This window comes from Pseudoalteromonas sp. SR43-5 (assembly GCF_014163835.1).
Classification (GTDB): Bacteria; Pseudomonadota; Gammaproteobacteria; order Enterobacterales; family Alteromonadaceae; genus Pseudoalteromonas; species Pseudoalteromonas distincta.
Genome location: NZ_JACJEA010000011.1, coordinates 1 through 57671 on the forward strand (window position 1 = coordinate 1; position 57671 = coordinate 57671).

Sequence of the window (57671 nt, forward strand, 5' to 3'; positions counted from 1 at the left end):
GCTCAGGCTCTTCTTCAAGCTCAGGCTCTTCTTCAAGCTCAGGTTCTTCATTTAATGATGAAGCAAGCGACTCAATATCATCAACATTTAATTCTTCTTGAGCATCTGCTAAATCCTCAACTGAGTCTGCCAATGCATTATCAATTTCTGAATCTCTTACATCTGAATTTTTTACTTCATCATCAATTAGGTTATCTATGTCGTCTAAATCAAAATCATCGCTTTGTTCAACTAATGAATCATTTGCAGTATCAACTGCTTCCTCATCAATTAAGCTATCTATGTTGTCTAAATCAAAGTCGTCACTTTCCTCAACTAATGAATCATTTGCAGTATCAACTGCAGCCTCATCAATTAAGCTATCTATGTCGTCTAAATCAAAGTCGTCACTTTCCTCAACCAAAGAGTCATTCTCAGTATCAACCGCAGTCTCATAAATAAAGCTATCTATGTCGTCTAAATCAAAGTCGTCACTTTCCTCAACTAATGAATCATTTGCAGTATCAACTGCTGCTTCATCAATTAAGCTATCTATATCGTCTAAATCAAAGTCGTCACTTTCCTCAACTAATGAGTCATCTGCAGTATCAACTGCAGCCTCATCAATTAAGCTATCTATGTCGTCTAAATCAAAGTCGTCGCTTTCTTCTAGAAGTTCATCTTCGTCGAGTAACTCTGCATCAAGTGAGTCATCTACCACATCACTTTTTGGGTCATTCGCCTCATCAATTAAGCTATCTATATCGTCTAAATCAAAGTCGTCGCTTGTATCAAGTTCAGCTGAAGTGTTATTTGAGGTATCTAATTCTGTTGATGTTTGATCTAATAATTCATCTATATCAAAATTATCTTCATCTGCAAGCTCTTCACTTAAAGCCGCCATTTCATCATGAGATTCTAAGCTGTCATCCTCTAAAGCTTCGCTTGTTTGCGGTGCATCAAACTCAGGTAGACTATCGTCTTCATCAAACAAGCTATCTAAATCGTCATTAGTTAGGATTTCATCATTGTTAATTGAGTCATCAGATAAGTCTAAATCTATATCTTCAGCGTTTTCATCTGAAGGTTGATCAAACCCTTGCTGCATAAAAATATCGAGCTCATCATCGTCATCGGTATTTTCATCATCAAAAACAATGTCATCGCTTAGCAAGCTTTCGAGCTCATCCTGATCAAGTAAATTTTCGTCGCCAGAAAAATCATCTAAGCCGTCGTCTAAATCATCATTAGGCAACATATCACTTTCGAGACTATCATCTAATTGAACACTCAAGTCATCTAAAGGGTCAGGTACAATTGGATCGTCATTTAAGCTTGGGCCTAAATCATCATCGCCAGTATAAGTTGGGGTTTGTGGTAAAAAGTCATCATCGTTTTGCGGCTCTTCTTGATTACTTGCTCGTTTGCGTAAAAACATAACGATTGCAAAAATAATCAGTAACCCAGGAATAAACATTAACAAGCCCAGTACTATGGGGTTTGAAAATAATGAGCCAAAATCAAATGACTCTTTTGGTATTACTTCTTGTTTTTTTTGTTGGGCAATAATCTCGTTTTGTTTAACGATGAGTTCTTTTAACTGATTTTGAATTTCGCTGTCTTGTCCTAATTGCAAACGTAAGTTTTCGAGCTCTTTAGATATTCCTGATAACTGTTTTTTAAGATTATTATTTTCAACTAAAATCTCTTCTACATTACTAACTGAGCTTTTAAACTGTTGTTGTAACTCAACAAGCTTAGTACCTTGCTCTGTTTTTATTTCATTTAATTCTTTCTGTATCTCTTTTTTAGCATCGTCTACATCAATTTTACGCGCTTGAGTTACTTTTGTTTGCGCTGAGTTAATTTCGCTTTGTGTAAGCGTGCCATTTTTTTTCTTTTCCCATAATGCATCATCTTGCTCAGAGCGTTGCTTTGCGAGCTGCGTATTTACAGCTTTTATTTCGGCTAAGGTAGGGATTTTTAAATAGGCACCATTTTGAATGTGGTTAAGATTTTGTTCTAAAAATGAATCGGGATTTTTGTTATACAAAGCCTGCATAACTTGATAAATACTGACAGAATTGTCTGGGCGCACTTTAGCTGCTATACGCCAAAGCGTATCAGTTGGTTTAATTGGCCCAATTGATCGCCCTTGCGCACCATAGTCAACGCCTTTAGGCCCCTTTAATTGGGTACTGTCCTGAGAGTAAACTGGCGTTACTATCAATGCAGACGCTAATATAATAAGTGTAGCTAAACCGCGCATGCTGATCCTTTAATATTTAAATATTAATAAAACACCTAAAACTTAAGTGCATAAATATTGTTTATTATTGCTATTATCAGCCAAATGACTGACTCGCATTTATTATTACAATCTATTTTTATTGCAAGCTCTATTCCAATTACAAACTATAAACCAGTTAGAGCGTAATATCCATCGCAACACCTTGAAAATAAATGCCTTAAAACATCTTTATAAATATTAATTTATTGAGTGTTATCAATCAGTTTTTGTATTTTTAAAATTAAACGGCAAAAATTTGACAAGCCATATAAACAAAAAGCGGCAAACAACTACTGTTTACCGCTTCAAAAGCATGTTTAGCGCAATTAACTATTACATGTAATTGGCAATAAGCTCTTCTGCAATTTGAATGCTATTAGTTGCAGCACCTTTACGAGTGTTGTCACTTACAACCCACATGTTTAATCCATGAGGATGAGAAATATCAGCACGTAATCGACCTATATACACAGTATCGTTACCACTAGCGTCAGACACTGCTGTTGGGTAGTCACCTTCATCATCAATTAGCTCGACACCAGGCGCGTCTTTTAAAAGTTGTTTAACGTGTTCAAAGTCATAAGGCATGCGCGTTTCAATATTAATTGATTCTGAGTGCCCAAAAAATACGGGAACACGTACACACGTTGGGTTCACTGCAATAGTGGTATCACCCAAAATTTTATGAGTTTCGTTTACCATTTTCATTTCTTCGCGCGTATAGCCATTATCTTCAAAGCTATCAATTTGAGGAATAACGTTAAATGCAATTTGCTTTGGAAATACTTTATTATCCATAGGGCGTGCATTCATCAAATTAGCTGTTTGCTTTGCAAGTTCATCAACCGCGTCTTTACCTGCACCCGATACAGCTTGGTAAGTAGATACATTAATACGGTCTATTCCGTAAGCATCATAAATTGGTTTAAGTGCTAACATCATCTGAATAGTTGAACAGTTAGGGTTAGCAATAATATTACGATTTCTAAAATCAGCTAGGCTTGAAGCATTAACTTCTGGCACCACGAGTGGTATTTCAAAATCATTTCTAAAGTGCGATGTATTATCGATTACAATACAGCCGGCTTCAGCAGCAATAGGAGCATATTTTTCAGATACACTGCCACCAGCAGAAAACAAACCTATATGCGCTTGGCTAAAGTCAAAGCCTTCAACGTCAAGTACTTCAATGGTCTCACCACGAAACTTTATATCTTCACCTGCGCTGCGGCTGCTAGCAAGTAAAAAAAGCTGATCAACAGGAAACTTACGATCTGCTAGCGTTTCAATGATTTGACGGCCTACTAAACCAGTAGCGCCAAGTACGGCAACGTTATATTTTTGCGACATATTTCTTCCTCTATAAACGACATTAAAACAACATCGTTAGTTAAATAATTATTCAGCTATGCTAAAGCCAAGCTGGCTAAGTGCTGCTAGTTGTGAGCTATCACCTTGTAGAAATAAAGTGCTAAATTCTCGCCTTATTGGATAGTTTTTACGTAAACTATCAAAGCCGTCGCTCTCTAGACGACGAAGTAATATTCCGTCATCGCGGCGAACGTCATAAATTAAATGCACTAAACGGGCAATATCTTGCTCATTAAGGCTTTGCGTAACAGTTGCATTTGTAACGGCTGGTGTTGGTAAAAAATCATCCAACGATTTAATCGCCTCAACACCTTTGAGCTGACACAGTTTTTGATACAACATTTGTGTACCACGAGCTTTCCCCTCAAGTGTATGCCCTGCAATGTGCACACTAGCGTAACGAACATGCTCTAGTAATTCAGTTAAAATATTGGGTTCTTTCTCCCATACATCAAGTACTAAATCTAAATCAGCCCCAGCTTCCATTACCTCAAGTAATGCTTGGTTATCAATTACATCGCCACGGCTTGCATTAATTAGCGTGGTTCCTGGCTTAAGTGCCTTTAAACGCTCTTTACCCATCATGTGCAGTGTTTTATGCTCGCCACTTTTAACAAGGGGAACGTGAAAAGTAACAACATCTGACTGCGCTAATAACTCATCAAGCGCTACATGCTCTTGTAGTAAGCCTTGTTCGTGCTTAATCGGATCGCACAGCAGTACAACTACGTTTAATGCTTTTAATTTTTGCGCCAAACATGTACCAATGTTGCCCATCCCTACAATACCAATTGTTTGACCACACAATGGACGCGCATTTTCTTGGCTTAATGCAAATAAGCTACTAATTACATATTCAGCTACAGCAACAGCATTACAACCAGGTGCACTTGTAAAAGCAATATTTCTATCATGCAGTAATTGCGTATCAATATGGTCAATGCCGATTGTGGCAGTACCTACAAAGCTCAACTTGTTAGCTTGTACCAAAAGTTCATGATTAACATTTGTCACCGAACGAGTAAGAAGAACATCTACATCTATTAATTGTTCAGGCGTTAATTTACGACCATCAAAACGCTCAACCTCACCAAAGTCTGCAAAGTACTGCTCAACTAAAGGCATATTTTGATCGGCAAGAATTTTCATTACAGAGTCCGTTTGGCAATTAAGAGGCGCCATTGTAGCGAACAACCTAGCCTTTACACAAACTAAAAAGGCGCATTTTAGTTAATACAAAGACTCAAAAATGGGGATGTGGATTGTTTTAAATCAGCAATTAAAATTAGGAATTTAAACGATGCAAATAATAACCTTACTATTGAATACACAAAGGCCGAATCACAGCATGATTCGGCCTTTATTATGCAAAATAAACTTCAATTACATTATATTTTATTTACTTGATTTTAGTTTATAGCTCAAAATCTTTTTTGAATTTCAAACCAAATTCACTTCGATCATTACTACGCATTACGCCAACAAAACCTGATTGTTGTAGACGACCAACATCGTAAACTTCGTTTAGAACGTTTTCACCATACAGTGTAACTTCCATATCGCCATATGGATTAGTGTAGGAAATATTAAAACCAACTAGTTCACGAGAGTCAATGGTCTCACTTTGGTTATAAACTGATTGCCCTTGCATTTCGCTTCGGTACGAATAATTAGCATTAAATGCAAGTGTTGCGCCGCTCTCTAAATCCATAAAGTAAGAAGGTGCAACCATGACAGTCCAGCGTGGTGTAAGTGCAGGTGAATCGCCTTTACCTATACCTTGTACACCCTCAGCCACTTCTGTTATTTCAGAATCTAAATAACCAACTGCACTGCGAATAGTAAAGTCATCAGTAATAGCGACTGTTGTTTCAAGCTCAATACCTTGTGCTTTAGACTGGCCCGCATTTTCTACAATTGTTACAAAACCGCCACCTGCTGTTGGGTCTGAAAATGGTAATGCTAAATCAGTGTAATCAGTCACAAATACCGCAAGCATCATAGATACATTTTCGTGTACTTGGCCTTTTAGACCCATTTCGTAGTTAACCGCTTTCGTTTCGTCAAATGATACAAACTGGTCTGGTCCACCAAATGGGCGCGGTGGAAAACCACCTGTTTGGTAGCCTTTTTGAATCTGGCCATACACATTCATATTATTGCTAAGCTGATAAGATGCATTTACATCCCACGTAACTGCATCAAAATCTGCACTTACATACTTACGAGTAGGAAATGATGGGAATATAGCATTTGCATCTTTTTCATCTTTTGAATAACGAAGACCACCACCTACCGTTAAATCGTCAGTTAAATCGTAGCTTGCATTAAAGTAGGCTGCGTAAGAATTAGTTTCTTGGTTAATTTCAAAATCGCCGTAACCACCAAATGATTCTGTTACTCCGTCATTCAATAAGCCATTGGGTGTATTAAATGGGCTGAATACAAATGGGCCTGAACGTGTAAAGCCATCTTCATTAAAAAAGTAAAGGCCTGACACAAAGTCCATATTATCAAATGTTGCATTTAGTTGAATTTCAAACGAGTACTGATCAGCTCCGCCCTCTTCTGGAAACTCAGATAAGTTTAAAGGTGATGCATCGTCATCTAGGCCACCTTCATACTCAGATGTACGGTAGCTTGAGATAAACTTAGTAGTATAAGTATCGTTAATTGCCCAATCAGCCGAGAACGATGTGCCCCAACCTGAGTAAGAAGTTGATTCAATACCTGCAACGGTTGTACCTAAATCATCAGGGTCTGATGGAATTAAATCTTGAGTCAATAATGGGAAGTCGCCATTAAACACATCGTTTGCATCTAGCGGGTCAGTTAATTCAATTGTGTAAGGCGATTGACCTGACTCGTTATCAACTCCATCTAAAGCAAAAGTGAATGCTAAATCGCTGTTCGCTTGCCATTTAAGGGCTACACGACCACTGAATTCCTCTTCCTCACCAATTTCTTTCTCTGGATTTGCTAAATTAACAGCTTCACCAACACCATCACGTGTTTTGTAAGATGCACTCGCAGACATGCTTAGTTCATCGTTTAGTGAGTTATTAAAATAAACATCACCAGCAATACGTCCACGACTTCCCAGCTTAGCTGAAGTAGTTACAATACCTTCATCACCAGGTTGCTTTGTAATTACATTTACAGCGCCACCTAATGTATTACGACCATATAAAGTACCTTGTGGACCACGAAGCACTTCAACACGCTCAACATTAGGTAATGATAAATTAGAACCCATTTGACGACCTAAATAAACGCCATCTAAGTATACGCCTACACCTGGATCAGTAGTTATTATGTGATCTTGCAGACCAATACCACGAATGAACACAGACGCATGTGCTGCATTACCAACACCGTAACGGGTGATGTTTAAGTTTGGAACATATTTACCAATATCTTCAAGATTACTCATATTGGCTTTATCAATTAGGTTCGCCCCAATTGATGTGATAGCGGTTGGAGATTCAAATAAGCTCTCTGTACGTTTACGAGCTGTGACTTCGATTTTTTCAAACGCGTCTTGTTTTGCGGTTGTTTTAGCTTCTTCAGCATTTACTGAAGTAGATAGTGCAGCGACAATTGCTAGGCTTAACTGTGAGAGTGTGCGTAGTTTCAAAATATTCTCCAAAGGATACCGTGTGATTTTTGTTATGCTTTTATATTGATAATATAAATTTTAGGCATAAAAAAAGACGCTAAATAGCATCTTTCCTCTGGACAGGTATTATATGACATTATTGTGAATAAATGTATAAATTATTTAAATAAATTCATAGAAAATGACAGTAATTTAAGCATTGTTAGCTTTAAATGAATTATCATAAATAAACCCTTCTAATATTTACCTCACTAATGAACTGTTTTAAAACAAAAAATCTCATAAATACTACTTTAAAGAGCGCATAAAACATACTCATACATGTACTTTAGTGTATAAAAAAAGAGCTAAAACACATTCAGGTATCATTGAAATTAACTAAAAATAAGAATATAGTGCTAAAATGTAGTCTATGGATAGAATATTATGAATATTATGAATATTGAAAATACAGCCAATAAAAGCCCCACATGCTTCACCAGCCCAAATTACACATCACTTTTTTGTGTCGCAGCTGACTTCAACGTCCTACTTGTCAATTATCAAGCTTTAAATGTTATTACAAACCATGAACTTATAAATCAGTTTATGCTAAAAAACGGTCACCAAGGACTCGTTATTTTTGACGTGCCCAAAGACGGTGATGTTTTGGCATTAAAAGAGTGGCCTAATTTGAAAGGTTTGTTTTATGAAGGCACTGACGAAGTACTACTGCAGCAAGGATTACAAGCAATAGAACAAGGAAAACTTTGGTTTCCACGTGCGGTAACTGATGGTTGGATGAGACAAATGCTAGCGAGTGAACAACAAACTACGCTGCAATCAAATAACTTAACCTGCAAAGAAATGAAAGTATTAAACTTATTATTTTCTGGCTTACATTCAAGCGCAATTGCAGACACTTTATTTATCAGTGAAGCTACAGTTCGTGTACATTTACACAAGGTGTATCAAAAAATCGCTGTAAAAAACAAGCAACAAGCATTGCTTTGGTGTCAAAAAAACTTAAATAAGATCAATAGTTAAAACCGATTAAGCAAACTTGATAATAGCTATTGTAATTACCAGCAACATTCGTTCTAACTCCTTAACCAAAGAACGTAAAAAGAAAATTTAGTTATAATATTCCCGCCATTTTAAAAAGCCTTATTAACTAGATTTAAAGTTTATTCTAATAAAATCATACTATTCTGCTTTTAATACATACATAAAATATATATGTTACAAAATTAAAAAGCCGTTACTAAATTTATTTTTATTAACTTCCTAAATTTATTAGATAAAAAACACTATCACTTCTATAATCCTATTGAAATCAACATCTAAATAACAAATAGGAAATACATATGAAAAAGCTATCTGTAGCAGTAGCTGTATGTGCTGTACTTGCATCTAGCTATGCAAGCGCTGAAGTACGTATTAATGGTTTTGCATCTATAGTGGGTGGTAAAAGCCTAGACAGTGATCAAACCTTATACGGATATGACGATGATATCTCATTTAAAAATGAGAGTAAGTTCGCTTTACAACTATCTGCTGATCTTCAAGAGAAGCTAACGGCTACGGCTCAAATTATTGCGCGTGGAGAGGACGACTTTGACGCCACATTCGAATGGGCATATGTTACTTATGAATACAGCGATGAACTGCAATTTAGCGCTGGTAAAATGCGTGTTCCTTTCTATAAATACTCAGATTTCTTGGATGTTGGCTATGCTTATCGCTGGGTACGTCCACCTCGCTCAGTATACGGTATCCCATTTTCGACTTATGAAGGCTTGAGTGTTGTTTACAACAATCAATTAGGAGATTGGGACTCTACTTTGCAAGGGTTTTATGGCGCTTTTGATGGCGATATAGATGTATTTGGAGATAGCTTACCTGCTGAGTTAAATAATTTAGGCGGTATAAACTGGAGCCTATCATACGACTGGTTCAGTGCACGAGCTGCATATATTGTGGCCGACACAAGCATTTCATCTAATGACAGCGGTTTAATTGGACTTGTTGAAGTACTTAATACTAACGGTTTAACGAGTACAGCAAATGATCTTACTACTGACGAAGATGAAACAACTTTTGTTGGTATTGGCTTCTCTATTGACTATGATAACTTCTTATTTGATGCTGAATATACACAGTTTGAAGTAGAGGGAAGTATTTTGGCTGAACAATCACAATACTATGCCTCTGCCGGTTATCGTATAGACGATGTTATTGTTCACTTCACCTATGAAAAAAATGATGATAAACATGATTCATCACGTTTTAATACTCTTGAATCAATTCCTTTATTAAATACTACAGTGAACTTTGCCCTAGAGAGCATGCGTGCAGAGAGTAACGTATACACAATTGGCGCACGTTATGACTTCCACCCTTCTGCTGCATTTAAAATTGACTTCAGTCGATTTGATGATGACATCACTGACACTGAAACGGATGTAGTAGCCGTTGGTGTTGATTTAGTATTTTAATTGGAGCGGAATATGAAAAAATTAATCCTCGCTAGTGCGCTTTCATTATGTTCTTTCGGTGCTTTGGCTGAAGTTGCAGTAATTGTAAATCCTGGTAATGCAAATGCACTTGATGCAGAGACTATTAAGAAAATTTACTTAGGAAAGGCCAAGTCGTTTGATAACGGCAATAAGGTCAACCCAGCAACTCAAAACGGTACCGCTATTGCTGATGAATTCAATTCTAAAGTGGTAGGTAAATCGAGCAGCCAATTAAATGCCTATTGGTCAAAACTTGTTTTTACAGGTAAAGGAACACCGCCTGAAAAGTTTGATTCAGATCAAGCTGTCATTGACTTTGTTGCCGCTAATGGTGATTCAATCGGCTATATAGATAGCAGTAAAGCAACTGACAAAGTTAAAGTGATTGCTACCTTTTAATTGCTATTATTAAATTAAAAAAACCACCTAATCGGTGGTTTTTTTATAACTTAACTTTAATAACAATTCGCTCGATTAAGTAAGATATTTTGAGGGAGAAAAACTGTTCAATAGAAATTTTAACACAGCTAGCGTCTGATCTGCCCTCTCAAATTGAATAAGCATTACTTCGAATTGATTTAGCTACGTTACTCAATTTTAAATTTAGCCGTGGCATCTAATAGGTTATCTGAAAGGTAATGAAGGTTTTTAGCTACATCCCTCACAGCCGTTAGCGAGTCCATTGTATCTTCAAATGATACGTGCATATTTGTCACGTTTTCTACAACCATAGCAGCAACTGATGTTTGCTCTTCTGTGGCAGCAGCAATTTGTGAGTTCATTCCATTTATTTCTAACATTTGCTCTGCAATTTTCTCTATAGAAATACCCGTTTTTTCTGCTGCAGTTGCATTATCTGTAGCCATATCTCTTGCAGTCGTCATTGCAGTAACTGATTCGTTAGCCGCTTCAGTTAAAGTAGTCAACAGCTCTCGAATCTCATTTGTAGAGTGAGCAGTTCGCGATGCAAGCTCTCTAACTTCATCAGCAACAACAGCAAAGCCTCGGCCATGCTCACCAGCACGGGCAGCCTCAATGGCAGCATTAAGTGCAAGTAAATTTGTTTGCTCCGCTATTGATGTAATAACATTTAATATTTGCGACACATTTTTTGTATCGTCTGCTAATTTATTGATAGTTGTAGCAGCGTGATTAATCTCATCACTTAACGTACGAGAAGCGGTTACTGATGTTTGTACTTGAGTTCGACTTTGCTCAACTTCTTTCTCAGCCGTTTGCGCTGCATGAGAAGCACTTGCAGCTGATTGAGAGATATCTCCTACACTCTGTTTCATCTCTTCCATCGATTGCTTTACAATCTCAGCATCAGTGGTTTGTTTAGTCGTTGCACGCTCCGCTTGTTCCATCCCCTGCACTAAGCGAGTAGAGTTTTCCATTAACGGTTCGCAAACCGCGATAATTTCTAACACCGTTTTTTTCAATATGCCAATAAAAGAGTTGAAGTTTATAGATACTTGACCTATTTCATCTTCAGAGTTAACTGTCAATTTAGTGCTTAGCGAGCCTTTACCGCTTGCTAATAAGCTTAAATTATTTGCCGCATCACTTGCCGAAGAAGCAATTCGCTTAGCTATCCAAATAGCCATAAAGAGTAATAAAATAAGCGATACAATAGAAACAACTAACATTAACGTAAGGGCGTAATCAGAGCGCTCCTTTGTGCTTGCAACAAGTTCAAAAAAACGATCGTCAGCTTTGACTTGTGCTGCCTTAAACTTTTCTAGGACATCGTTATAAAGCGCTGTTTTTCTCTGTGCTTGTTGTTGAATTTTACTAAAATCTGCTGTTCCATTTACCATGCCATTTGCGATAGTCGCTGATATTTTTTCGTAATTTGCGAGCTGCTCTTTAGTGTCACTGTGAATGTAAGAGGCATTTATTTTTTCTATCGCAATAATATTCAACTCAAGTTGCTTGTATGTGTCAGATGCTTTCTCGACTAAATCTTGCTCACCAAATGTTACGGCTTGGGTGTAAAGTTCGTCCAGCTTCTCTAAAATGCCAACATTAGCAGATGTTAACTTAACAACTTTGTAGGATGATTTTTCCATTTCATCAAGTGCAATTCTATTATCATTCATAGCAAAATAGTTGATCAGAACAATCACTAAAAATGCAACGACAGCAATACTCGTAATCGCATGTATTTTTTTACTTATGCTGAGATTTTGAAAAGTGAAGCCTGAAGCCATTGTGAATACCTTATTTTATTGTCTAAATCTATTATCGGCTTATTACTCATAAGTGTTAACTAAATTTGTAAAATTTCTAGTTTTTTTTACAAACAATTCAAAATTCTACATAACTAATTGCCCTTTAAAAAAAGAAAGTACAAATAACATTCAATTTAAATCGCAGGCACAAAAAAACCAGTAACATTTCTGTTACTGGTTTCTAAATTTGGTGCGGATGGGGGGACTTGAACCCCCACGCCCGAAAGCACCACCCCCTCAAGGTGGCGTGTCTACCAATTCCACCACATCCGCATTTTTAAGCTTTCGCTTATTTGTTAAACATATGATTTATTTGAGGAGTATAAATCGTTTAACGATAGCATTACGCTAAATTAGTTCGGTACGTCAGAGCTTTGCTCTTTCGTAGATGTTACCGGAACATCTTCTTCAACAGGAACTACAGTTTCTACTGCAGGAGCTGCTTCTAGGTTTTCCCACTCGTCAGTCTTTTTAATTTGACCTGCAGTTAGGTTACCTAGCACAATGCTTAAAACAAAAAATACTGTTGCTAAGCTTGTGGTTGTTTTTGTCATAAAGTTACCAGCACCAGACGAACCAAAAACCGTGCCTGAAGCACCAGCACCAAATGAAGAACCCATATCTGCGCCTTTACCTTGTTGAATTAAAACCATTCCAACTAGAGCTAAAGCCACAACTAAATAAACTACTAATAAAATTTCGTACATCTTATACAGTCCCTTTTGCACTGTTACAGATTGCAGAAAAAGATTCTGCTTTTAGACTTGCGCCGCCAATTAAGCCGCCATCTATATCTGTTTGTGCAAATAATAATTCGCTATTTTTTTCATTAACGCTACCACCATATAAGATGGAAAGCCCTTGTGCTAAAGTGCTATCAAGTGCAGCAATTTTATCACGGATAAATTTATGAACAGTTTGTGCCTGCTCTGGCGATGCAGTCTTACCTGTGCCTATGGCCCAAACGGGCTCGTATGCTATCACAGAATCTTTCAGTGCTGCTACACCTAATTTTTCAATTACTGCATCAATTTGTGCAGCAACTACTTGTTCGGTTTGACCGTTTTCTTGCTCACTTTCACTTTCGCCAACACATAAAATTGGTGTTAACCCAACTTCTTGTGCTCTAGCAAACTTTTCAGCGACAGTTTCATTACTTTCGTTATAAATACTGCGGCGTTCAGAGTGACCAACGAGTACGTAAGTTGCACCTAAGTCTTTTAGAAGCTGTCCGTCTACTTCACCGGTAAACGCACCAGGTGTATTTTCAGAAACAGTTTGAGCACCTGTAGAGACACCACTAGCTATCATCGCAGGTACAAGTGGGAATGGAGGAAATAAAACAATGTCCATCTCTTGTGATTTTACATCGTTAATAGCATCAGACATTTGTTTAACTAGCTCTAACGAACCATTCATTTTCCAGTTGCCTGCGACCATCGCCTTGCGTATTGCCATTTTCCACTCCACATTAGAAAGCGGGCGAGATATTAACTTTTCTCGCCCAAAGTTACAAGAGGTTATTGTTATTAATCAGTCTGTTTGCTCATAGATTCTACAACAGCTGCAATTTTTTGAGCGCTGTCTATTACAATTTTTTCTTGCTCGGCTTCAACCATAACACGAACAACAGGTTCTGTGCCTGATTTGCGCAGTAAAACTCGGCCTTTGTCGCCTAAAGCAAGCTCAACCTCTGCTACAGCTGAAAGTACCTCTGGCGCTTTTGTCGGATCTGTTCCAGCGGTATAGCGCACGTTAATCATTTTCATTGGATATTTAGTAAAACCAGCACCCAAATCTTGTAGTGTACGGTTTTGTGCAACCATAGCTGCAAGTACTTGCAAACTTGATATAATGCCATCACCCGTGCTAATTAAATCTAAATTTAATACATGGCCTGAGCTTTCACCGCCAATTTTCCAGCCTTTTTGCTGTAGTAATTCCATTACATAGCGGTCACCCACTTTACTGCGAGCAAACTCGATACCTTTTGCTTTTAAAGCATTTTCAAGACCCATGTTAGACATTACAGTGCCAACTACACCTCCACCCAACATATCATCTTCGGCAGCTTGGCAAGCAATAATATAAACTAAATCGTCACCATCAAATACACGACCATTATGATCAACCATCATTACACGATCGCCATCCCCATCGTATGCAATACCTACGTCAGCTTTAAATTCAAGCACTTTGCGTTTAAGGGTATCTACATGAGTAGCGCCACATTCATGATTTATATTAACGCCATTAGGCTCGCATGCATGTGTTATAACTTCAGCGCCAAGTTCGCGCATGACAGAAGGAGCTATATGGTATGTAGCGCCATTTGCGCAATCGACAACAATTTTAAGCCCTTCTAAAGATAACCCTTGGGGGAACTGGCTCTTACAAAACTCTATATAACGGCCGTCTGCACTAACTAAACGCGAAGCTTTACCTAGTTTATCTGAAGCAACACATGTCATTTGCTCATCAAGCATCGCTTCAATTTGAAGCTCTACTTCATCGTCAAGCTTTAGACCCTGCCCATTGAAAAACTTAATACCGTTATCGTAATAAGGGTTATGTGAGGCACTAATTACTATACCTGCCTCTGCACGAAATGTTTGCGCTAAATACGCAACTGCAGGTGTCGGCATTGGACCCAGTAATACAACATCAATACCAGCGGCAATTAAACCAGCCTCAAGTGCAGTTTCAAGCATGTAGCCAGAAATACGCGTATCTTTACCTATAATGACTTTTTTAGTACCACTTTGAGATAATACGCGCCCTGCAGCCCAACCCAACTTCATTGCAAACTCAGGGTTAATAGGTGGCGTTCCTACTAGACCACGTACGCCATCAGTACCAAAATATTTTCTTTCTTTCATTATGCAATTCCTTTCTCGCAGGCTTGATATACACCAAGTACGTCTGCGGTTTCTTTAACGTCATGTACACGAATAATTTTTGCGCCATTTTGCGCCGCGATTAACGCACCCGCTAAGCTGCCCGCTAATCGCTCATTTGTTTCTCTATTTAATAGATTACCTATCATCGACTTACGAGATAATCCGGCCAATAATGGCAAACCTAACTTGTTAAAATCATCAAACTTAGCCAATATTTGATAGTTATGGCTAAGTGTTTTTCCAAATCCAAAACCAGGGTCTAGAATAAGTCGCTCAAACTTAATCCCTGCTGTTTCACATGCTTTAATACGTTCACTAAAAAACATATTTATATCTGCAAACAGATTGTCGTAATGAGGTGCGCACTGCATGCTGCGGGGTTGCCCTTGCATATGCATTAAACAAATTGCTACATCTTCATACTGCGCAACCGTTTCTAAGGCGTTTATTTCTTGTAGAGCTCTTACATCATTGACTATATCTGCCCCAGCGAGTATTGCTTGCTCCATTACTTGTGCTTTACTGGTATCAATTGAAATAACGCAATCACTGTACTCACGTATCGCTTTAATAGCAGGAATTACTCGGGCTAGTTCATCTTTCAAACTCACATCTGGCGCGCCGGGGCGGGTAGACTCTCCCCCAATGTCTAAAATTTGCGCACCATCCCCTAACAATTGCATTGCGCGCTTTAGCGCTATTTTGGGGTCTAAAAACTGCCCGCCGTCAGAAAATGAGTCTGGCGTTACATTCAATATTCCCATAATAACAGGCTTTTCAATATTGAGCGTACGTCCTCTGGGAAGCTTTAATATATTAGTCATTGCCAACCTTTATTCTTTTTCTAAATAGCTGATACAAAAAAGCCCCGAAATTCGGGGCTTTCACTAACTATTTTAACGATTATTCAGCTTTATCATCAAGGTTTGTTTCATCTTTTTTCGATGAATCATCCGCTTTTTGACTTTCATCAAGCACTGGCTCTTGAGGTTCTTGCTCTTTTACCGGCTTAGCTTCATGGCGGTCATGAGCATCGCGCGGCTCACGCACTGGTTGGCGCGCCATTAAATCATCAATTTGCTTAGCGTCGATTGTTTCGTATTTCATTAACGCGTCTTTCATTGAGTGAAGAATATCAATATTTTCTTTTAATATTTCTTCTGCTCTTTGGTAGTTACGATCTGAAAACAAGCGTACTTCAGCATCAATTATTTTAGCAGTATCATCCGACATACTAGATGCACGGCTTCCGCCACCACCCATATACATCTCGTTTTGATCTTCAGCGTAAAGCAATGGACCTAGCTTTTCACTTAAACCCCAATGTGTAACCATTTTACGTGCAATATCAGTTGCGCGCTCAATATCGTTACTTGCACCCGTTGTTACTTTGTCAGCACCATAAATAAGCGCTTCAGCAATACGGCCACCATAAAGGCTTGAAATCATTGATTCTAAAAGTTCTTTTGAATGACTAACACGGTCTTGTTCAGGCAAGTACATTGTTACACCTAGCGCACGGCCACGTGGAATAATAGATACTTTGTAAACTGGATCATGTTCAGGAACCATACGGCCCACAATTGCGTGGCCTGCTTCGTGATATGCTGTCATTTCTTTTTCTTGCTCGCTCATCACCATGGTTTTGCGCTCTGCGCCCATCATGATTTTATCTTTAGCAGCGTCAAATTCAGCCATACTTACAACACGTTTATTACCACGTGCAGCATAAAGTGCAGCTTCGTTTACTAAGTTCGCTAAATCAGCGCCAGAAAAACCAGGTGTTCCACGTGCTATAAGAGCCGCTTCTACGTTATCGCCTAATGGCACTTTACGCATGTGTACTTTAAGTATTTGCTCACGACCACGTATATCAGGTAAACCTACTTCTACTTGACGGTCAAAACGACCTGGACGAAGTAATGCAGGGTCTAGAACATCTGGTCGGTTAGTTGCCGCAATAACGATAATACCTTCGTTACCACCAAAACCATCCATTTCTACTAGCATTTGGTTGAGTGTTTGCTCACGTTCATCGTTACCGCCGCCCATACCTGCGCCACGTTTACGACCAACCGCATCAATCTCATCTATAAAGATAATACAAGGTGCCGCTTTTTTAGCTTGTTCAAACATATCACGTACACGTGACGCACCAACACCGACAAACATTTCAACAAAATCTGAACCAGAAATTGTAAAAAACGGTACTTTCGCTTCACCCGCAACAGCCTTTGCAAGTAACGTTTTACCAGTACCAGGAGGACCAACCATTAGTACGCCCTTAGGAATACTACCGCCAAGCTTTTGAAACTTAGAAGGGTCACGTAAAAAGTCTACCAATTCGGTAACATCTTCTTTCGCTTCATCACAACCAGCAACATCTGCAAACGTGGTTTTAATTTGATCTTCGCTCATTAAACGGGCTTTACTCTTACCAAATGACATAGCGCCTTTACCGCCACCGCCTTGCATTTGACGCATGAAGAATATCCATACACCTATAAGCAGTATCATCGGGAACCAAGAAATAAATATACTTGCTAAGAATGATTGTTCTTCAGGTTGTACACCCTTCACATTTACATCATTTTTAAGTAAATCATTTATTAAGTCTTCATCGTACATTGGCATCGTTGTTTGAAAACGCTCACCACTGCTCTTAGTACCAGTAATATTTCCTGTACCGCGGTCGATAATAACTTCTTGTAAAGAGCCACTGCGGACATCTTTAACAAATTGAGTGTAACTTGTTTGACGATCAACTTGCTCGCCACCATTAAAGCTCTGAAAGACTGACATCAGCACAACTGCAATCACCAGCCATAGTATTAAATTTTTCGCCATATCGCTCAAGGGGTTAACCTCTTGTATCCAATTAATTTAAATTCAACTAAACGCCAAGCAACTGTACTACAGTTTGTATCCAGTCGCTACTATATATACTTCCCGAGAACGGGCACGTGAGGCATCAGGTTTGCGTATTTTCACTGCTTTAAAACTATTACGTACATCTTGCAAGTATTGATCAAAGCCTTCACCTTGGAAAACCTTAACAATAAATGCGCCATTTTTCTTTAGTACTTGACTACACATATCCAGCGCAAGTTCTACCAAATACATACTACCCGCTTGATCTACTGAGTTATTACCACTCATATTTGGTGCCATGTCAGAGAGTACCACATCAACATTTTTACCATCAATACGTTTTAGCAACGCATTTAACACAGCTTCTTCACGAAAGTCACCTTGTAAAAAGTCAACACCCGCAAGTGAGTCCATAGGTAATATGTCACAGGCAATTACTTGACCTTTGTCACCTACTTTTTCTGCTAAATACTGTGACCAGCTTCCTGGAGCTGCTCCTAAATCAACAACGGTCATACCAGGGCGAAGTAACTTATCTCTATTTTGTACTTCATCTAATTTAAAAACCGCTCGTGAACGCCAGCCTTTTTTTTGCGCTTCTTGAACATATTTATCATCAAAATGTTCTTTCAGCCATCGCTGTGAACTGGCTGACTGTTTTTTATTTGTCATAAATTAACACGCAACTAATTAGTAATATTCTCTAGATGGCGTTAGAATACCCTTAATTCAAGCCATATTCAGCAAAATTTGTATAAACATGACATTATCAAACAAACAAAAGCAGTTTTTAAAAGGTCAGGCACATAGCCTCAAGCCTGTAGTTTTACTAGGTTCTAACGGTTTAACCGAAGGCGTAGTAGTCGAAATTCAAAGTGCATTAGAAATTCACGAATTAATCAAAGTTAAAGTTCCAACTGATGATCGTGAAACAAAAGCACTTATTTTTGAAGCAATCGTACGTGAAACTGGTGCGACTAAGCTACAAACGATAGGTCACACTATTGTGCTTTATCGTCAAAGTGTTGAGAAAAAAATACATTTACCACGTAATTAATTAATCCTATTTAAAGGATTTAGTACGTTTAAATTAAAAAACCAGCTTAATGCTGGTTTTTTGTTACCTAACACTTTTTAATTTAAAAGCTCATTGTATGGTGCGTTACATCATAATCAGTGCCATTACTTCTGGGCTTATTATGCAATATAAAATACTGAGTAAATTGTGTCTCACTCATAGCTGGCACTTTTTCATTGGAGAGTAGTTCAGCCAGTTGCGGCGTCGTATTACTGTGCCCAATAACAACAACTACACCCTTTAGTTTGAGTAACTCATTTTTTAAATCACCTAGCTCACCTGCGTTATACACATTTAATTTGGTATTAAAATGTGCCTGCAAAGGTGCGGCTGTTTGCAACGTGCGTTTATAGTTGCTGCTAAAAAGATGTATATTTTGATGTTCTTTAAACAAAGTAACTAAATTATTTGCACGTGCCTTCCCCTCTTCTGAGAGCGCTGGGTTTTTCCCCGTTAACTTTTCGCTATGACGAAACAAATATACCTCGTCAGGTGCGGCAAATGCCAAACTACAATTAAATGACAAGGCTAAAAAAGTGATTGCTAATATTATTTTATTCATATTTTTTTACCTCGTTTGTATTCTAATAGCCTGTCGATAAATTCAGTCGTTAATTCATTTATTACACCGGTTTCAGCATTAACGATTAAACTAAAACCAACATTTAATTGGGGAAACACAACCACATCGCTTCGATATCCTTGCACCCAGCCACTATGATAGTAAAGCGTTTCATCAGCATAATTATAAACCCGCCAACCTAGTCCGTAATAAGCCTCATTAAGGTGTTTTTTCCACACCCTGCGATGCATTTCTTTTTTTGTATGTGTATAAGGACGCGTTTGCTTTGCTAGAGTATCCAATGACAAAACATCAGGGTATTGCCCTAGCTGGGCTTTTAACCAAATGGCCATGTCACTTGCACTTGCGTTTACACCCGCTGCAGGTCCCACTTTATAATAATTTTTTTTAAGCTTAGCGCTATACCAACGTTTTGTACCGCGCACGTGTGGTAATGCGTAATTTTCATCCTGAACCATAGATTCAAAACCTAAGCTGGCATCACTCATTTTTAAAGGCGCAAAAATAGTTTCTCGTAACCACTGCGCGTAACTTTTACCGCTGCTTTGTAATATCACATTACCTATAAGGCTAAACATAACATTTTGATAACCATAACATTCGCCTGGTTTGCAAATAGGTTTAACACTAAGTAATTTTTCAACAATACTGGGGTAATCCATACGAGACTCTATCAAATTATCGTACGCATTAGGCACTAAACCACTTGCATGACTTAGAAGGTGAAATACCTTTAAATCATCTTGATAAACAGTCCCTTTGAACTCAGTTATGTAATCGCTAACAGCTTTATCTAATTTAAGTAAACCCTCATTGGCTAATTTAGCAGATAACGAGCCTGCAAATGTTTTAGAAACAGACGCGAGCCTAAACCGGGTATGCTTATTTACTTTTTGTCCATTTCGGGTTTTAGTTACACCCATAGTATGTATGTAGTCTGAGTTATTTGTACTTACAATCGAAAGTGCAGCGCCTGGTATACCTTTATTTTTCAGTTTTTTTTGCGTATAACGGCCGTACTTTTTTACAAATGCATCCCAATCAGGATCTGCTTTTGCTGCATAACTCACAGAGCTAAACAACAAACACAAAGCAGGTAGGCTATACAATAAAGATTTGAGATACTTCATTTTTATAAATTTTATCTTTTTAACTACATCTATGTAGATAATATCATGAAGTTTTGTTTGGACTAACGTACAATACGACGATTATTTGGTTTTTAGTGAGTGTTTAGTACTTATGCGTTTTTTAGTTGTGTCACTTTTTGTTATATTATCAACTGGTTGTACTCTTACAAAGCAGCCGGCCGAGCCACTGGCTATGCCATTAAAGCCAACATTAAAAAGTCAGACCTACCAGCTTGAGTACACCACAGAACACTCATCCCCAAAAGTTAAATCCGTTCAACTTCCTGCACATAAGGTGGTTAGAAACCAAACAGTAAAAATTATTACCGATAAGGCAAGTGTAACCGATAAACTTTTATCGCAAATTAGCCAAGCACTTAACGATAAACAGCTAAAAGTAACCACTAAAAATAACAGCGACTACACACTAACTATTCAGCAACTTGATTTAACTTTCACTGACGATGTTAAGTACGCAATAAAGCAACCTGAGAACCCTTTTACATTATATTCAGATATTGCTCAGCAATACCCAACTCAGGAATGTGCTGCAATATTTGCACAAGTAAGTATGCGCCTCACACACAAAGCATCGGGTGATGTTGTTTGGTTTGCTAAATCTTCTATTGATAGTGCAAGTTTTCATCGTGAGCCACTAGTTTATAGTTTCACCGAAGAGCAAAAAATAACTAATGAGCTTGAGGTTGTCGCTTTTGTCCATCAGCAAAATACTGATGAAGCCCGCATGGAAAGACTTGGAAAAGACATTCAAATTCCTCAGTACAAAACGTTGTCAAAGTTATCTAGCCTTGCCAAGCTTAGTGGTCCATGTAACAGAACAGAAGTAAGCGCATTAACGCCTATGATGCAGTTTTACTTAAGCAGTATATTAATCGATAAAATTAAAGTTCAGTAAATTAGGGTCTGTTGATCTTTACGAATTAAAATTTGTTCAAACTAGGGGCTATTTAATCGCGGCGCTAGGTTTGTAACCTAGTGGGCTCGATAACTGCTCCTGCGTTATTCTAATGGCTTACATCCATGTAAGAATAAGTAAAAACCGAGCAACAAAGCGTAAATAGCCCTTAGGAAAAACACTTTTGGGCAGCGCCTGTTTGGCATTAATGCTACGTTATCGCCCATTTATGGGGAATAGCCACACTGCATAGGCTCTGCCTTGCCTAAATACCAAACAGGCTGCTGAAAATTTAACCTTGAAAGTTCAACAGACCTAACACTTACTACATTTTTTTACAGATTAAAGGAACGAATTAACAATATACTACGCTTAATAACAAATAATAATTAGGCCCCATAGGGATGAAAAACACTTTGCTTAACCATACTTTAGTTAGCATAACATTGCTTTTTTGCTTTATTTTTAGCACCACAAGTATGGCAAGTAATCGCTATTATGCAGACAATACATTAGAACCAACCCAAGGCTTTGCGTGGGATTGGAGTGCAGGTGCGGGCTTTTATATTGAAGATTCTTACCTAATCGGTATCGAATCTTACGATAAAGGCGTTGAGCTTGATTTAAGTCTTGCTGTTTCTTACGATAAATTTTATCTTGATTTTGATCACAATCAACTCAGCGGTGGTCTTGTAATTGGTTACAGCCTTATAGATAAATTTGATTGGGGCTTAGATATACTTGGCACAAATACTCAAGCCGGGTTTGACGAAAAAGGCCTCGGGTTTTATAACCACGGTGTTATAAAAGAACTCCAAGGTATTAAAAAACGTAATTACGATTTTGATGTTGGTCTTAGGCTCTCGCGCCGATTTGAAAATTCACAATTCTCCTTTGAATACCTTCATGACGTATCTGGTGCCCATAATGGCTGGGTTATAAATAGCTTTTTTACCCACATTTTGCCATGGCGAAACTGGGAGTTTAGATCTGGTGTTGGTTTAAGCGCCTACTCTGCTGACTTTACAAATTATTACTTTGGCATTGATAGCGATGAAGCCACCAGCCTTCGCCCGATTTATAGCAGCAATGCCAGTACTAGTATCATCTTTGAGTTCCATGCTGAATATCCAATAAGCCAAGATTGGGTGTTTTTATCCGGTTGGCTTACTACATGGTTTTCAAAAGAAATTGACGACAGTCCAATTATTTCCCAAGGATATCAACATAAAGCCAAGGTAGGCCTACGTTATGTATTTTAGATGGATCTGGGTATTACTGATCTTTCCCAGTACCTTTACTGTTAAAGCGCAGGACCCCCCTGAAGCACTCATAGCACTACCCGACACTTGTGTTGCACTGCGCGAAGGGCGTAATTGCTATGCCGATGTCACACTTACGTGGGAGCAACCTATCATTGGCAATTACTGCCTACGCGATGCAACTTCAAAGTACATTATGCAATGTTGGCTAAAGCAACAAAGTGGTACTTTTAATTATGCTTTTGACTCACAGCAAAGCATTTCATTTGAACTATTTGATAGCAATACATCCAAAGTCATCAGTACAGCAGAAGTAAAACTACAATGGGTTTATCAAAACAGACAAAAAAAACGCCGCTGGCGACTATTTTAATACCAATCGTATTAGGGATATTTTATGGATAACTACGGCACTATTTTACTTGTTGAAGACGATGCATCACTAGCGCAATGGGTTGCTGAATATTTAACAGAGCAAGGCTATACAACGCATGTTTGTCATCGTGGTGACGAAGTTGTTAGCCAGGTCAAAACGTTAAACCCAAATATTGTGCTCCTTGATATTATGCTCCCGGGGCAAGATGGTATTAGCGTATGTAGAGAGCTTCGTAGCTTTTATAATTCGCCTATTATAATGCTCACCGCACGCGATGAAGAGATGGATGAAGTTATTGGTTTAGAAGTTGGCGCAAGCGATTACATAATGAAACCGGTGCGTCCACGTGCATTGCTAGCGCGAATAAAAGCAGCACTGCGTCAAAATAATGAGCCAAATAAGCCGCAGGTTAGCCAAAGCGTTATTCAAGTTGGTGCACTTAGTATTAATACCGAATCTAGAAATGTGACCCTTAACGAGCAAGATATAAACATATCAAGCGCCGAATATCTATTATTACACTACCTTGCAAGCAATGCAGGTCAAGTTGTCTCACGCGATGCCGTATTTAAAGCTACGAAAGGTAGAGAATACGATGGGCTTGATAGAAGTGTTGATGTACTTATTTCTGCACTTCGTAAAAAATTTAATGATGATCCACAAAACCCTGAAAAAATTAAAACTATTTGGGGCCGTGGATATTTACTTGTTTCTACCGCGTGGTAATAGAGCGATGAATAAATAAATGAAAAAGTTTTATATATCGCTTCTAGGCAGTGCACTTTTATCTATTGTGGTATTGGGCTGGCTTATTGATGCTTTTAGTCAACAAGCGCATACCCCACAAGATGAATTTAGTCAGCAAAGTAAAATGATCATGGGTTTTAATAAGCAGTTAGCTAACATACCTACATCTGAGCGCAGCGATTATGTAAAACAACTAGCCCGAGAGTTTGATGTTTTAATTGACTACAAGCCAAATGAGTCACTCGCCTTACCACCTTCCTTATTATTACAAATGCACACGCCAGGTGGGCTGATTTTAGAGGATCAGCAAGGCTTTTATATGCTTTATAGTAGCGACGTTTTAAATCCTTTTCACTTATCAATGCGCTTAGATAAAATTTTTGATAGCGAGCAGCATAACGACATTATATTAACTCTACTATTTTACGCAGGCCTATGTGTATTTATGGGGTTTATTATCGCGCCCTTAGCTAAACGGCTAACTGTCTTAAATGAAGCCGCTAAAAAGTTTGCCTCTGGTAATGTTCAAGCCCGAATAAAGGTATCGCACTTTACCTATATAAAAGATGTAGAGCTTACTTTTAACCGCATGGCTAGCCAAATAGAGAAACTTGTCGCCGAAAACAAACTAATGGCCTCAAGCTTGTCTCACGACATACGCACTCCTATCGCGTGCCTGCGATTTGGTTTAGATGCGGCATTAGATAGCCATGATGAGCAAAAAGTAAAACAGTATTTAACCCGTATGGAAAACGATTTAGATCATATGGAATCGATGCTTAGTAGCTATTTAGCATTTGCTACTTTAGAGCAAAACGCGAATAAACTAACCTATTCATCAACCAATATTAAATCCTACCTTGAAGATATTTTAGTTCAACTTGCACCAAAACTTGAAATGCAAATGCTCAACGTACAACTCAATAGTACAGATAAAATAATAAATGCAGATCTTCACTGGCTGGCCCGTGCAATTACTAACTTATTAACTAACGCATGTGATTTTGCAAACCAACATATTTACCTCAGTGCAAAGTTACACGAGCAACAGCTTATAATAACGGTAGAAGATGACGGCCCTGGTATCGCACAAGAGAACTTTAGTAATGTATTTAGCCCATTTTTTAGAGAGGAAGATCACCGTAACAGAGCCGATAAGAGTTATGGCCTTGGCCTAGCCATTGTTACCAAGGTAGCTGATTGGCATCATGGCAGCGTTAAAGTAAGTAAAAGCACCCAGTTAGGGGGGGCGTGCTTTACTCTCACTATTGCACAGCACCATAATCCGTAAAGCAATAGTTACAGACTGTAATTAACAATTATTAAACAAAATCAACTCGTTATTTTAAACGACTTAATAACAACAATTAAAATCGATGGTCATAACATACACTTTACTTATTAATTTGTGCTAGATCAGCAAATAAGCACTTTTTATTTTTTTACATTTCCAGTAGATTGTCACCGCCGTCACACAATAGAGAAGTACAATAATATGAGCGCAGTTAGAGGCGAGTTTAGCTCTCGCTTTGGTTTTATTATGGCCGCCGCGGGTTCTGCCGTTGGTTTGGGCAATATTTGGGGATTCCCTACACAAACAGCAAGTAATGGCGGTGCTGCATTTTTAGTCGCATATTTAGTGCTTGCGTTCTTTTTAGCCTACCCCGCTTTAATGGCTGAACTTATGATTGGACGTCATGGCCAAGCAAACGCAGTGTCATCACTTCAAAAAATATCTAATAAGTCATGGCAAAAACACTTTGCTTTTGCTGTTGGTTTTGGCGGTATTTTATGCGCTGGCTTTATACTAAGCTTTTACGCCATTGTTGCCGGTTGGATGCTCAGCGCCACAGCTGAACCCATAGCCACTTTAGTTGGTGCCAACACAGCATCTACATGGTTAAGCGAGCAATCACTTACTCGAAATATTATATTCACTATGATCTTTATTGTACTAACTGTCGCTATTATAAGTAGAGGCGTTGAAAACGGTATTGAAAAGTGGTCTAAGCGTTTAATGCCTGCACTTTTAGGCATTTTATTTGCACTTATTGCTTATGTGATGACGCAAGATGGTGCTATGGAAGGCTTAAAAGCCTACTTAGTTCCTGACTTTTCATCTATTTTTGACGCAAAACTATTAGTAAGTGCACTAGGGCAAGCTTTCTTCTCTTTATCGCTTGGCACTAGCGTAATGATTATTTACGGCTCGTACATTAGTAAAAAAGAAAATCTTGTTTCTTTAGGTGCCTATGTGACCCTTATTGATGTATTTATAGCCTTTGTTGCAGGTTTACTGATTATTCCGGCTATGTACGTAGCACAAGCTCAAGGCGTTGAAATATTCTCGGCCACAACGGGTAAGCTACTCTCTGAAGATACATTAGTGTTTCAGGTACTCCCCGCTTTATTTGATGGAATGGGCGAAGTTGGCTTATTTGTGGGTTTTTCATTTTTTGCGTTAATGAGTATTGCCGCTTTAACATCATCTATTTCAATGTTAGAGGCGCCAGTATCATACACTGTAGAGCGCTTTGGGATGAAACGCGTTCAAGCAACGTGGTTAATTGGGGCGCTAATCGCTGTCGTTAGCATTACAATTGTGTGTAACCTTAGCAGCTTATTTGGCTTAGTAATAACTCTCACTACAAAAGTAGCTCAGCCTTTACTTGGTCTTATGTGTTGTATATTTGTAGGCTGGATTTGGTATAGAGGCTCATTACTAAAAGCAATTCAAGAGGGTAACCCAGAGGTTCACAATACATTGTTTTGGAAAATATGGCCTTGGTATACTAAGTTTGTATGTCCACTGGCTATTGGCATGGTGTTTTTACACTCACTATTGAGCTAAATGATACCTTAGCCTTAAAATAGTTTTAAATAAAATAGCCCACATTAGTGGGCTTTTTTATAGCTGCTTAAATTGGATTTATTGAGTGAGTTTTAAAATCATATCTTGATGAGGTATACCGTCTTCTAGATATTCACTTTTGTAATCTTCAAAGCCAAAGGAGCGGTAAAAATCAAGTAAGTAGGTTTGTGCGCCAATATAAATATCTCGTTCAGGCCACCGCTCTTTACAGCATTCTATAGCTTTACTTACAAGTACAGTGGCGTCGCCTTTGCCACGCGCACTTTTACTTACCAGCACGCGCCCTATTGCGCTGTATTGCTCATTTTTTTCATAGCATCGGGCATAAGTGTGTAGCCGCCCATTGTCTAGTGTATATAAATGCTGTGTATTTAAATCAATATCTACATCATCAAGTTCAGGGTAAGGGCACGCCTGCTCTACAACAAATACGTCTACACGTCCTCGCATAATAGTAAAAAGAGTATGCGCATCTAAAGCATTAAACTGCTCACATTTAAATTGCATTTTAAATCCTATAAACAATAAACCCAGCCTAGGCCGGGTTAAATAAAATTATTCACTTGTTAGTTTATATTAAGCAAATAAGCGCTCTAGTTGGTCGCACAACTGCGATAAATTCACGTGGTCATGCTCTATCGTTAAATCTACATAACCATCGCCTCTAAAGGCCCTGTCTAGCTCTATAAGCACGTGTGTTTTATGTGCCTCTGGTACAAATGACAACTCGATCTCTTGAATGCCAAATAAACTACGGCTATTTGGCTTATATTCAAGTTCCTGATAACAGCCCGATAACGATTGAAATGTTGAAGCGCGCAAATGGCCTTTTTCTACATCAGCCTTCATTAAGCTAAAACCTAGCTTTTCCATCGCCTGCATGCACGTTTTAACAGCTTCATTAGGGTAAATATGTAAATGGTCTTTATCGCTCGGATCAAGTGCTAAATCAATATCTAAACCTGTTTCAAGCCACACATGGGATTGATTGTAGCCTGCATTAATTTCTGTAATAGGTGTTTCAGAATGAAGACGTGCTTCAAAAGGGATACTTTTAACTTCGCCAGGCTCAATTGTACCTATATCTGTAATTCGCCATTGGTCAATCACATGATTGGTAAAATAATCGCCATCATCACCTGCCACTTTAACACGGGTCATAAGTAATAAATCTAAGCCTGCAATATCTTGGCTAACATCACCTGCGGTAATGACTATTTGTGCATTAAAAAGCTGACCAGGTTGTAGGTGTTCAGTCTCTAAAACAGTATCTACTTTTGCAGCACCAATACCTACCGACGCTAAAATCTTTTTAAACATATATTTCTCCTTAAGCTGAACGGTTCTATTATTTGCTCTTGCTTAAACTTCTTCGTTATCGCATCTTAACCATATTTAAAAGCCAATGTCAGTGAAAAAATGTTATTTACATGCTATTTACGATTAAATATATGTTTGATGCGCATTTTTTATACACAGCTAGGCAAGTATTTGATTAGACGCGTTCATTTTTAGGTCTATTTTTATTTTCAATGGTATAAATTTTTCGTTACACTGCAACCCCAAATGAAGTGATATTAAGAATTATGGAACTAATCTATTTTGCCGCCGCGTTTGTGTGTGGCTTTGCTGTTTATCAGTTAAAGCTGCCTCCTCTTATTGGATTTTTATTAGCAGGTTTTGCTTTAAATTTATCGGGTTATAAAAGTACAGAGTTGCTCGATACAATAGCAGCACTTGGCGTAACCCTTCTTCTTTTTAGTATTGGTTTAAAGCTAAAGGTAAACAGTTTAATTAAACCCCAAGTGTGGGCGCCTGCAACATTGCATATTATTTTTAGCAGCGCGCTTTTTAGTGGCTTTATGTTATTGCTTGGTGTTTTCGCTATTCCACTGTTTATTGATTTAAGTTGGCAAAGTGCTTTATTAGTTGGGTTTGCGCTTAGTTTTTCAAGTACTGTATTTGCAGTAAAAGTGCTTGAAGAACGCGGAGAAATGGCAAGCCTTCACGGTAAAATAGCCATTGGTATACTAGTCATGCAAGATATCTTTGCTGTTATCTTTTTAGCGATTAGTACAGGTAAAATTCCAAATGTATGGGCAATTGCATTAATAATTGCTCTGCCTTTATTACGACCTGTCATGTATGGCGTATTAAATCGCTCTAAACATGGTGAACTATTACCATTATTTGGTTTTTTCTTTGCTTTAGTTGCTGGTTATCATGCATTTGAATTTGCAGGATTAAAAGGCGACCTAGGCGCACTCATAATTGGGATGATGTTTGCACCACATAAAAAAGCAGGAGAACTATCAAAATCTCTGCTTAATTTAAAAGACATATTATTAGTCGGTTTTTTCTTAAGTATTGGCTTGAGCGCAGAGCTAACCACTAGCTCATTAATCGTTGCTATCATACTTGTTTTAGTTTTACCTATTAAAATAGCGCTTTATTACGTGTTCACAAATATATTCAAACTACGCGCACGTACATCATTACTTACCGCCTTTAGTTTATCTAACTACAGTGAATTTGGGTTAATTGTATGTGCAGTAGCAGCTAGCACAGGCATGATCACTTCTGAGTGGCTGGCCGTAATGGCAATTGCTGTTTCTATTACCTTTGTAATTGCCTCGCCGTTAAATAAGCGCTCAAACGAGCTATACGTAAAAATAGAGCACTGGCTATTAAAGTTTGAAAGCAAAACTCGTTTAGCTGAAGAGCTACCTGTTAACCTAAACGATACTAAAATAGTCATTTTTGGTATGGGACGTATTGGTACTGGTGCTTATGAAACAATCAACGCGACTCACCCAAATGTTGTTGCAGGCATAGATATAAAACCTGAAGTGGTAGATAAGCACGTTAACAGAGGCCGCAACGTATTAATTGCTGATGCAACAGATCCTGACTTTTGGCAACGAGTAAATCATTCGCAAGTAGAAATGGTCATGCTTGCAATGCCAAAGCATATGCAAAATATTTTTGCGCTAGAGCAACTACAAGCCTCAGGTTATAAAGGCCAAGTAACAGCTATTGCAAACTACCCTGATCAACAAAAAGAGCTAGAAGAAATGGGTGTTCATTCTACTTATAACTTTTACTTAGAAGCAGGTAGTGGTTTTGCAGAGCACGTTAAACAAGAGCTATTTAACGAATAATCACTTTTTATAACGTCTATAAATAACAAAGCCTTAAAATCATTAAGGCTTTGTTATTAGTTTTTAAATGAAAAGCAATTCTATTTACATTCCTTTACAAGCCATTTCACCACGACCATAAAAAACAGGTAGACTATCCATGTTGGTTAAATAAAACCCCATGTTCTAATAATAACTTAATTAGATCCCAGCTAATTAAAGTTCAACTAGGTTTATATTAATCAACAAAAAATTATTAAATCAGAGGGCCTACTCCCTCGCAAAATAGGCTGTTTCTTGCCCGTCACAGCCTATTTTATATTTCTAAAATCCCTTACACTTACGCAGACTTTAAAACCTAAGTAACTCTTATGGATCCAAAACAATTAAAAATAGCTGTAAATACAACGATGCCTTTTGGGAAATATGCTGGGCGCCCTTTATTACAACTACCAGAACCTTATTTGGTGTGGTTCAAACAGCAGGGATTTCCTAACTCGAAACTTGGTAGCCAACTAGCGATGATGTATGAGGTTAAACTAAATGGCCTTGAGCAAATGTTAATGCCATTACTTGAAAAAAATAAAAAATAATTGAGAACTTTTTTAAATACTTGCGGTCTATTATATTGCTACTTGTTGATTTTGGTTTTTAACCGCAAAAAAAGCGCCTTAGGCGCTTTTTTTATGTCTTAAATTTAAGAGGTAAATATACAATAAATTTAGCACCACCTAAGCTTGAGCTTTCTGCTTTACACTCTCCTTGGTGCCACGACACAATTTTAGCAACTATAGCAAGCCCTAAACCAAAGCCACCAGTGTCCTTGCCTCTACTTTTATCTAATCGAGTAAAAGGCTTAAATACGTTTTCTCGCTCAACGGGGTCAATCCCTTCACCATCATCTTCAACAATCAATACGATGTGAGTTGCCTCTTGTAGCAATGAAATTTTGACTTGTTGATGAGTGTATTTGAGCGCATTGCCAATTAAATTTTGAAATACTCGCGCCATAAAGTGGCTATCACAGTAGTAATTTAAATGCTCAGGGAGGTTTATAGAGAGCGTTGTTCTAGCTTCAAAATTTAGCTTTTCAACAGTGGTTTTTACCAGCCCAGCTAAATCGCAGTTTATTGGCTGTAAACTTGGTTGTTGAGAGTCTAATCGCGCGTATTCAAGCATTTCAGAAACTAGTGACTCAAGCTCACTAATATCTGTTTGCATGTTTGTTAGGTATTTTTCGCCTTTTTCGTCAAGCATTTGTTCTTGTAGCATGACTATTGCAAACTTTAAACGTGCTAGTGGTGTTCTAAACTCATGCGACACCGATGAGGTAAGTTCTTGCTGCGCACTAAGTAAAAACTCAATACGTTGCTGCATTACCTTTAAAGTATCAGTTATAGGTAAAAAGAAAGACTTAGAAGAGTCATTTAGTTGAAAGTCTTGCAAACCCTCTACCGCTTCACACGCTTTACGTAGCTTTTCAAAGTCACGCCAGAGTAAAAAGCTCCATAGCCCAACTGGTATACCTACAATAATAAGTAGTAATAAATACGGCCAAACAGAAGATGATTGCTGCGTTAATACGCCTACCGGTCCTACTTGAAGTAATGAATCATTACCGAGATCTACATACCAAACAATGCGTTGTTGCTTATCATACAAATATAAGTAGTGGTTTTGATTTAGCTGCGATTGTTGTTTTTGAGGAAGTATTAAATCACGTCGTTCAATCACTTTACTTTCAAAGTTATGCTTTAGTTTTTTAAGACCATTTGGGGTTTGTGAAAGCAACCACAGTGATTGCCCAAACTCATCGTCTAAGAAGACCTGCTGCTGCGACTCTTCATAGGGCCACAGCTGCTCAATAACACCACTTACAACAAATAATGAAACAATGATATATAAGTATAAGCTGGTAAACAGTTTTCCCATTACAGCCGATTAACCTTAAATAGTTCTAAAGATCCCATGCATCAGAAACAAATAAATAGCCTTGTCCCCATACGGTTTTTATACGATACGGCTTATCACTATTATCGCCTAATTTTTTACGAATTCGTGATACGCGTACATCCACAGTTCTATCAAGTCCGTCGTATTGACGGCCAATCATATGTTGGTGCACATGTTCTCTGCTTAGTACTTCACCCGCATTTGACGCTAATAGCCATAGTAGTTCAAACTCGTGCGAAGTTAATACAATCTCTGAATCACTTAGTTTTACAATACGGCTTGTTTTATCGATGACTAAATCACCAAACTGCAGTTCTTCACTAGACTTTACTATTGGTTGCCCACGTCGTAGTAATGCATTGATCCGCGCTAGTAATACACGTGGCTCTGCTGGTTTTATTACATAATCATCAGCACCAAGTTCTAAACCAAGCACTTGGTCGAAGTCTTCACCTTTAGCAGTCAACATTAAAATTGGTAGAGTAAATTTATCTCTTACTTGGCGGCAAACGCTAAAGCCATCTTTACCTGGCAGCATAACGTCTAGAATCATTAAATCGGGTGTATTGTTTTCTAGGTAATTAAACACTTCGTCACCACGCTCTAACACTTCGACTTCAAGGCCATTATGTTCAAGGTAATCTTTTGTTAGCTGTTGTAAACCGAGATCATCTTCAACAAGTAAAATTTTTGGCATTAGTTGCTCCTAAATTAAAAAAAGCTCCACGGAGAGCGAAGCCTACGCCTATTTTTTTTAGCATGAGCGCTTTGTACTTCAACCTGTGTTTTTGCTATTAACACACCCGTATGAGGATTGATTAAGGAGTATATGGTCTCCACCTGAACACGCGCTTTATAATTAAATTGCCCAGAACGCTGCTGCTGCCAGCATTGAAGTAGTTGTTCTTGTTGATACAAACAGACATCACTATAGGTGTTTAATAGCCATTTAAACTGTAAATCAAGATCGCAAAAATCCTGCTGTTCGGAAACCACGCAGACTTTTGGAGAAACACTAAAAACAGGGGTTTGTGCCACACTAAAACCACTAAAAAAAGTGGTAATAAACACAACTAATATTGAATACTTCATATTAAAAAGTACGATCGAATCCTATAAATGCAGTCATTGAATAAGTACGTTCAAAGAGCGGACTGCCATCCATAGCCGAATAGTCGTAATATGCTACATGAAAACGAAGAGAGTCAGCCTTACTCAGTGGCCAACGGGCGTCGATTTTAGCATAAGGTTGCCAACTACTACCAACGTCTATTTTGCCAAATTGAGTTTCACCCTCATTAAGTCCATAAAAATAGCTATTTAGTTCCGCAGATTTATAGTTTATTCCAAGTGTTGGCTTTATTTTAAGCTTTCCTAGCACAGTATGATATTGCCACTGCAATGCACCGCGTACACCTCGATAAACATCGGTTATATCATGCAGAGCCTGAACTGAAAAAACATGGTCATCATTTACATAGTGATATGCAACACCCGCATCCAAGGCAATTTGCCGTTTATGCAAATTATCAATATCAGCGTAGCGAGAGGACGAGGCTTCATTTTGCATTACAAACTGATTATTAAGAGCACTACTTTGCAATGCAAATACATTTTTAGGGTGCCAGTCTATAAAAAAGCGAGATTCAGAGTTGAGTTCACTAACTAGATTAAAGTGATGCTTTGGGGATTGTGAAAATGAATAGCCAAGGCGGCCATTATCAAAAAACCATTGCTCTGCATAAAACGCAATTTGTGGAATAAGCACAAGCGGAATATTATCTCCACCATGCAAAGGGTTGGTTATAACTCCAGCCCCAACGCTTAAACTCAAATGCAGGCGATCAGTTGTTATATCTTGCTCTGTATAATCGTCAGCATGCTTGCTTGCCTGTGTTGCTTGCACCGAAAGGCAAGCAAACAAAGTGCTAAAACATAGAGCAGTTAATAAGGAGAAGGAATACCGCATCAGCGTACATCAAAGTATTAAATTAAGTAAGTTCCCCATACTAGCAAGGTCTTTTTAAACTAGCTCTAGCTGGTTACAATTATTCACAATTTGTATACACAAATGTTAACTTTTGTGTTTTTGAAGTGACAAACCCTTCAAATTAGTTATGTGCGTTGGCTAAGCTGGCACTGCTTTGAGAAACTTTGGAAATGAGGGATAACCTCGCAAATGCTTTAATTCAAATAAAATCTGCAGGAAGCCAACTCTAACAACTTTTTTTATTAACCTTACAAGCTACTAGGTTACCAAAGTTAATAGCGGCTTTAGCCTTAATAAATCAAGCTTCTGATGCTTATTAAATATCAGGGGCTATTTCTATTCGGTTTCGGCCATGCGTTTTTGCGATATATAAGGCTCTATCTGCACGCTCAACTAAAACTGAGCTATTAGTAAATGGACGTAAAATAGCTAAACCAAAACTTGCAGAAATAGCACGTTTAGCTGTTATATCATGCTTTTTACGAATCGCTAATTTCGCAATAGCTAAACGTATACAATCGGCAAACGCTATTATATCGTTAATAGTGTCAAAATAAGCTGTTATACAAAACTCTTCGCCACCGTATCTATATATATTTGCTGTTTCAGTTGTATTTTCTCTCACTTTTTTGGCAACTAACCTCAACACTTCGTCACCCTTTTGATGACCAAAGTCATCGTTAAAACGTTTAAAGTGATCAATATCAAACATAATTAGTACGGCAAGAGAATCTTCCTGTGCTTTCTCTGAGTATTCAAAACAAAATTTTACGATATCTGAATCAAACTTACCTCGGTTATAAAACCCCGTAAGCGTGTCGGTATCAGCTGCTTCTTTTGAAATATTAAGTGCTTCTTTTAAATCTTTTATTTCGTTGTAAGCAACAGCTAACTTAGTTTGAAATTCTCTAGCATAATCCTGCATAGCAATAGAATCGTCGGTTAAGCGCTCTACACAACCTAATATTTCATTATAAGAATTTACATCAGCAAGCATATTTAATTCATTTTGTGAATCAACTAAACTTGTTGTAAAGCTTTTGGAATGCTCAAGCGTGGTGCTTATATCTTGCTGGACTTGCTCCATAGTTGTATGGAACTTTTCAGTCATTTCTTGAAAGAAAGCCAGATCGTCTTGCGTTAAATGCTTATCAAAAATTTCTTTTGCTTTGTCTTGTGAGCATGTTTGTTGCTCAGCAATAACATGGTCTAATTCAGCATTTAATGAAGGGTTACTCCCTTGAATGTAACAGTACCAAATTGCATAGTTGATAGGCGTAACCGGCATGCGGTATTTTACCATCAAAGGAATCGCCTTTTTAAGGCATTGAGCAGAATGAGCAAGTGATACGGCGTGGTTCATAAATAAACTCTCAAGCGTCATTGTTTTTATTATTAGCACTCAATGTTAAGTAATAGTAAACTCATACGCAACCTATATTAATACTATTTAACTAATTTGCTTGCTCTGTGTGCATATTAAATTGCTTTTGCTTCTAAAGTTTGCGCAATATTCCACAACGCACTGATTGCAGGGTCATTTAACTCTTTTCTTAATACCGCCAAACCGATATCAAACCCTTCAGGTGCTTGCATTTTTGGTGTTAGGATTTGTACCTTATCTTGCAGCGGGCTGTTATCTAGCACTATTTTAGGGACCATTGCAACGCCTAGCCCTAAGCTCACCATAGATACCATTGCTTCATGTCCTGCAACTTGGGCGTAGATTTTTCCGTGAATATTATTTTTGCGCCACCAGTGCTCTAACCTTTGGCGAGAAAAACCTTGTTCTGGGACAATAAACTCTAAATCAGACCAATTAATGTCATCACTATTTTGTGTAAGCTTTTGTGTGATCGGACATTGAATTTTTGGGCCAATTAATAAAAGTGGTGAGTGCCCAATATCAACAAAGGCAATTTGCGACGGTAATTTATTAGGCTTAGCTGCAATTGCCATTAATTCGTGGCCATCTAGGACACGATTTATAGCAAGTGCTGGGTCACCGGTATTTAATGTTATTTCTATGTACTGATGCTGCGCACGAAGTTGTTCTAATATTTGATGTAAAAAACTATAAGATGCAGTTACAGAACAATAAATACTTACTTTGCCGTAAATATGCTGTTGTGGGTCTTTTACATTCGTTTTAAAACGTTGCCAATTAGCAAGCGTTGCCGTTGCGTAATCAATAAAGGACTCCCCCTCACGCGTTAATTTAACGCTTCGGTTATCGCGGATAAACAATGCCACTCCAACTTCTTCTTCCAAGTGTTTTATATTTCGGCTCAAAGTGGGTGCGCTTATGTGGCAAAGCTCACTTGCGCGCCCAAAGTGAAGTGTTTTAGCCAACGCTAAAAAGTAGTTTAAGTGCTTATGTTCCATCCAACCCCCTGCATTTCATATTATGAAACACTTTAATTCAAATATATCATTTTACGCAAGCAACGATTTTACATATGGTGTTTGTAAGCGCAGTAAACATTGCGCATCTAACAAACATGACTTTATAGGACACTAACAATGGCGAATTATTTCAATACCTTACCTTTACGCGAGCAATTAGCGCAATTAGCGCAATGTGAATTTATGGACGCAGGCGAATTTGCCGATGGCGTTGATGCACTTAAAGGTAAAAAACTAGTTATTGTAGGCTGTGGCGCACAAGGTTTAAACCAAGGCTTAAACTTACGTGACTCTGGTTTAGATGTTTCTTACACATTACGCGCATCAGCTATTTCTGAGCGTCGCCAATCATTTTTGAACGCATCTGAAAACGGCTTTACTGTTGGCACTTACGAAGAACTAATCCCAACAGCTGATGTAGTACTTAATTTAACACCAGATAAGCAACATACTGCTGTAGTAAGTGCAATTATGCCGCTTATGAAAAAAGGCTCTACACTTGCCTACTCTCATGGCTTTAATATTGTTGAAGAAGGCATGCAAGTACGTGAAGATATTACTGTAATCATGGTTGCGCCTAAGTGTCCTGGTTCTGAAGTACGTGAAGAATACAAACGCGGTTTTGGTGTACCAACTCTAATTGCTGTTCACCCAGAAAATGACCCTCAAGGTCATGGTTTAGCACAAGCTAAAGCGTATGCAGCAGGGACTGGCGGACACCGTGCAGGAGTACTTAAATCATCATTTATTGCTGAAGTTAAGTCAGACCTAATGGGCGAGCAAACCATTTTATGTGGCATGTTACAAACTGGCTCTATTTTATGTTTTGATAAAATGATAGAAAAAGGCGTTGATGCGGGTTATGCATCAAAGCTAATTCAATACGGCTGGGAAGTAATTACCGAAGCACTTAAGTACGGCGGCGTTACAAACATGCTTGACCGCCTTTCAAACCCTGCAAAAGTAAAAGCGTTCGAACTAAGCGAAGAGCTAAAACTAATTATGCGCCCGCTTTATAATAAGCATCAAGATGACATCATCGACGGCACTTTCTCACGCACTATGATGGAAGACTGGAATAACGATGACGTAAACTTACTTAAATGGCGCGCTGAAACAGCAGAGACTAACTTTGAAAAGACCCCTGCTGGCGATGTAGAAATCTCAGAACAGGAATTTTTTGATAACGGTATTTTAATGGTAGCAATGGTAAAAGCAGGTGTTGAACTTGCTTTTGAAACCATGACAGCAGCCGGTATTATTGAAGAGTCAGCTTACTACGAGTCTTTACATGAAACGCCATTAATTGCTAATACTATTGCACGCAAAAAGCTTTTTGAAATGAACCGTACAATTTCTGACACTGCAGAGTATGGATGTTACCTATATAACCATGCATGTTTACCATTACTTGCAGATTTTATGAAAAAAATTGATACAGATGTTATTGGTAAAGGCCTTGGCGAGCACAGTAACCAAGTTGATAACCAAACATTAATTCAAATTAACGCCGCCCTTCGTGAACACCCAGTTGAAAAAGTAGGTGCTAAATTACGTGGCTACATGTCAGCAATGAAAAAGATTGTTTAACCCTAAACGATAAATGTTTCGCTTGTTAGAAACCAAGCCCATATGCTTTGCTTATGGGCTTTTTTATGCATATTCATAAAATTTTAACCATAACACGCTACCTTCTATTCATTTCACAGTAGGCAATATCTAGCTCTAAATAAATAATGTGCTAGTATAGTCCTCTACTCAGTTGTAAAATTAATTAATATCATGACGATACAAAACCTTTCTATTACTCAAAAAATCACAGCTTTAGGCAGTGTTATTGCTATATGCGTAGCGGCACTGATTGGCTTGACCTCTTTATACAGCTCTAAAGACATAATTGAGCAACGTATGATCGAGTCAGAGCTACCTAGTAAACTGCAAACAATCAGTAATCATATAGGCGGTGAAATTAATGAGTTACTTGGTGCTGCTCAGCAACTATCATCAAACGAATTTGTTTTACAGTGGGCTCAGTCTAGTAATCAAGACGACACTTTATTATTAAAAGAATTAAATCGTGTTGCCCAGCAATACGATTTAGCAACAGCATCTTGGGCAAATAGAGACACTGCACAGTACTGGAACCAAAATGGTTTTTTGCGTGTGTTAAAAAACGATGCAGCTGATGGCTGGTTTTTTGCGTTCAAACAATCAAAACAACCTTATTCTATCAGTATTTATCAAGAGTCAGCCAATGATGTGAAAATGTTTGTAAATCATCAGCAAGCTAATGGTACTGGTTTAGCAGGTCTTGCAAAAAGCATCACTGATATGCAAAAGCTATTACAGCAATTTAAAATTGAGCAAACAGGTTTTGTATTTATTGCAGATAAAAATGGATTAATTCAACTTCATAAAGATGCCAATAAAGTAGCAAAAGCAAATATTGACGATTTATATACTGCAAATATTCACAGCCAACTATTTAATAGTAATGGCTTTGCACTAGAAGAAATTAGCTTAAATGGCGAACCTACTCTTATAGCTGCAACCCCAATTAAAAACACTGACTTATATGTTGTAGCTCAAGTACCAAAAAGTGAAGTATTCGCAAGTGTAAACACCCTACAATGGCAAATATTTACTTTTACAGTAATTACCGCGTTAGTTGCTAGCTTGATTAGTTACTTACTTGCTCGCTCTCTTTCATCTCCACTTTCTAAAATGGCTGAGTTATTTTCACGCTTAGGCTCTGGCGATGCAAACTTAGCGTACCGCTTACCAGAATCAAGCCAACCAGAGCTCAACAATCTAAGTAATGGCTTTAACCAGTTTATAAATAAAATAGAAACAGCGATTACTCAAGTTGCCAGTGAAAGCCACGATATTCGCCAAAGTTCTGATCATGTATTTGAACAGGCAAAACGAAACTCGCAAGCAATTGATAATCAAAAAGAGCAAACAATATCTGTCGCAGCAGCTATCAACGAAATGGGCGCTACAGTGCAAGAAATAGCACAAAGCGCAGCGAATACAGCTAAGTTAACCGATAACAGCCGTGAGAACACCATTCAAAGCCACAAACAAGTATTACAAAGCCAGGCAACTATCTCAGCCCTAGCTAGCGATATTGATGGCATAACAGAGCAAGTTACTTTGCTTTCTAAAAAAACGGTTGATATAGCAAGTATTGTGGATTCAATTAGAGGGATATCGGATCAGACTAATCTACTTGCTTTAAACGCGGCAATTGAATCTGCTCGCGCAGGTGAGCACGGCCGAGGCTTTGCTGTTGTTGCTGATGAAGTACGCGCTCTGGCAAACCGTACATCGCAATCAACCACCGAAATTCAATCTATGATTGAAGAGCTTACAAGAATATCTGATGATGTAGTTAACGATATTAGCCAATCAAAAGATAAAGCGCAGCAAAGCGTTGGAGCCATGCAAAGCTCAGTAGAATTACTCGATGCGATAGCCGAAACAGCTAATCAAATAAACGATATGGCTACGCTTATTGCAACTGCAACTGAGCAGCAAAGTAATGTGGTTGCTGATGTAGGTCGTAACATAGAGCAAATAAGTGAAATTAGCGATAAAGCAATGAGCGAGCAAATCAATACAGAGCAAGCTATTCGTGACTTGGCAAACAGCGCTCAAATACTCGATGCACTTGTCGCTACCTTTGAAAAACATCGCTAAGCAGCTATAACGGCTATATTTCCTTTGTGAGCAAAAGCTATATTAAAAGCTAGCTTTTGCCCACAGCGAATACGGTTTAATCTAAATAAATTAACTAAATGATTTTAGTGTCGCCGGTATTAAATGCTAAAACGTATGCTTCTTTTTTGGCTCTAGGGAGCTTTTTTAATTGATACTCAAGTTTACTTGCTTCACTTTTATTACCAACTTGTTGTTGATGAATAAGTAAAAGCGGCCCTTTCCCTCTAAGGTTTTTGGCCCCTTTGCCGGCTTGATGAGTTGCAAAGCGTTTTTCAACATTAGTCGTGATCCCTGTGTACCAATGACCAAATCGTGTCTCAACTATATATAAAAACCAAGTAGACTCCGTTTTTAAAATATTCGTTTCGATGTGCTGTAAACTTTTTTCATTATTTATGGTCAAAACATTACCTTAACGCCCTTAACATAAAACAATTGCTTAAAAGGGTTTTACCTTCAGTGACTAATCGGTATCATGCAGATTATAAAAAATAAGGATCACAACTAACAATGCAGTCGTTAAAAACTTTTTCTCTTTGGCTTATCGTTGCTTTAACACTTAGCTCAGCAGCAGGTTGCTCTAGCTGGGTATACCGAATTAACATCCCACAAGGCAACTTTTTAGAGCAATCGGATGTTGAAAAACTTCGTGTAAATATGACTCGAGAGCAAGTTGTTTACGTATTAGGCAGACCTATTGCCGAAGACGCCTTTGATAACAATACTTGGCGTTATATTTACAGCTTCAATAAAGGCCGTAAAAACGAGCAAAATAAAGAGTTAGTAATTAACTTTGAAAATGAAAAGTTAGTTTCAATTTCAGGTGATTATGACCAACCTGAAAACTTTACTACACCGCTCGAGCAATAAATTTCTCAAGTGGTAAAAAAAGGTGAGCATGGCTCACCTTTTTTATTGGTTTATTTAAAAGCTTTTACCATTTTAAACAACGTCAGCGTGTGATTTAATCCGTTAAATTTTCCACGTTTATACCGATTTTCGTTACTTTTCGAGTGGGCGGCCACCCGTTATTTTATTTGCACGCCCTTCTTCTTTAGCTTTTTCTGCACGCTTTCTACGCGCATCTTTAGGATCTGCAATTAATGGACGATATATTTCTATACGGTCACCGTCTTTTAACTCATAGTTAGCTTTTACAGTTCGATTCCACACACCTAAAGTTAGCGATGTAGCATCTATCTCAGGGCACTTTTGTATAATACCTGACTGAATAACAGCTTGCTCGACTGTAGTCCCTAGTGGCACTTCAATTGATAAACACGTTGCCGTGGTTGGTAACGCAAATACCACCTCAACATTAATCATGCTCTCGCTCCATAAACCTGTTTTGCACGTTGAGTAAATGCACTCACCATATTTTTTGCAACATCGTTAAAAATCTTACCAAAGGCAAGCTCTATTAACTTACTTGAAAATTCAAATTCTAGTTGCAAGTGAACTTTACATGCTTTGGCGTCAAGCTCTTGAAAGTGCCAACGTCCTTTTAACATCTTAAATGGTCCATCAACAAGGCTTAGTAACACTGTTTGCTCATCAACAAAGGTGTTTTTGGTGGTAAACCACTTTTTTATACCCGCCTTGGATATTTCTAAACTCGCGGTCATGTTATTATCATGCTGTGAAACAATTTTTGAGTCTGAGCAATTTGGTAAAAACTGCGAATAAGCTTCTACATCATTAACTAGATCAAACATCTCTTTAGTGCTGTACATAACCAGCGCGCTTTTTTCTATTTGTGGCATACTCACTCCCAACTGTGTGGGCGAATTTTAGCAAGCTTTGCGCGTTTCCCCAAATTTTCATGCTGCTTAAATTAAAGCTTAATTTTTAAAAGCATTATTAAAAAATCGATGTAAAACATCTCACATTACGTATATTATAGGGCACTATGGCTAAGAAAAATTCATCAAAATCGACAAGTAATACCATCGCGCTAAACAAAAAAGCGCGACATGAGTATTTTTTACACGATAAGTTTGAAGCAGGTGTTGAACTACAAGGCTGGGAAGTAAAAAGTATCCGAGCAGGTAAGGTAAACATCACCGAAACTTATATTCATCTTAAAAATGGCGAAGCATTTTTGCTTGGCGCGCAAATCCAGCCACTTAATAGTGCATCAACCCATGTAATTTGCGATCCGTTGCGTTATCGTAAGTTACTATTAAGCAGACGCGAACTTGACCGTCTACTCGGTGCAACAGAGCGAGATGGCTATTCATTAATAGCTACAGCTATGTACTGGAAAAAATGTTGGGTGAAACTTGAATTTCATCTAGCAAAAGGTAAAAAGTTGCACGATAAACGTGACGACGGGAAAAATAAAGATTGGTCTCGCGAAAAAGAACGTTTAATGAAACACAAAGTATAAGCACAACGCCTAACTAACAAGTTAGGCGTTTTTTTTATTAAAAAAAACCAACTATTATTTGTTTTATTAATATACAACAAGATTACTATTCATTCAGAATATACATGTAAATAATTTATTACAATTTTATTGTGAATTAATTAATTTAATTATTACTCGCATTTAGGCTGTATTTGTTATTTCCAAAATAAAACATATGCGCCTATTTCAACCTCCTTCAGCGCATAACATCTGTTTTAAAATCATCCAAAAACACACAAAAAACCATACTAAAATCACATTTCAGTCTAATTGCTAACACTTAAGTTACATGATATTAATGTCGTCGCTTGTTATATCAATCCGCTTAAATATGGGATTTATTTAACAATTTAAAAAGGATTGGTATAGAGCAACTAAATTTATAACATATCAACAAGGACTTAAGGATGAAGCAATCAACTGCATTTACACCTAGCTTAATTGCAGGTGCTACAATCGCACTTTCAGCAGGTTTTACAACAACAACTTACGCTGCTGAAGAAGCTAAAAAAGTAGAGCGCATTGAAGTAACTGGCTCACGAATCAAACGTTCAGATATCGAAGGACCTTCTCCGGTTCAATCAATCGCAAGAGCTGATATTGAGAACATGGGTTATGACAACCTACAACAACTCCTCGAAAGAATGCCTGTAGCGGGTAGCGGTACTTTCTCAACACGTGGTAACAACCAAGATTCAACTGCAAATGGGTCTGCTGCTGTTAGTTTACGTGGCTTAGGTGCTGATGCTACGCTCGTACTAATCAATGGCCGTCGTGTATCTATTAGTGCATTTGCCGAAGGTATCACAAACTCATTTGTAGATATTAACAGTATCCCAGTTTCTGCCATTGAGCGAATCGATATACTAAAAGATGGTGCTTCAGCTATCTACGGCTCAGACGCAGTGGCGGGTGTGGTAAACGTTATCTTGAAAAAAGACATTGACGGTGTTGAAGTTAATTTGGGCTACGGTGGTACTGATGGTCCCAATTATGAAGAAACAACAGCAAGTTTAGTATGGGGTACTACTAGCGAGAAAAGTAGCGCATCAGTTATTATCGATTACTTTAAAAATACATCTCTTTCTTCTGATGAAATGGGCAGCTTAGGTACAGCAAATCAATCACCTTATGGTGGTGAAGATTTTCGCTCATCTCGTGGCTTCCCTGGATATTTTTATGTAGACGGTGTTAAAACAATTGATCCGGCTTGTCCTGCTGAAAATGCAACTTCAAGCGGCAGTTGTTTATTTGATTACGGCCCCTACGGTTATATCGCACCAGCGTCTGAACGCGTGGGTGCTATTTCTCAATTTGAATATAACTTTGATAATGGCATTACGGGCTTTTTAGAAATGGCAGTACAGCACAATACGTCTGTTGCGGCCGGAGCCCCTACTCCACTTGATGAAGATGCAGGCTTAACTGTCCCAGCTAGCCACCCTAACAATCCATTTGGTGAAGACATTCAAATTGGTCGTTACCGTACAGTTGATGCTGGCGCACGCCAATGGGATATTGAATCAGATACTCTTCGCTTTGTTGCAGGGCTTAGAGGTGAGTTTAATGACTGGAGCTGGGAAACCGCTGTACAAAAAGGCCGTAGTAAATCTCTGCAAACAGGTGATAGAACACAAGGTTGGGTACGTACTGATTTCTTACAACAAGAAATTGATGCAGGAAACTACAATCCATTTGGTGGCACATACAACGACCCTGCTGTAATTGATCGTATTACAACAAGCTTAGTGCGTCGTGGTGAGTCTCACATGACTTCCTTTGATGCAAACATTACAGGTGAAGCATTTAGTTTTGGCGATGATGTAGTAATGATGGCTGCAGGTATTGAGTACCGTGAAGAAGACGTTAATGACATTCCTGATGATCAATTTCAACGTGGTTTAATATTTGGCACAGAGTCTGTATCTGCATCTGCAGATCGTGAACAATACGCAGCCTATGTCGAGTTTTCTATCCCTCTTGCTGATAATTTAGAGCTACAACTTGCTGGCCGTTACGATGACTACAGTGACTTCGGTACAACAACAAACCCTAAAGTAGCTCTTCGCTGGGCGCCTACTGATGAAATCACAGTGCGTGGCTCTTGGGCACAAGGCTTTAGAGCGCCTTCTTTGGCACAAGTTGGTTTAGGTCCATCTCAAGAAAGCCAATTCTTTGTAGATACATACCGATGTGAAGCAACGGGCCTTGATTGTGATGCACTTGATTACAACATTGAATTTGCTGGTAACCCTGACCTTGAAGCTGAAGAATCAGAATCATGGAATGTCGGCTTTATTTGGGCGCCTTCTGCTGAGTTTGGTTTAAGTGTCGATGTGTGGAGCATCACTCAAGATAACAAAATTGATGAGCAAGAGTTTGGTCCAATTTATAACTCTGAGTGTAATAACCAAGATAGTACTGTATGTGTACGCTTAACACCTACAGGTGGCGATAGCTTAGGAACAATTCAAAAAATTTACAGCACATTTGAAAACGTTTCTTCGCAAGAAGTATCTGGGGTTGATGTTTCAGCTAACTACAATCACTCACTTGATGACTTAGGTTTATTGAAATTTAATTTAGAATGGGCATACCAAGATAAATTTGAAAAAGATGGCCGCGATTACACCGGTGAGTATGGCTATCCAGAGCACCGCTGGATTTTCTCTACAAACTGGGAAATTGGCGAGTTTAATACAAACGTAAACATCAGTTATGTAGGTGAGTTTGAAGATACCCCAGATATTGATTTTGACGGTAATTTAGACTTTGATAGCAATACATCACGTATGATTGATTCGCAAACATTGGTAGATTTACAAACATCTTATCGTGTTACTGACTCAACTAAAGTATCGCTAGGTGTAAATAACTTATTTGATGAAGAGCCACCATTTGCAATTGGTGATGGCGACGCTGATCTATACGGTTATGCTTCAGGTGTACACAACCCTAGAGGCCGATACTTCTATACTAAAGTTAGCTTCTCGTTTTAACTTTGCGAGCTTATTTTAAAGTGAGCTAACGCTACAAATAAAAAAACCGCCAATTGGCGGTTTTTTTATTTAAAACTAAGGGCTAAATTATAGCTCGCCTTCGTTTTCAGATAAGAACTTAGCAACGCCTTCAGGGCTTGCGTCCATACCTTTTTTACCTTCAGTCCAACCAGCAGGACATACTTCACCGTGCTCAGTGTGGAACGCTAGCGCGTCAACCATGCGAAGCATTTCGTCGATGTTACGACCTAGTGGTAAATCGTTCACTACTTGGTGACGTACGTTACCTTCTTCATCAATTAAGAAAGAACCACGGAACGCAACACCCGCTTCTGGATGCTCAACGTCATATGCTTTACAAATTTCGTGTTTAACGTCTGCAACTAGTGCGTATTGAACTTTACCAATACCGCCGTCTGCAACAGCAGTGTTACGCCATGCGTTATGTGAGAATTGTGAATCGATAGAAACACCAATTACTTCTACGCCACGCTTTTGAAACTCTTCAAAACGCTTATCAAATGCAATAAGTTCAGAAGGACATACAAACGTGAAATCTAGTGGGTAAAAGAAGATAACTGCTTTTTTACCTTTAATTGTTTCATGAAGGTTATAGCTATCTACAATTTCACCGTTACCAAGAACAGCTGCAGCGGTAAAGTCTGGTGCCTGGCGGCCTACTAATACACCCATTTTATTCTCCAAATATTTTGAGTTTGTTTTCAATTGCTTTCGCAATGCTGGTACTTATATGTGCGCTAAAAATTAAAAACCAATAGCGCATACATATAATTAATTGGCATTCTAAAGTTATTCACTGCAAAAGGACAATCGCATTTAACGATGTGAGCAATCGAAAATAACGAACACTTGCAACTTGCACTAATATGCTTAAATAATAGGTCTATTTTAAAGTGTAAGTTGCGTTGTAACTAAGTAGAAATTTTAAAAATATCGAAGTGGTTTATACATTAAACTTTTTAGAATTTCATATACGGTGGCGCTAAATTTACAGATATAAAAAAACCTGCAAATGCAGGTTTCTCGCTTAGACTTAGTCCATTATATCTGAGGGCATATCACCACGGATTTTTTGCCAAATCTCACCCGTTTGATGACCATATTTACGCATCATAGAAATAGCACCATCATGCTCTTTATTTTCTGCCAAAATGGTTAAATCTTTATAAAACTGACGAGCAAGTTCACGAGTTCCGGCATCAGAGAAGTAATGACAACCAATTTTTGAATAAAAGCCTCTAAAACCATTAAGTATTAATACATAAATACGGTTATTACCCGCAACGGCTAATTCGTGATGCACTTTATAATCATAGTCAGCAAATGCTTGAGCGGTGTCTTCTAGCTCATGGCTTTGTGATAAAATTTCAATTACGCGTTCAGGATTTAACTTAATTGCAGCACGTGTATAAATAGCACTAATATTAGTACGTGCAGATAAAAGCTGATCTGTCAGCTCTGGCATCTTGTCTTCATCTAAGCGCGCTAATGTTTCAAGAATGTTTAAGCCAGACGTTTCCCAAAAGTTATTTACTTTTGTAGGTTTACCATGCTGAATTGTTAGCCAACCATCACGCGCTAAACGCTGTAATACTTCTCTCAAGGTTGTTCTTGTAACACCAATTAACTCTGAAAGTTCTCGCTCGGCAGGTAAAATTGAACCTGGAGGGAAATCGCCGTTCCAAATGGACTCAACTATATATTCTTCAGCAAATCCTGCTGGGCTTTTCGCTTTAAAAATTCTCATCCAGTTCCCACTCGAATTAATCAACACTCATCGTTTTACACGAATAACTGACTGATTGTACCAGACGAAGCACAACTAACAAGTAAAGTAATATATATTAATAAAGCAAATGGGTAGAAATTTAAAATTAATAAATAATTAAATTTGGGTTTCTCTAATTTAGCTACAATGCATGAATATCTAGAGTAATATTCATTGTAGGTACATTGTTATTATGGAGATATTTTTATTTACGCAGCGCCTGAGCTTAATTAACTTATCCCGCACTTGCCATAAGAAAAAGTACAAAAAAGTGCAACCATAAAAAATTCTTTAGATGATGCATCACCTTAGTATAAGTAAGCAATATAACTGAGCTTATGTATCGATGGAAAAATAATAGAACGTCATTTAACCTTTGCTAAGGCTGAATTGAGTAGTCATTAATTTCATCTTATAAAAAGCGACTTCGGTAGCTTTTTTTTCCTTTTTGTTGCTGCATACTTTATCCTACGTCATAATCTAACGTCCTATTAAAACGCGGAATTTTTATGAACTGGCTTGCACAATTACCTACCCAACGAACCCCGTGGCTTTTATTTACAGCTATCGTTTTTTTACTTGAAGTTACCGCTCTTTTCTTTCAATACAAAATGGGGTTAGCGCCTTGCATAATGTGTATATATCAACGCACTGCAGCATTGGGTTTATTAGGCGCAGGGATTGTAGGCTCGAGTAAACCACAAAGTAAAACTGTGCGTATGATAGCGTATGTTATTTGGGGAATATCGAGTGTTTGGGGATACTTAATTGCTCGCGAACATATTGATATGCAGACCACCACAGACCCTTTTGCATTTAGCTGCGAGTTTGAACCAAATTTCCCATCATTTATGCCACTACATGAATGGATACCTAGCTTTTTTCAAGCTACCGGGGATTGTGGAAATATAGATTGGCAGTTTGTTGGCATGAGCATGCCTGCTTGGATGGAAGTGATATTTGGGATTTTCTCACTAACGCTATTTATTATAATTGTTGCCCGTTTATCAATTAAAAAGTCGATTTGATATGTTTACATTTTTTTCAAGCCAATTAGACCAGCTTAAGCATTTAAAAGTACGCCAGCGTCAAGACGTAATTGCGCTTGCATTAAGTCAGCTATCGCCAACTGATAAAGTTCTATTGCGTATTATAAAGTTGCTATTACTTAGCCCACTATTTTTAATATTCACTGTATTTAAAGGTTGGATATTAATACCATTTTTGATACTTGGCGGATTGTGCTATCCACTATTAACTACACCTATTGAAATTAACTTTGCTAAAAAGCACTTAAGCGATGCGCTAAAACAATTTAATCAGGGCGCCTAGCACCCTGATTACTTTTTAGAAATATTAAAGTGAAAGTTTCCCCTCTAATTTAGCTAAAAGTTTTTTGCCAATCCCTTTAACTTGCGATAAATCACTAACGCTTTTAAATTCGCCATTTTCTTCACGATAATCCACAATTGCCTGCGCTTTTTTCTTACCTATACCAGGTAACTTAGCAAGCATCTCTGCATCAGCATTATTTATACTAATTGTCTCAGCTTGAGGCATTTGCTTAGTTACTTCTGATAATTGTGCATACGCGGTAGTCGCGGGTAGTAAACATAATAAACTTATGATGAGTAAATTTTTTAACGTTTTCATTAAACTTGTCCTTATTCTTCTTTTCTTAATTTTGAGTATTGCTCAGGAAATCAATAAATAAGGAACTGTAAAGTTCATCACTTAAAGTGTACCTAAACGCATTATCACTATGATCCGAAATCCTGAAAATGCAGCTGGTACAACAAAGTGATTGCTTAACTAAAGTAAAGTTACCGTTTTTTGTCAAATTTAAGACACCTAAAAATTAATACTTCGCGCTTGCAAATTTACTTACAAACCATTACTGTACATAAAAACAGTAATCTAATGGTTTTTTAAAAACCACGGTGCCAAGCAATTTTGCAGGAGAAATCATGGCTGTTGTTGTTAAATATGTTGTAGAACGAAACGGAGTCGAGCGTATGACGTTTACTACCAAAAAAGAAGCTGATGCTTATGACAAGATGCTCGATATAGCAGAATCACTTGAGCTGATGCTAGAAAAGGTAGACGTACCGCTTAGTGAGCAACAAATTGAATCACTTGCTTTAGAAATAGCGAAAAGCAAAGATGATTTTATGACCATATTAAAAGGTGGCAAAGATCCAGCTGTTACCAAAGCGCCAGCAAAAAGTAAAAAGTCAGATAACGTTGCATCAATTGAAGATAACAACGATAAAAAAGTAAGTTAATTCATAGAGTGTTCCCTCCTCGAACGGGACAAACTAAATAAAAAAGGGAGCAACTAAGTTGCTCCCTTTTTTATTATACTAATTCGCTTAATTAAATGATCTCTTTAGGGTGGAAAAACGTGTTGATAGCTAGGCAAAAATTCGATATTTAGTTGTACTAAATGAGAATTTTTTAACGCCGGTAGCAACACGTTTAGCCCCGCAAAATGATTAAGTATTATTGCGGATTGGTATTAATTACTACTCACTTTAAAATAAGTAGTAATTGCTAATTAAAGCTCTTTTTCTACTTCATCAAATAAAGCAGTGATGTTTTGCTCAGGCTCTTTTGTTACTAAGCTAACAACAACAATTGCAATACTCGCTAAAATAAAGCCCGGTACTATTTCGTACATAAAGCTACTTAAGCTTTCACCATTGATAGTAAATGGTCCATATATCCAAATTAGCACAGTAAATGCGCCTACTAACATACCAGCTAACGCACCAGCAAAGTTCATGCGTTTCCAATAAAGGCTAAACAATACAAGAGGTCCAAACGCAGCACCAAAGCCAGCCCACGCATTACTTACTAGGTCTAAAATAGAGCTATCTCTGTCGTAAGCTAAATAAATAGCGAACATAGCAACTACGGCAACACTAATACGGCCAACAGCAACTAGCTCTTTATCACTGGCATCTTTACGTAAGAATGTTTTATAGAAATCTTCTGTTAATGAACTTGAACTAACCAATAATTGAGATGAGATAGTACTCATAATCGCAGCCAAAATTGCAGCAAGTAAAAAGCCAGCAATAAGTGGGTGGAACAGCAACTCAGAAAGAATTAAGAAAATTGTTTCAGGGTCTTCAACTACAATGTTGTTCTCATAAGTATAAGCTGCACCAAATATACCAGTACCAACAGCACCAATGGCAGCAACAATCATCCATGTCATACCAATACGGCGTGCTTTAGGCATATCTTTAACACTACGTACCGACATAAAACGAACAATGATATGTGGTTGGCCAAAATAACCTAAACCCCAAGCCATTGCAGAAATAATACCTAATGCAGAACCTGCACCAATCCAGTTAAGCATATCTGGATTTACGCTATGTAAAGTTGATTCTAAAGGTTGTTCAAGCAAAGAGTATGCAACCGTTGGTACTAGAATAAGTGCAATGAACATAATACAACCTTGCACAAAGTCAGTTAAGCTTACAGCTAAAAAACCACCAAACAAGGTATATAAAACAACTACGCCCGTTGTAATGTATAAACCCATTTCATAAGTTAAACCAAATGAGCTTTCAAACAATTTACCACCAGCGACAACACCAGATGAAGTATAAAGAGTAAAGAAAACAATAATTACCACAGCTGATACAACACGTAATAGGTTGGATTTATCATTGAAGCGATTTGAAAAGTAGTCTGGGATGGTTATAGAGTCATTTGCTTTTTCAGTGTAAACACGTAATCTCGGTGCAACTAACAGATAATTTAACCAAGCACCAATCACCAAGCCAATTGCTATCCATGTACTACTAAAACCAGTAACAAACATCGCACCAGGTAGGCCCATTAAAATCCAGCCACTCATATCAGATGCACCTGCAGACAGTGCAGCTACACTTGGAGATAGATTTCGTCCACCTAACATGTAACCAGATACATCGTCAGTAGATTGCTTATATGCATATAGTCCGATACCTAACATTACAATAAAATATAATGCTAGTGAAATAATCATTCCTGTTTCCAAATTAGCCTCCGCATAATTATTAATAATAGGCTTTAATCCAAATAATGACTCTTAAAATTTTATAGTTAAGACACTATTGGGGTAAAAACCATTCTCGCTGACTATATCATGCTTGATAATAAAATCTCCAACTTGTTGCCCTCACCTGATACAAAAATACTCATGTTGAATAATTTTAAAGCGAATTGGTGAAATATAATAAATTAAATACTAGAAAGACCTTAATTTTTAATGATAATTTATTAATCTAGCAAATATACGTAATGCTATTTTGAGTCTTTTGCCATATATTATTACAATAACTAATTAGATTACTCTTACGGAACTGTTTATGTATTTTTACGCTGCACGCCAACCTATTTTAGACAGAGATAAAAAGCTCATCGGATATGAACTTTTATTTCGCGATGGCGTTGATAACGTATTTCCCGATATAGACGGTGACGAGGCAACTACACGACTAATTGAAGGTAGTCAGTTTAATTTCGGCTTAGAAGATTTAACCGACAATAAACCCGCCTATATAAATTTCACCCTAGAAACGCTATCAAAGGGCTACCCAACACTACTGGGCAAAGATACTGTAGTTGTAGAAATCCTTGAAACTGTGCAACCTGGGAAGCGATTATTAGCCATAGTGAAAGATCTAAAAGATAAAGGTTACACTATTGCTCTTGATGATTATATTCATCAGCCTGTTTGGCGCCACTTTTATCCATTTATTGATATTATTAAAATAGACTTTTTAGCATCTGATATAGATACAATAAAAACGGTTCTTAATGATTTAAAACTGCACTCGCATATTAAGTTACTTGCCGAAAAAGTAGAAACCTATGAAATTTACCAACAAGCTCTAGAGCTTGGTTTTGATTATTTCCAAGGATTTTTCTTCTCAAAACCTGAAATGGTACAAAGTAAGGCTCTACCGCCTTCAGAAATGGCATTAGCTGAATTACTTTACGAAACATCAAGCGTTGATATGGATCTTAAAAAAATCACTGATGTGTTTGAGCGTGATGTAAACCTATCTTACAAATTACTTAGGTATTCAAATTCTGCTGCCTTTGCAAGGCGTGCTGAAATAAGTACCATTAAGCAAGCCCTTATAGTGCTTGGTGCTAACGAAATTAAAAAACTATTATCATTATTATTTGCAGCGCAAGTATCAGCAGATAAACCTGTAGAGCTAATTAGGCTATCGCTTACGCGCGCTCGTTTTGGTGAGTTACTCGCTATATCCCATGGACAATTTAAAGATACCGGCATGGCATTTTTAACCGGTATGATGTCTCTTATGGATGCTATTTTAGATGAGAGTATGGAAAGCGTTATGAAAAAGCTTCCACTTTCGAATGACATAAAAGCAGCGTTATTAAACGATGAAGGCTTGCTGGCAAAATATTTAAACTTAGTTAAGTATTATGAACAAGCTAACTGGTCAGCCGCAAACGAATTAACGAAAGAACTAAACCTAGGTGAAAAAGTTCCTGATGCCTATCATGAAGCACTGACTTGGGTTAATGAGCAAATGCAGTTAATAGTTAACGAAAAATAAGTAACCCGAACTCTGGTTAAAACATTTACTAATATATTGAATCATAATGATATCTAAGTTTATTTTTCTCTAGCCAAAGTTCAGATTCTATATAAACAGTCAATAAAAACGCCAGCATTTAGCTGGCGTTTTTATCATTGGCTTCAATTATAAACTTTCTAAAAAGTCTTCATCAAAATCAGCTGGCTCTTCTTTAACTGGTGGATTGCCATCGTACAGCTCATAAATTTGACGCTGGAAGTAAATATCTTTTACAAATAAGTACGGATCAAGTGAATCATTTAATAGCCCTTCTTGTGGTATTAAAGATGCACGCGCCTCAACTGCTTTTAAAACAAATACTAAAATAGTTTGTGGAGTCGTTAGCGCAACTTCAGGTAATACAAAGTTGTCGACTACATCACCGGTCAGGTTACGTGCTGTTGTTGGCCCCATACCTGGTAACATTAAATAGGCGCCATCACCTACACCCCATACACCCAACGTTTGTCCAAAGTCTTCATCGACTATTTCAAGACCTAGTGAGCTTGCAACATCAAAGATACCAAACAGACCGACAGTAGAGTTAACTAAAAAGCGTGCTAAGCTCACACTTGCATTACCCGGTTTACCTTGCAAACCCGCATTGATCATATCTACAGGTGCGGTGATATTACCTGTAAAATTAACAATACCGTTTCTTACCGGTACAGGCGTTACTTCAACATAACCTACAGCAACTGGGCGCAATAAATAAGCATCCAGTACATCCATATTAAAGTCATATAATGGACGATTAATACTTTGCAGCGGATCTCTGTCATCTACTTTGCTTTGAGGTACTTGAGCACAGCCGGCTAGTATCAATAAACATAAAAAAGTAAAACTGTGTTTTAACATCTAACGTCCTTAAGGTATTAATGTATCAATTTGAAGTTGGTAGTCACTTACACTTTCACGCTTTAACGCCTGTGAATGACCTTCTAGCTCACCAGAGCTTGGCATAACAGAGTCATCGATAGAAATACGCGCCGAAATAATAATATTTTCTGCACTAGATAAGTTAAGCCCTGCAACCATTGCACTACTATCACTCAACTCAACTGTAATTGGAAATGAATATTTAGTCAGCTTAACAGCAGCTAATGGCATAGGTGAGCCAGTTGCAGCTTTTGCAAATATAAACAAAATACCGTCTTTTGGCTGTTTATCAATAAGCTCTTTTGCAATGTCGACTGTAACTGCAATAGCACCCGTTGTAGTAGTAACTGGCATAACTGAGCCTTCACTTTGCATTTGTTGCTCAATATCAGCAATACGTTCGGAGATCATGTTATAACGTGAATCATTTTTTTCCATGCTCGCCAATAAAACTTCAAATGCAGTTTTAGCTTGCGGCCAATCTTTACGTTCATACGCTATCAGGGCTAGTAACGAAATAGCATCTAAATTAGTAGGCTCAACGTTTAGCACTTTTGAAAGCATACCTGCCGCGCGAGTCATATTAGCTTCGCTACCTTCAAGTAATAAAACCTGACTGTAACTAATAAGAACCTGCATATTATCAGGGTTCATACGTAGTGCTTTATCAAATGACTGCTGCGCCATGTCAAATTCATTAAGCGACATAGCCACTCGACCAAGTAGCATCCAAGCAACTTCATCATCGCCAGAGCGGCTAAGTTTAGTACGAAGCGCCAATGCAAAAGCCTGCAGCTCATTTTGACTAAGCGGCTCACCTTTTTGCATTACAGCACGCTCGCCATAATCAGCTAAATTATCCATTGCGTCATGCCAAGCCGAAATTTGCTGCTGACTGCCTGTAAAACTATAAAAAATCCCTGTAAGCGCAAGAACAAATGCACCGCCTGTTAAAGCAAAAATACGATTATTACCTTTGCTGTTAAGTGATTTCTCTGGTGATAGCTCGTTCAATAAGCGACGTTTTAATTCAACAATTGATTCTGCGTGATTTACGCTATCAATGCGTTGATTATCTAAATCAGTTTGCAAATCGACTAAACGCTGCTCATAAATACTAATTAATTCAGCATTGGCGTTATGAGTAATCGTTTGAACACGCTCTTTTTTTAAAAAAGGTATCATAACAAAGCTAAGAGCAACCAGTGTGAGTAAGGCAAAACACGCCCACATTAAAATCATTTAGCTTTGCTCCTGACGTTTATTTTGTTCAATTAGCTTCGCTAGCAGCATTTCATCGTCGCTGCTCCATGTTTGTTTTACTGATGCTTTTCGTTGGCGAATAACAATAAAACCAAAGCCAACAATTACAATTAACACAGGTAGTACCCACAGCACTAAAGTCGCTGGTGTAACAGGTGGCTCGTAATGAACAAAATAGCCAAAGCGGTCAATCATATAATCAATCACTTCGTCTTTACTTTTACCTTCTTTAACCAATACGAGTACTTTATCGCGCAAGTCTTTAGCAACAACAGCGTCGGAGTCCGCAATGTTTTGATTTTGACACTTAGGGCAACGTAGCTCTTTGGTTAACTCTTCAAACAATATTGCTTGTTTGTTGTTATCAAATTGATAGCGATCTTGCTGTGCAAACGCACCCATGCTTACAAAAAGGCTAAGCGTAAGTAGTAACCACTTCATTATTTAAGCTCCTGCATAATTGGCGCAAATTTAGCTCGCCATACTCGCGGATTTATATCACCGGTGTGATGCAACAAAATAGTGCCGTTTTTATCGACTAAAAAAGTTTCTGGCGCACCCGATACACCTAAATCCAACGACAAAGTACGGTGTAAATCTAAAATATTAAATTGGTAAGGGTCACCTGCACGTTGCAGCATATCAGTGACTTCGCTGCGAAGTGATTGCATATCAAACGGGCCATCAAAATCAGCGTCGTAACCTTGTACATAATATAGTCCAATAATTTTAACGCCTTGCTCACGTAACTTAGTTAAATAACCAAGCTCGACTAAACATGTTGGGCACCACGTACCCCATACATTTAATAAGTAAACTTCGCCTTTTAACGACTCGTTGGTCCACTGCTTATTGTCTTGCATTAAATCAGGTAAATTAAATGCTGGCATTTCTTGACCTAACCGCCCTGTTTGAATTTCACGAGGGTTGGCAAAAAGACCTTGGTATAAAAATACACACACAAAAGCAAACACTAAAAGCGGCGCAATAGCTAAAATTTTACGGTTCATAAAACACTCTCCGGAACATCTTTACGGGCTGTTTTAGCTGATGTACGGTAACGTTTATCAAATAAAATCATGAAACCTGCTAATGACATAAGCACACCACCAATCCATATCCAGCGTACAAATGGTTTATGATAAATGCGAAGTGACCATGCATCACCACTTAATTGCTCACCTAATGCTAAATATAAATCACGTTTAAAACCGGCATCTATTGCCGCCTCAGTCATAAACTGCATACCAATGTCATATTTACGTTTTTCGGCGTGTAAACGTGTTATTAGCTCATTATTTTTAAGCACAGATACAACGCCCGCATGACCGCTGTAGTTTGGCCCACGAATAGTTTTAACGCCATCAAAGCGATATTCATACTCATTAAGCTGTGCTATTTCACCCGGTTTCATCGATACATCACGCTCTACTGAATAAGCCGAGGTAAGTGTTACGCCCGCAATAATAAATGCAATACCAATATGCCCAAGTACCATAGCCCAATAACTTACAGTAAAGCGTTTTAAGCCTTCTTTTAAGCTCCCGTGCACAGCTGCTTTGGTGTAAATATCAATCCCTGTTGATATTGCAATCCAAACCGCCAGTGTTGTCGCTAATAACGTAAGTGGTTTTACTAAATCGTAACTTGAGAACAACCAAGCGCAGGTAATCACAACACTTGCTAATACGCCCATTAATATTTTGTTTTGCAAAAAAGTCCACTTGTTTTGCTTCCAACGTAAAAGTGGTCCGATACCCATCAAAATAGCAAATGGTACTAAAATTATTGCAAACATCTTATTAAAAAACGGTTCGCCAATAGAAATGCTACCTAAGCCCATTTCTTTATGAACCATTGGTAACAATGTACCTAACATAACAATTAATGTAGCAACAACTAAAAATATATTATTGAGCCATAAGGCCACTTCGCGCGATACCAGCTTGTATCGTCCTTCACTGTGAACTTGTGACACACGCATTGCATACAACGCCAAGCCACCACCGACAACTATGCCTAAAAAGGCGAGTATAAATAAGCCTCTATCGGGGTCTGTAGCAAACGCATGTACCGATACAATAATACCCGAGCGTACAATAAACGTACCTAGCAAACTTAAAGAGAATGCTGCAATTGCGAGTAATACAGTCCATGATTTAAATATACCGCGTTTTTCAGTTACACTTAATGAATGCAGTAATGCGGTTGCAACAAGCCAAGGCATTAGCGCTGCGTTTTCAACTGGATCCCAAAACCACCAGCCGCCCCAGCCTAGTTCTGAATACGCCCACCAGCTACCAATAGTAAGACCTAAACCTAAGAAACCCCACGCAGTCATCGTCCACGGGCGTGACCACTTAGCCCATGTGTTATCAAGTTTACCTGTTAACAATGCAGCTATAGCAAAAGAGAAAGCAACCGACAGCCCCACATAACCCATGTACAGTAATGGTGGATGAATAATCATACCTGGATCTTGAAGCAGCGGATTCAAATCACGCCCTTCTACCGGAAAATAAGGAAGCAGACGCTCAAACGGGCTTGAAAGCAGTAAGGTGTACATCATAAAACCTACACCTAAAAAACCAAGTACACCCAGTACGCGAGCACGTAATACCCAAGGTAATGATTTAGAACGCGCTGCTACAGCAGCAGTCCAACCCGCTTGCATTACTAACCATAATAAAATAGCACCTTCATGACCGCCCCACGTAGAGGTGATTTTATAGTACCAAGGCAGCGTACTACTTGAATGATACGCTACGTAAGATACGG

At 38.1% G+C, this 57671-nt stretch carries 54 protein-coding genes and 1 tRNA gene (1 of these 55 running past the window's edge); 21 read left to right on the forward strand and 34 right to left on the reverse strand.

Annotation, left to right across the window (positions count from 1 at the left end; all coding sequences use genetic code 11):
* The 4 genes from H5090_RS08150 to H5090_RS08165 form a co-directional block, all read right to left on the reverse strand.
* Positions 1-2248 (reverse strand): FimV/HubP family polar landmark protein (locus H5090_RS08150; RefSeq protein ID WP_310736312.1); only part of this gene is annotated, 2248 nt, incomplete at its 3' end.
* A 354-nt stretch (positions 2249-2602) separates the two neighbouring features.
* Positions 2603-3619: an aspartate-semialdehyde dehydrogenase gene (locus tag H5090_RS08155; RefSeq protein ID WP_024594855.1), complete on the reverse strand. Its 1017-nt coding sequence runs from the start codon at positions 3617-3619 to the stop codon at positions 2603-2605.
* 48 nt (positions 3620-3667) lie between these two features.
* Positions 3668-4789 (reverse strand): 4-phosphoerythronate dehydrogenase, encoded by a 1122-nt coding sequence (locus H5090_RS08160; protein WP_024594856.1) that lies wholly within the window; start codon positions 4787-4789, stop codon positions 3668-3670.
* A gap of 265 nt (positions 4790-5054) precedes the next feature.
* Positions 5055-7277, reverse strand: a complete 2223-nt coding sequence (locus tag H5090_RS08165; protein WP_039484465.1) for a TonB-dependent receptor — start codon at positions 7275-7277, stop codon at positions 5055-5057.
* Between the two features lie 417 nt (positions 7278-7694).
* Here H5090_RS08165 and H5090_RS08170 point away from each other — a divergent pair, with 417 nt between their 5' ends.
* The 3 genes from H5090_RS08170 (at position 7695) to H5090_RS08180 (ending at position 10156) form a co-directional block, all read left to right on the forward strand.
* Positions 7695-8285 (forward strand): LuxR C-terminal-related transcriptional regulator, encoded by a 591-nt coding sequence (locus H5090_RS08170; protein WP_182695491.1) that lies wholly within the window; start codon positions 7695-7697, stop codon positions 8283-8285.
* A 320-nt stretch (positions 8286-8605) separates the two neighbouring features.
* Positions 8606-9736: a porin gene (locus H5090_RS08175; RefSeq protein ID WP_024594859.1), complete on the forward strand. Its 1131-nt coding sequence runs from the start codon at positions 8606-8608 to the stop codon at positions 9734-9736.
* Positions 9737-9748: 12 nt separating this feature from the next.
* Positions 9749-10156 carry a hypothetical protein gene (locus H5090_RS08180; RefSeq protein WP_002962772.1) on the forward strand — a complete coding sequence of 136 codons (408 nt, stop codon included), beginning with the start codon at positions 9749-9751 and terminating at the stop codon, positions 10154-10156.
* Between the two features lie 188 nt (positions 10157-10344).
* On the opposite strand, the gene H5090_RS08185 is transcribed toward H5090_RS08180, so the two are convergent.
* The 8 genes from H5090_RS08185 to rlmE form a co-directional block, all read right to left on the reverse strand.
* Positions 10345-11970: a methyl-accepting chemotaxis protein gene (locus H5090_RS08185; protein WP_182695453.1), complete on the reverse strand. Its 1626-nt coding sequence runs from the start codon at positions 11968-11970 to the stop codon at positions 10345-10347.
* A gap of 209 nt (positions 11971-12179) precedes the next feature.
* A tRNA-Leu gene (locus H5090_RS08190) sits at positions 12180-12264 on the reverse strand.
* A gap of 80 nt (positions 12265-12344) precedes the next feature.
* Positions 12345-12698 (reverse strand): preprotein translocase subunit SecG, encoded by a 354-nt coding sequence (secG, locus tag H5090_RS08195; RefSeq protein ID WP_002962769.1) that lies wholly within the window; start codon positions 12696-12698, stop codon positions 12345-12347.
* 1 nt (position 12699) lies between these two features.
* A complete protein-coding gene (gene tpiA / locus H5090_RS08200; RefSeq protein WP_002962767.1) occupies positions 12700-13449 on the reverse strand; it encodes a triose-phosphate isomerase in 750 nt (249 codons plus the stop codon).
* Positions 13450-13520: 71 nt separating this feature from the next.
* Positions 13521-14870, reverse strand: a complete 1350-nt coding sequence (glmM, locus tag H5090_RS08205) for a phosphoglucosamine mutase (RefSeq protein WP_002962765.1) — start codon at positions 14868-14870, stop codon at positions 13521-13523.
* A complete protein-coding gene (gene folP, locus H5090_RS08210; RefSeq protein WP_154903580.1) occupies positions 14870-15715 on the reverse strand; it encodes a dihydropteroate synthase in 846 nt (281 codons plus the stop codon). Before folP ends, glmM begins: the two co-directional genes overlap by 1 nt.
* Before the next feature lie 79 nt (positions 15716-15794).
* The gene (gene ftsH, locus H5090_RS08215) at positions 15795-17738 is read right to left on the reverse strand and encodes an ATP-dependent zinc metalloprotease FtsH (RefSeq protein ID WP_033013425.1); all 1944 of its coding nucleotides are present in this window, start codon (positions 17736-17738) and stop codon (positions 15795-15797) included.
* A 66-nt stretch (positions 17739-17804) separates the two neighbouring features.
* Positions 17805-18434 (reverse strand): 23S rRNA (uridine(2552)-2'-O)-methyltransferase RlmE, encoded by a 630-nt coding sequence (rlmE, locus tag H5090_RS08220; RefSeq protein ID WP_002963155.1) that lies wholly within the window; start codon positions 18432-18434, stop codon positions 17805-17807.
* A gap of 88 nt (positions 18435-18522) precedes the next feature.
* On the opposite strand from rlmE, the gene yhbY reads away from it, so the two are divergent.
* The gene (gene yhbY, locus H5090_RS08225) at positions 18523-18819 is read left to right on the forward strand and encodes a ribosome assembly RNA-binding protein YhbY (RefSeq protein WP_002963153.1); all 297 of its coding nucleotides are present in this window, start codon (positions 18523-18525) and stop codon (positions 18817-18819) included.
* A gap of 82 nt (positions 18820-18901) precedes the next feature.
* Here the strand turns inward: yhbY and H5090_RS08230 are convergent, their stop codons facing one another.
* Complete coding sequence (locus H5090_RS08230; RefSeq protein ID WP_002963152.1) at positions 18902-19402, reverse strand: histidine phosphatase family protein; 501 nt, start codon at positions 19400-19402, stop codon at positions 18902-18904.
* Complete coding sequence (locus tag H5090_RS08235) at positions 19399-20553, reverse strand: serine hydrolase (RefSeq protein ID WP_182695454.1); 1155 nt, start codon at positions 20551-20553, stop codon at positions 19399-19401. Before H5090_RS08235 ends, H5090_RS08230 begins: the two co-directional genes overlap by 4 nt.
* 112 nt (positions 20554-20665) lie before the next feature.
* Between H5090_RS08235 and H5090_RS08240 the strand changes: the two genes are divergently transcribed.
* The 6 genes from H5090_RS08240 (at position 20666) to H5090_RS08265 (ending at position 26705) form a co-directional block, all read left to right on the forward strand.
* The gene (locus H5090_RS08240; protein WP_002963149.1) at positions 20666-21469 is read left to right on the forward strand and encodes a hypothetical protein; all 804 of its coding nucleotides are present in this window, start codon (positions 20666-20668) and stop codon (positions 21467-21469) included.
* Between the two features lie 479 nt (positions 21470-21948).
* Positions 21949-22731 carry a MipA/OmpV family protein gene (locus H5090_RS08245; RefSeq protein WP_259395072.1) on the forward strand — a complete coding sequence of 261 codons (783 nt, stop codon included), beginning with the start codon at positions 21949-21951 and terminating at the stop codon, positions 22729-22731.
* Complete coding sequence (locus H5090_RS08250; protein ID WP_024597091.1) at positions 22721-23104, forward strand: DUF3019 domain-containing protein; 384 nt, start codon at positions 22721-22723, stop codon at positions 23102-23104. Before H5090_RS08245 ends, H5090_RS08250 begins: the two co-directional genes overlap by 11 nt.
* A 24-nt stretch (positions 23105-23128) precedes the next feature.
* Positions 23129-23833, forward strand: coding sequence for a response regulator transcription factor (locus H5090_RS08255; protein WP_024597092.1), 705 nt, complete (start codon positions 23129-23131; stop codon positions 23831-23833).
* A 19-nt stretch (positions 23834-23852) separates the two neighbouring features.
* Positions 23853-25145 (forward strand): HAMP domain-containing sensor histidine kinase, encoded by a 1293-nt coding sequence (locus H5090_RS08260; RefSeq protein ID WP_182682682.1) that lies wholly within the window; start codon positions 23853-23855, stop codon positions 25143-25145.
* Between the two features lie 204 nt (positions 25146-25349).
* Positions 25350-26705 carry a sodium-dependent transporter gene (locus tag H5090_RS08265; protein WP_154903581.1) on the forward strand — a complete coding sequence of 452 codons (1356 nt, stop codon included), beginning with the start codon at positions 25350-25352 and terminating at the stop codon, positions 26703-26705.
* A gap of 78 nt (positions 26706-26783) precedes the next feature.
* Here H5090_RS08265 and H5090_RS08270 read toward each other — a convergent pair whose 3' ends face one another.
* Positions 26784-27233 carry a GNAT family N-acetyltransferase gene (locus H5090_RS08270; protein ID WP_004335742.1) on the reverse strand — a complete coding sequence of 150 codons (450 nt, stop codon included), beginning with the start codon at positions 27231-27233 and terminating at the stop codon, positions 26784-26786.
* A 69-nt stretch (positions 27234-27302) separates the two neighbouring features.
* The gene (locus H5090_RS08275) at positions 27303-28046 is read right to left on the reverse strand and encodes a sporulation protein (RefSeq protein ID WP_004335740.1); all 744 of its coding nucleotides are present in this window, start codon (positions 28044-28046) and stop codon (positions 27303-27305) included.
* Positions 28047-28312: 266 nt separating this feature from the next.
* On the opposite strand from H5090_RS08275, the gene H5090_RS08280 reads away from it, so the two are divergent.
* Positions 28313-29887 carry a cation:proton antiporter family protein gene (locus H5090_RS08280; RefSeq protein WP_004335737.1) on the forward strand — a complete coding sequence of 525 codons (1575 nt, stop codon included), beginning with the start codon at positions 28313-28315 and terminating at the stop codon, positions 29885-29887.
* A 350-nt stretch (positions 29888-30237) separates the two neighbouring features.
* Complete coding sequence (locus H5090_RS08285) at positions 30238-30459, forward strand: DUF3820 family protein (RefSeq protein ID WP_182695456.1); 222 nt, start codon at positions 30238-30240, stop codon at positions 30457-30459.
* 91 nt (positions 30460-30550) lie between these two features.
* Here the strand turns inward: H5090_RS08285 and H5090_RS08290 are convergent, their stop codons facing one another.
* The 6 genes from H5090_RS08290 to ilvY all read right to left on the reverse strand — a co-directional run bounded on the left by H5090_RS08290 (position 30551) and on the right by ilvY (position 36194).
* Positions 30551-31798, reverse strand: coding sequence for an ATP-binding protein (locus H5090_RS08290; RefSeq protein WP_182695457.1), 1248 nt, complete (start codon positions 31796-31798; stop codon positions 30551-30553).
* A 25-nt stretch (positions 31799-31823) separates the two neighbouring features.
* Positions 31824-32516, reverse strand: a complete 693-nt coding sequence (locus H5090_RS08295) for a response regulator (protein ID WP_024589922.1) — start codon at positions 32514-32516, stop codon at positions 31824-31826.
* Between the two features lie 14 nt (positions 32517-32530).
* A complete protein-coding gene (locus tag H5090_RS08300; RefSeq protein WP_024594944.1) occupies positions 32531-32911 on the reverse strand; it encodes a DUF3019 domain-containing protein in 381 nt (126 codons plus the stop codon).
* A gap of 1 nt (position 32912) precedes the next feature.
* Positions 32913-33725 carry a MipA/OmpV family protein gene (locus H5090_RS08305; RefSeq protein WP_182695458.1) on the reverse strand — a complete coding sequence of 271 codons (813 nt, stop codon included), beginning with the start codon at positions 33723-33725 and terminating at the stop codon, positions 32913-32915.
* A gap of 400 nt (positions 33726-34125) precedes the next feature.
* Positions 34126-35172, reverse strand: coding sequence for a GGDEF domain-containing protein (locus H5090_RS08310; RefSeq protein ID WP_024594946.1), 1047 nt, complete (start codon positions 35170-35172; stop codon positions 34126-34128).
* A gap of 116 nt (positions 35173-35288) precedes the next feature.
* Entirely contained in the window at positions 35289-36194 is a 906-nt protein-coding gene (gene ilvY, locus H5090_RS08315) for an HTH-type transcriptional activator IlvY (RefSeq protein ID WP_024594947.1), read from the reverse strand.
* Between the two features lie 138 nt (positions 36195-36332).
* Between ilvY and ilvC the strand changes: the two genes are divergently transcribed.
* A complete protein-coding gene (ilvC, locus tag H5090_RS08320) occupies positions 36333-37805 on the forward strand; it encodes a ketol-acid reductoisomerase (RefSeq protein WP_004335714.1) in 1473 nt (490 codons plus the stop codon).
* Positions 37806-37997: 192 nt separating this feature from the next.
* Entirely contained in the window at positions 37998-39917 is a 1920-nt protein-coding gene (locus H5090_RS08325) for a methyl-accepting chemotaxis protein (protein ID WP_182695459.1), read from the forward strand.
* A gap of 94 nt (positions 39918-40011) precedes the next feature.
* On the opposite strand, the gene H5090_RS08330 is transcribed toward H5090_RS08325, so the two are convergent.
* Complete coding sequence (locus H5090_RS08330) at positions 40012-40341, reverse strand: GIY-YIG nuclease family protein (protein WP_024594786.1); 330 nt, start codon at positions 40339-40341, stop codon at positions 40012-40014.
* Positions 40342-40448: 107 nt separating this feature from the next.
* Between H5090_RS08330 and H5090_RS08335 the strand changes: the two genes are divergently transcribed.
* On the forward strand, positions 40449-40808 hold the full coding sequence (locus tag H5090_RS08335) for an outer membrane protein assembly factor BamE (RefSeq protein WP_004335706.1): 360 nt from the start codon (positions 40449-40451) through the stop codon (positions 40806-40808).
* A gap of 132 nt (positions 40809-40940) precedes the next feature.
* Here H5090_RS08335 and H5090_RS08340 read toward each other — a convergent pair whose 3' ends face one another.
* Both H5090_RS08340 and H5090_RS08345 read right to left on the reverse strand, forming a co-directional pair.
* Positions 40941-41264, reverse strand: a complete 324-nt coding sequence (locus H5090_RS08340; protein WP_138488725.1) for an RnfH family protein — start codon at positions 41262-41264, stop codon at positions 40941-40943.
* Positions 41261-41701: a type II toxin-antitoxin system RatA family toxin gene (locus H5090_RS08345; RefSeq protein ID WP_182695460.1), complete on the reverse strand. Its 441-nt coding sequence runs from the start codon at positions 41699-41701 to the stop codon at positions 41261-41263. The genes H5090_RS08340 and H5090_RS08345 overlap by 4 nt, the downstream gene beginning before the upstream one ends.
* A gap of 146 nt (positions 41702-41847) precedes the next feature.
* Here H5090_RS08345 and smpB point away from each other — a divergent pair, with 146 nt between their 5' ends.
* Together smpB and H5090_RS08355 are read left to right on the forward strand one after the other, a co-directional pair.
* A complete protein-coding gene (gene smpB, locus H5090_RS08350; protein ID WP_004335699.1) occupies positions 41848-42327 on the forward strand; it encodes an SsrA-binding protein SmpB in 480 nt (159 codons plus the stop codon).
* 428 nt (positions 42328-42755) lie between these two features.
* Complete coding sequence (locus tag H5090_RS08355) at positions 42756-45347, forward strand: TonB-dependent receptor (RefSeq protein WP_182695461.1); 2592 nt, start codon at positions 42756-42758, stop codon at positions 45345-45347.
* A gap of 87 nt (positions 45348-45434) precedes the next feature.
* On the opposite strand, the gene H5090_RS08360 is transcribed toward H5090_RS08355, so the two are convergent.
* On the reverse strand, positions 45435-46040 hold the full coding sequence (locus tag H5090_RS08360; protein WP_007378637.1) for a peroxiredoxin: 606 nt from the start codon (positions 46038-46040) through the stop codon (positions 45435-45437).
* A 361-nt stretch (positions 46041-46401) separates the two neighbouring features.
* Complete coding sequence (gene fadR, locus H5090_RS08365; protein ID WP_004335692.1) at positions 46402-47115, reverse strand: fatty acid metabolism transcriptional regulator FadR; 714 nt, start codon at positions 47113-47115, stop codon at positions 46402-46404.
* A gap of 530 nt (positions 47116-47645) precedes the next feature.
* Here fadR and dsbB point away from each other — a divergent pair.
* Together dsbB and H5090_RS08375 are read left to right on the forward strand one after the other, a co-directional pair.
* On the forward strand, positions 47646-48164 hold the full coding sequence (dsbB, locus tag H5090_RS08370) for a disulfide bond formation protein DsbB (protein ID WP_182695462.1): 519 nt from the start codon (positions 47646-47648) through the stop codon (positions 48162-48164).
* 1 nt (position 48165) lies between these two features.
* Positions 48166-48468: a DUF6170 family protein gene (locus tag H5090_RS08375; RefSeq protein ID WP_024595348.1), complete on the forward strand. Its 303-nt coding sequence runs from the start codon at positions 48166-48168 to the stop codon at positions 48466-48468.
* Positions 48469-48492: 24 nt separating this feature from the next.
* Here H5090_RS08375 and H5090_RS08380 read toward each other — a convergent pair whose 3' ends face one another.
* Positions 48493-48789 carry a helix-hairpin-helix domain-containing protein gene (locus H5090_RS08380; protein ID WP_165723515.1) on the reverse strand — a complete coding sequence of 99 codons (297 nt, stop codon included), beginning with the start codon at positions 48787-48789 and terminating at the stop codon, positions 48493-48495.
* Between the two features lie 314 nt (positions 48790-49103).
* Here H5090_RS08380 and H5090_RS08385 point away from each other — a divergent pair, with 314 nt between their 5' ends.
* A complete protein-coding gene (locus H5090_RS08385) occupies positions 49104-49421 on the forward strand; it encodes a YebG family protein (protein ID WP_004335683.1) in 318 nt (105 codons plus the stop codon).
* 272 nt (positions 49422-49693) lie between these two features.
* On the opposite strand, the gene putP is transcribed toward H5090_RS08385, so the two are convergent.
* Entirely contained in the window at positions 49694-51172 is a 1479-nt protein-coding gene (putP, locus tag H5090_RS08390) for a sodium/proline symporter PutP (protein ID WP_149602304.1), read from the reverse strand.
* Between the two features lie 331 nt (positions 51173-51503).
* Between putP and H5090_RS08395 the strand changes: the two genes are divergently transcribed.
* Positions 51504-52730, forward strand: a complete 1227-nt coding sequence (locus H5090_RS08395; RefSeq protein ID WP_004335679.1) for an EAL and HDOD domain-containing protein — start codon at positions 51504-51506, stop codon at positions 52728-52730.
* Between the two features lie 147 nt (positions 52731-52877).
* Here H5090_RS08395 and H5090_RS08400 read toward each other — a convergent pair whose 3' ends face one another.
* The 5 genes in view from H5090_RS08400 to H5090_RS08420 are tightly spaced (at most 9 nt apart) and all read right to left on the reverse strand, a layout consistent with a single transcriptional unit that may run on beyond the window.
* Positions 52878-53609: a VacJ family lipoprotein gene (locus H5090_RS08400; protein ID WP_182682688.1), complete on the reverse strand. Its 732-nt coding sequence runs from the start codon at positions 53607-53609 to the stop codon at positions 52878-52880.
* Between the two features lie 9 nt (positions 53610-53618).
* Positions 53619-54872, reverse strand: a complete 1254-nt coding sequence (ccmI, locus tag H5090_RS08405; RefSeq protein ID WP_024595353.1) for a c-type cytochrome biogenesis protein CcmI — start codon at positions 54870-54872, stop codon at positions 53619-53621.
* On the reverse strand, positions 54873-55334 hold the full coding sequence (locus tag H5090_RS08410) for a cytochrome c-type biogenesis protein (RefSeq protein ID WP_182695463.1): 462 nt from the start codon (positions 55332-55334) through the stop codon (positions 54873-54875). It abuts the gene before it with no gap.
* Positions 55334-55903, reverse strand: a complete 570-nt coding sequence (locus H5090_RS08415) for a redoxin family protein (protein WP_002959281.1) — start codon at positions 55901-55903, stop codon at positions 55334-55336. Before H5090_RS08415 ends, H5090_RS08410 begins: the two co-directional genes overlap by 1 nt.
* A protein-coding gene (locus tag H5090_RS08420) for a heme lyase CcmF/NrfE family subunit (RefSeq protein ID WP_182695464.1) crosses the window boundary here: on the reverse strand, positions 55900-57671 show its 3' portion. It continues 199 nt past the right edge of the window; only the last 1772 of its 1971 coding nucleotides appear in the window; the start codon falls outside the window, past its right edge — the gene reads right to left on this strand; it ends in the stop codon at positions 55900-55902. Before H5090_RS08420 ends, H5090_RS08415 begins: the two co-directional genes overlap by 4 nt.

Excerpts from the sequence above, each read along its gene's own strand:
- H5090_RS08290 (WP_182695457.1), bottom strand. The coding sequence starts at position 31,798 with ATGGGAAAACTGTTTACCAGCTTATACTTATATATCATTGTTTCATTA.
- H5090_RS08180 (WP_002962772.1), top strand. The coding sequence starts at position 9,749 with ATGAAAAAATTAATCCTCGCTAGTGCGCTTTCATTATGTTCTTTCGGT.
- dsbB (WP_182695462.1), top strand. The coding sequence starts at position 47,646 with ATGAACTGGCTTGCACAATTACCTACCCAACGAACCCCGTGGCTTTTA.
- H5090_RS08380 (WP_165723515.1), bottom strand. The coding sequence starts at position 48,789 with ATGAAAACGTTAAAAAATTTACTCATCATAAGTTTATTATGTTTACTA.
- H5090_RS08250 (WP_024597091.1), top strand. The coding sequence starts at position 22,721 with ATGTATTTTAGATGGATCTGGGTATTACTGATCTTTCCCAGTACCTTT.
- H5090_RS08325 (WP_182695459.1), top strand. The coding sequence starts at position 37,998 with ATGACGATACAAAACCTTTCTATTACTCAAAAAATCACAGCTTTAGGC.
- H5090_RS08270 (WP_004335742.1), bottom strand. The coding sequence starts at position 27,233 with ATGCAATTTAAATGTGAGCAGTTTAATGCTTTAGATGCGCATACTCTT.
- H5090_RS08310 (WP_024594946.1), bottom strand. The coding sequence starts at position 35,172 with ATGAACCACGCCGTATCACTTGCTCATTCTGCTCAATGCCTTAAAAAG.
- H5090_RS08240 (WP_002963149.1), top strand. The coding sequence starts at position 20,666 with ATGCGTTTTTTAGTTGTGTCACTTTTTGTTATATTATCAACTGGTTGT.
- H5090_RS08285 (WP_182695456.1), top strand. The coding sequence starts at position 30,238 with ATGGATCCAAAACAATTAAAAATAGCTGTAAATACAACGATGCCTTTT.
- rlmE (WP_002963155.1), bottom strand. The coding sequence starts at position 18,434 with ATGACAAATAAAAAACAGTCAGCCAGTTCACAGCGATGGCTGAAAGAA.
- H5090_RS08300 (WP_024594944.1), bottom strand. The coding sequence starts at position 32,911 with ATGAAGTATTCAATATTAGTTGTGTTTATTACCACTTTTTTTAGTGGT.
- H5090_RS08400 (WP_182682688.1), bottom strand. The coding sequence starts at position 53,609 with ATGTTAAAACACAGTTTTACTTTTTTATGTTTATTGATACTAGCCGGC.
- H5090_RS08360 (WP_007378637.1), bottom strand. The coding sequence starts at position 46,040 with ATGGGTGTATTAGTAGGCCGCCAGGCACCAGACTTTACCGCTGCAGCT.
- H5090_RS08160 (WP_024594856.1), bottom strand. The coding sequence starts at position 4,789 with ATGAAAATTCTTGCCGATCAAAATATGCCTTTAGTTGAGCAGTACTTT.
- H5090_RS08335 (WP_004335706.1), top strand. The coding sequence starts at position 40,449 with ATGCAGTCGTTAAAAACTTTTTCTCTTTGGCTTATCGTTGCTTTAACA.
- H5090_RS08260 (WP_182682682.1), top strand. The coding sequence starts at position 23,853 with ATGAAAAAGTTTTATATATCGCTTCTAGGCAGTGCACTTTTATCTATT.
- H5090_RS08415 (WP_002959281.1), bottom strand. The coding sequence starts at position 55,903 with ATGAACCGTAAAATTTTAGCTATTGCGCCGCTTTTAGTGTTTGCTTTT.
- yhbY (WP_002963153.1), top strand. The coding sequence starts at position 18,523 with ATGACATTATCAAACAAACAAAAGCAGTTTTTAAAAGGTCAGGCACAT.
- secG (WP_002962769.1), bottom strand. The coding sequence starts at position 12,698 with ATGTACGAAATTTTATTAGTAGTTTATTTAGTTGTGGCTTTAGCTCTA.
- fadR (WP_004335692.1), bottom strand. The coding sequence starts at position 47,115 with ATGAGAATTTTTAAAGCGAAAAGCCCAGCAGGATTTGCTGAAGAATAT.
- H5090_RS08155 (WP_024594855.1), bottom strand. The coding sequence starts at position 3,619 with ATGTCGCAAAAATATAACGTTGCCGTACTTGGCGCTACTGGTTTAGTA.
- glmM (WP_002962765.1), bottom strand. The coding sequence starts at position 14,870 with ATGAAAGAAAGAAAATATTTTGGTACTGATGGCGTACGTGGTCTAGTA.
- H5090_RS08395 (WP_004335679.1), top strand. The coding sequence starts at position 51,504 with ATGTATTTTTACGCTGCACGCCAACCTATTTTAGACAGAGATAAAAAG.
- H5090_RS08375 (WP_024595348.1), top strand. The coding sequence starts at position 48,166 with ATGTTTACATTTTTTTCAAGCCAATTAGACCAGCTTAAGCATTTAAAA.
- H5090_RS08170 (WP_182695491.1), top strand. The coding sequence starts at position 7,695 with ATGAATATTGAAAATACAGCCAATAAAAGCCCCACATGCTTCACCAGC.
- ftsH (WP_033013425.1), bottom strand. The coding sequence starts at position 17,738 with ATGGCGAAAAATTTAATACTATGGCTGGTGATTGCAGTTGTGCTGATG.
- H5090_RS08280 (WP_004335737.1), top strand. The coding sequence starts at position 28,313 with ATGGAACTAATCTATTTTGCCGCCGCGTTTGTGTGTGGCTTTGCTGTT.
- H5090_RS08345 (WP_182695460.1), bottom strand. The coding sequence starts at position 41,701 with ATGCCACAAATAGAAAAAAGCGCGCTGGTTATGTACAGCACTAAAGAG.
- smpB (WP_004335699.1), top strand. The coding sequence starts at position 41,848 with ATGGCTAAGAAAAATTCATCAAAATCGACAAGTAATACCATCGCGCTA.
- H5090_RS08295 (WP_024589922.1), bottom strand. The coding sequence starts at position 32,516 with ATGCCAAAAATTTTACTTGTTGAAGATGATCTCGGTTTACAACAGCTA.
- folP (WP_154903580.1), bottom strand. The coding sequence starts at position 15,715 with ATGACTAATATATTAAAGCTTCCCAGAGGACGTACGCTCAATATTGAA.
- ccmI (WP_024595353.1), bottom strand. The coding sequence starts at position 54,872 with ATGATTTTAATGTGGGCGTGTTTTGCCTTACTCACACTGGTTGCTCTT.
- H5090_RS08265 (WP_154903581.1), top strand. The coding sequence starts at position 25,350 with ATGAGCGCAGTTAGAGGCGAGTTTAGCTCTCGCTTTGGTTTTATTATG.
- H5090_RS08410 (WP_182695463.1), bottom strand. The coding sequence starts at position 55,334 with ATGAAGTGGTTACTACTTACGCTTAGCCTTTTTGTAAGCATGGGTGCG.
- H5090_RS08245 (WP_259395072.1), top strand. The coding sequence starts at position 21,949 with ATGGCAAGTAATCGCTATTATGCAGACAATACATTAGAACCAACCCAA.
- ilvY (WP_024594947.1), bottom strand. The coding sequence starts at position 36,194 with ATGGAACATAAGCACTTAAACTACTTTTTAGCGTTGGCTAAAACACTT.
- H5090_RS08230 (WP_002963152.1), bottom strand. The coding sequence starts at position 19,402 with ATGAATAAAATAATATTAGCAATCACTTTTTTAGCCTTGTCATTTAAT.
- H5090_RS08185 (WP_182695453.1), bottom strand. The coding sequence starts at position 11,970 with ATGGCTTCAGGCTTCACTTTTCAAAATCTCAGCATAAGTAAAAAAATA.
- H5090_RS08275 (WP_004335740.1), bottom strand. The coding sequence starts at position 28,046 with ATGTTTAAAAAGATTTTAGCGTCGGTAGGTATTGGTGCTGCAAAAGTA.
- tpiA (WP_002962767.1), bottom strand. The coding sequence starts at position 13,449 with ATGGCAATACGCAAGGCGATGGTCGCAGGCAACTGGAAAATGAATGGT.
- H5090_RS08255 (WP_024597092.1), top strand. The coding sequence starts at position 23,129 with ATGGATAACTACGGCACTATTTTACTTGTTGAAGACGATGCATCACTA.
- H5090_RS08235 (WP_182695454.1), bottom strand. The coding sequence starts at position 20,553 with ATGAAGTATCTCAAATCTTTATTGTATAGCCTACCTGCTTTGTGTTTG.
- H5090_RS08340 (WP_138488725.1), bottom strand. The coding sequence starts at position 41,264 with ATGATTAATGTTGAGGTGGTATTTGCGTTACCAACCACGGCAACGTGT.
- H5090_RS08355 (WP_182695461.1), top strand. The coding sequence starts at position 42,756 with ATGAAGCAATCAACTGCATTTACACCTAGCTTAATTGCAGGTGCTACA.
- ilvC (WP_004335714.1), top strand. The coding sequence starts at position 36,333 with ATGGCGAATTATTTCAATACCTTACCTTTACGCGAGCAATTAGCGCAA.
- H5090_RS08385 (WP_004335683.1), top strand. The coding sequence starts at position 49,104 with ATGGCTGTTGTTGTTAAATATGTTGTAGAACGAAACGGAGTCGAGCGT.
- H5090_RS08175 (WP_024594859.1), top strand. The coding sequence starts at position 8,606 with ATGAAAAAGCTATCTGTAGCAGTAGCTGTATGTGCTGTACTTGCATCT.